General features: G+C 65.3%; 63 protein-coding genes and 1 pseudogene (2 of these 64 running past the window's edge). 39 read left to right on the top strand and 25 right to left on the bottom strand.

Annotated features, from left to right (window positions below; translation table 11 throughout):
• From proP to BRX37_RS27055, 15 genes are all read right to left on the bottom strand, one after another.
• Window positions 1-998, bottom strand: the 5' portion of a protein-coding gene (gene proP, locus BRX37_RS08825; protein ID WP_125986394.1) for a glycine betaine/L-proline transporter ProP. 520 nt of this gene lie to the left of the window's left edge; 998 of the gene's 1518 nt are visible here — the first part of the coding sequence; the start codon lies at window positions 996-998; its stop codon lies beyond the left edge, outside the window.
• Between the two features lie 378 nt (window positions 999-1376).
• Window positions 1377-2432 (bottom strand): flagellar motor protein MotB, encoded by a 1056-nt coding sequence (locus tag BRX37_RS08820; protein WP_097384316.1) that lies wholly within the window; start codon window positions 2430-2432, stop codon window positions 1377-1379.
• Between the two features lie 3 nt (window positions 2433-2435).
• Entirely contained in the window at window positions 2436-3299 is an 864-nt protein-coding gene (gene motA / locus BRX37_RS08815; RefSeq protein WP_010338868.1) for a flagellar motor stator protein MotA, read from the bottom strand.
• A gap of 123 nt (window positions 3300-3422) precedes the next feature.
• Window positions 3423-4268 carry a flagellin gene (locus BRX37_RS08810; protein WP_004208215.1) on the bottom strand — a complete coding sequence of 282 codons (846 nt, stop codon included), beginning with the start codon at window positions 4266-4268 and terminating at the stop codon, window positions 3423-3425.
• 17 nt (window positions 4269-4285) lie between these two features.
• Window positions 4286-5626, bottom strand: coding sequence for a flagellar hook-associated protein FlgK (gene flgK, locus BRX37_RS08805; RefSeq protein ID WP_004208214.1), 1341 nt, complete (start codon window positions 5624-5626; stop codon window positions 4286-4288).
• Window positions 5623-5967 carry a rod-binding protein gene (locus tag BRX37_RS08800; RefSeq protein ID WP_010338865.1) on the bottom strand — a complete coding sequence of 115 codons (345 nt, stop codon included), beginning with the start codon at window positions 5965-5967 and terminating at the stop codon, window positions 5623-5625. The genes flgK and BRX37_RS08800 overlap by 4 nt, the downstream gene beginning before the upstream one ends.
• Entirely contained in the window at window positions 5967-7082 is a 1116-nt protein-coding gene (locus BRX37_RS08795) for a flagellar basal body P-ring protein FlgI (RefSeq protein WP_125986392.1), read from the bottom strand. Before BRX37_RS08795 ends, BRX37_RS08800 begins: the two co-directional genes overlap by 1 nt.
• Window positions 7082-7762, bottom strand: a complete 681-nt coding sequence (locus tag BRX37_RS08790) for a flagellar basal body L-ring protein FlgH (protein WP_026109016.1) — start codon at window positions 7760-7762, stop codon at window positions 7082-7084. The genes BRX37_RS08795 and BRX37_RS08790 overlap by 1 nt, the downstream gene beginning before the upstream one ends.
• 8 nt (window positions 7763-7770) lie before the next feature.
• The gene (gene flgG, locus BRX37_RS08785; protein ID WP_010338863.1) at window positions 7771-8559 is read right to left on the bottom strand and encodes a flagellar basal-body rod protein FlgG; all 789 of its coding nucleotides are present in this window, start codon (window positions 8557-8559) and stop codon (window positions 7771-7773) included.
• 68 nt (window positions 8560-8627) lie between these two features.
• Window positions 8628-9371, bottom strand: coding sequence for a flagellar basal body rod protein FlgF (locus BRX37_RS08780; protein ID WP_004208209.1), 744 nt, complete (start codon window positions 9369-9371; stop codon window positions 8628-8630).
• A 24-nt stretch (window positions 9372-9395) separates the two neighbouring features.
• Window positions 9396-10241 carry a flagellar hook-basal body complex protein gene (locus BRX37_RS08775; RefSeq protein WP_017500436.1) on the bottom strand — a complete coding sequence of 282 codons (846 nt, stop codon included), beginning with the start codon at window positions 10239-10241 and terminating at the stop codon, window positions 9396-9398.
• Window positions 10242-10275: 34 nt separating this feature from the next.
• Window positions 10276-10935: a flagellar hook assembly protein FlgD gene (locus tag BRX37_RS08770; protein WP_004208207.1), complete on the bottom strand. Its 660-nt coding sequence runs from the start codon at window positions 10933-10935 to the stop codon at window positions 10276-10278.
• Entirely contained in the window at window positions 10932-11342 is a 411-nt protein-coding gene (flgC, locus tag BRX37_RS08765; protein WP_004208206.1) for a flagellar basal body rod protein FlgC, read from the bottom strand. Before flgC ends, BRX37_RS08770 begins: the two co-directional genes overlap by 4 nt.
• Window positions 11343-11344: 2 nt before the next feature.
• On the bottom strand, window positions 11345-11713 hold the full coding sequence (gene flgB, locus BRX37_RS08760; RefSeq protein WP_004208205.1) for a flagellar basal body rod protein FlgB: 369 nt from the start codon (window positions 11711-11713) through the stop codon (window positions 11345-11347).
• Between the two features lie 6 nt (window positions 11714-11719).
• Window positions 11720-11992 carry a hypothetical protein gene (locus BRX37_RS27055; RefSeq protein WP_206434136.1) on the bottom strand — a complete coding sequence of 91 codons (273 nt, stop codon included), beginning with the start codon at window positions 11990-11992 and terminating at the stop codon, window positions 11720-11722.
• Here BRX37_RS27055 and BRX37_RS08755 point away from each other — a divergent pair.
• The 8 genes from BRX37_RS08755 to BRX37_RS08720 all read left to right on the top strand — a co-directional run bounded on the left by BRX37_RS08755 (window position 11972) and on the right by BRX37_RS08720 (window position 18266).
• A complete protein-coding gene (locus tag BRX37_RS08755; RefSeq protein WP_026109017.1) occupies window positions 11972-12640 on the top strand; it encodes a motility protein A in 669 nt (222 codons plus the stop codon). The two genes, BRX37_RS27055 and BRX37_RS08755, sit on opposite strands and share 21 nt — an antisense overlap.
• The gene (locus BRX37_RS08750; protein ID WP_069335727.1) at window positions 12637-13149 is read left to right on the top strand and encodes an OmpA/MotB family protein; all 513 of its coding nucleotides are present in this window, start codon (window positions 12637-12639) and stop codon (window positions 13147-13149) included. The genes BRX37_RS08755 and BRX37_RS08750 overlap by 4 nt, the downstream gene beginning before the upstream one ends.
• Window positions 13150-13212: 63 nt before the next feature.
• Window positions 13213-13761 (top strand): flagella basal body P-ring formation protein FlgA, encoded by a 549-nt coding sequence (locus tag BRX37_RS08745; RefSeq protein WP_125986390.1) that lies wholly within the window; start codon window positions 13213-13215, stop codon window positions 13759-13761.
• 45 nt (window positions 13762-13806) lie between these two features.
• The gene (flgM, locus tag BRX37_RS08740; RefSeq protein WP_125986388.1) at window positions 13807-14082 is read left to right on the top strand and encodes a flagellar biosynthesis anti-sigma factor FlgM; all 276 of its coding nucleotides are present in this window, start codon (window positions 13807-13809) and stop codon (window positions 14080-14082) included.
• Window positions 14083-14097: 15 nt separating this feature from the next.
• A complete protein-coding gene (locus BRX37_RS08735; RefSeq protein ID WP_004208200.1) occupies window positions 14098-14409 on the top strand; it encodes a hypothetical protein in 312 nt (103 codons plus the stop codon).
• Window positions 14410-14555: 146 nt separating this feature from the next.
• The gene (locus BRX37_RS08730) at window positions 14556-15389 is read left to right on the top strand and encodes a hypothetical protein (protein ID WP_026109018.1); all 834 of its coding nucleotides are present in this window, start codon (window positions 14556-14558) and stop codon (window positions 15387-15389) included.
• A 9-nt stretch (window positions 15390-15398) separates the two neighbouring features.
• A complete protein-coding gene (gene flhA, locus BRX37_RS08725; RefSeq protein WP_004208198.1) occupies window positions 15399-17516 on the top strand; it encodes a flagellar biosynthesis protein FlhA in 2118 nt (705 codons plus the stop codon).
• 12 nt (window positions 17517-17528) lie between these two features.
• Window positions 17529-18266 (top strand): FliA/WhiG family RNA polymerase sigma factor, encoded by a 738-nt coding sequence (locus BRX37_RS08720; RefSeq protein ID WP_010338853.1) that lies wholly within the window; start codon window positions 17529-17531, stop codon window positions 18264-18266.
• A gap of 16 nt (window positions 18267-18282) precedes the next feature.
• Here the strand turns inward: BRX37_RS08720 and mdoH are convergent, their stop codons facing one another.
• From mdoH to BRX37_RS08705, 3 genes are all read right to left on the bottom strand, one after another.
• Complete coding sequence (gene mdoH / locus BRX37_RS08715; RefSeq protein WP_026109019.1) at window positions 18283-20169, bottom strand: glucans biosynthesis glucosyltransferase MdoH; 1887 nt, start codon at window positions 20167-20169, stop codon at window positions 18283-18285.
• Window positions 20170-20229: 60 nt separating this feature from the next.
• On the bottom strand, window positions 20230-21717 hold the full coding sequence (locus BRX37_RS08710; RefSeq protein WP_125986386.1) for an OpgD/OpgG family glucan biosynthesis protein: 1488 nt from the start codon (window positions 21715-21717) through the stop codon (window positions 20230-20232).
• Between the two features lie 213 nt (window positions 21718-21930).
• The gene (locus BRX37_RS08705) at window positions 21931-22782 is read right to left on the bottom strand and encodes a flagellin N-terminal helical domain-containing protein (protein ID WP_125986383.1); all 852 of its coding nucleotides are present in this window, start codon (window positions 22780-22782) and stop codon (window positions 21931-21933) included.
• A gap of 312 nt (window positions 22783-23094) precedes the next feature.
• On the opposite strand from BRX37_RS08705, the gene BRX37_RS08700 reads away from it, so the two are divergent.
• From BRX37_RS08700 to BRX37_RS08605, 20 genes are all read left to right on the top strand, one after another.
• A complete protein-coding gene (locus BRX37_RS08700; protein WP_125986381.1) occupies window positions 23095-24372 on the top strand; it encodes a sigma 54-interacting transcriptional regulator in 1278 nt (425 codons plus the stop codon).
• Between the two features lie 13 nt (window positions 24373-24385).
• Window positions 24386-24745, top strand: coding sequence for a flagellar hook-basal body complex protein FliE (gene fliE / locus BRX37_RS08695; protein ID WP_010338848.1), 360 nt, complete (start codon window positions 24386-24388; stop codon window positions 24743-24745).
• 3 nt (window positions 24746-24748) lie between these two features.
• Window positions 24749-26494, top strand: coding sequence for a flagellar basal-body MS-ring/collar protein FliF (gene fliF / locus BRX37_RS08690; RefSeq protein WP_125986379.1), 1746 nt, complete (start codon window positions 24749-24751; stop codon window positions 26492-26494).
• On the top strand, window positions 26487-27503 hold the full coding sequence (fliG, locus tag BRX37_RS08685) for a flagellar motor switch protein FliG (protein ID WP_017500447.1): 1017 nt from the start codon (window positions 26487-26489) through the stop codon (window positions 27501-27503). Before fliF ends, fliG begins: the two co-directional genes overlap by 8 nt.
• Complete coding sequence (locus tag BRX37_RS08680; protein WP_037490446.1) at window positions 27496-28137, top strand: FliH/SctL family protein; 642 nt, start codon at window positions 27496-27498, stop codon at window positions 28135-28137. Before fliG ends, BRX37_RS08680 begins: the two co-directional genes overlap by 8 nt.
• On the top strand, window positions 28134-29462 hold the full coding sequence (locus BRX37_RS08675; RefSeq protein ID WP_010338846.1) for a FliI/YscN family ATPase: 1329 nt from the start codon (window positions 28134-28136) through the stop codon (window positions 29460-29462). The genes BRX37_RS08680 and BRX37_RS08675 overlap by 4 nt, the downstream gene beginning before the upstream one ends.
• Window positions 29459-29884 carry a hypothetical protein gene (locus tag BRX37_RS08670; RefSeq protein ID WP_010338845.1) on the top strand — a complete coding sequence of 142 codons (426 nt, stop codon included), beginning with the start codon at window positions 29459-29461 and terminating at the stop codon, window positions 29882-29884. The genes BRX37_RS08675 and BRX37_RS08670 overlap by 4 nt, the downstream gene beginning before the upstream one ends.
• 1 nt (window position 29885) lies before the next feature.
• On the top strand, window positions 29886-32015 hold the full coding sequence (locus BRX37_RS08665; protein ID WP_125986377.1) for a flagellar hook-length control protein FliK: 2130 nt from the start codon (window positions 29886-29888) through the stop codon (window positions 32013-32015).
• 34 nt (window positions 32016-32049) lie between these two features.
• Window positions 32050-32721 carry a flagellar basal body-associated FliL family protein gene (locus BRX37_RS08660; protein ID WP_010338843.1) on the top strand — a complete coding sequence of 224 codons (672 nt, stop codon included), beginning with the start codon at window positions 32050-32052 and terminating at the stop codon, window positions 32719-32721.
• A gap of 48 nt (window positions 32722-32769) precedes the next feature.
• Complete coding sequence (locus BRX37_RS08655) at window positions 32770-33654, top strand: flagellar motor switch protein FliM (RefSeq protein ID WP_048938704.1); 885 nt, start codon at window positions 32770-32772, stop codon at window positions 33652-33654.
• Window positions 33651-33989: a flagellar motor switch protein FliN gene (gene fliN / locus BRX37_RS08650; RefSeq protein ID WP_004208183.1), complete on the top strand. Its 339-nt coding sequence runs from the start codon at window positions 33651-33653 to the stop codon at window positions 33987-33989. The genes BRX37_RS08655 and fliN overlap by 4 nt, the downstream gene beginning before the upstream one ends.
• A gap of 83 nt (window positions 33990-34072) precedes the next feature.
• Entirely contained in the window at window positions 34073-34336 is a 264-nt protein-coding gene (locus BRX37_RS08645) for a FliO/MopB family protein (protein WP_004208182.1), read from the top strand.
• 40 nt (window positions 34337-34376) lie between these two features.
• Window positions 34377-35114, top strand: a complete 738-nt coding sequence (gene fliP, locus BRX37_RS08640; RefSeq protein WP_169863187.1) for a flagellar type III secretion system pore protein FliP — start codon at window positions 34377-34379, stop codon at window positions 35112-35114.
• 10 nt (window positions 35115-35124) lie between these two features.
• Window positions 35125-35397 carry a flagellar biosynthesis protein FliQ gene (gene fliQ, locus BRX37_RS08635; RefSeq protein ID WP_004208180.1) on the top strand — a complete coding sequence of 91 codons (273 nt, stop codon included), beginning with the start codon at window positions 35125-35127 and terminating at the stop codon, window positions 35395-35397.
• Entirely contained in the window at window positions 35394-36176 is a 783-nt protein-coding gene (fliR, locus tag BRX37_RS08630) for a flagellar biosynthetic protein FliR (RefSeq protein WP_125986375.1), read from the top strand. Before fliQ ends, fliR begins: the two co-directional genes overlap by 4 nt.
• Window positions 36177-36179: 3 nt before the next feature.
• Window positions 36180-37316, top strand: coding sequence for a flagellar type III secretion system protein FlhB (gene flhB / locus BRX37_RS08625; RefSeq protein WP_017503353.1), 1137 nt, complete (start codon window positions 36180-36182; stop codon window positions 37314-37316).
• Between the two features lie 110 nt (window positions 37317-37426).
• The gene (locus BRX37_RS08620; protein ID WP_026109657.1) at window positions 37427-37906 is read left to right on the top strand and encodes a hypothetical protein; all 480 of its coding nucleotides are present in this window, start codon (window positions 37427-37429) and stop codon (window positions 37904-37906) included.
• 101 nt (window positions 37907-38007) lie between these two features.
• Complete coding sequence (gene fliD, locus BRX37_RS08615; protein ID WP_125986373.1) at window positions 38008-39420, top strand: flagellar filament capping protein FliD; 1413 nt, start codon at window positions 38008-38010, stop codon at window positions 39418-39420.
• Between the two features lie 16 nt (window positions 39421-39436).
• The gene (locus BRX37_RS08610) at window positions 39437-39838 is read left to right on the top strand and encodes a flagellar export chaperone FliS (protein ID WP_004208175.1); all 402 of its coding nucleotides are present in this window, start codon (window positions 39437-39439) and stop codon (window positions 39836-39838) included.
• 175 nt (window positions 39839-40013) lie between these two features.
• Complete coding sequence (locus tag BRX37_RS08605; RefSeq protein WP_037517599.1) at window positions 40014-41210, top strand: aspartate aminotransferase family protein; 1197 nt, start codon at window positions 40014-40016, stop codon at window positions 41208-41210.
• Here BRX37_RS08605 and BRX37_RS27600 read toward each other — a convergent pair.
• Window positions 41198-41251: pseudogene (locus BRX37_RS27600) on the bottom strand (hypothetical protein); the annotation flags it as partial. The gene BRX37_RS08605 and the pseudogene BRX37_RS27600 overlap by 13 nt on opposite strands.
• A gap of 84 nt (window positions 41252-41335) precedes the next feature.
• Between BRX37_RS27600 and argF the strand changes: the two are divergent.
• The 5 genes from argF (at window position 41336) to queE (ending at window position 45222) form a co-directional block, all read left to right on the top strand.
• Window positions 41336-42262, top strand: coding sequence for an ornithine carbamoyltransferase (argF, locus tag BRX37_RS08600; RefSeq protein WP_125986371.1), 927 nt, complete (start codon window positions 41336-41338; stop codon window positions 42260-42262).
• Window positions 42263-42385: 123 nt separating this feature from the next.
• Window positions 42386-43291 (top strand): Hsp33 family molecular chaperone HslO, encoded by a 906-nt coding sequence (gene hslO, locus BRX37_RS08595; RefSeq protein ID WP_004208172.1) that lies wholly within the window; start codon window positions 42386-42388, stop codon window positions 43289-43291.
• 126 nt (window positions 43292-43417) lie between these two features.
• Window positions 43418-43825, top strand: coding sequence for a DUF3617 domain-containing protein (locus BRX37_RS08590; protein ID WP_037507688.1), 408 nt, complete (start codon window positions 43418-43420; stop codon window positions 43823-43825).
• A 47-nt stretch (window positions 43826-43872) separates the two neighbouring features.
• Entirely contained in the window at window positions 43873-44574 is a 702-nt protein-coding gene (gene queC, locus BRX37_RS08585; protein WP_125986369.1) for a 7-cyano-7-deazaguanine synthase QueC, read from the top strand.
• 3 nt (window positions 44575-44577) lie between these two features.
• Window positions 44578-45222, top strand: a complete 645-nt coding sequence (gene queE / locus BRX37_RS08580; RefSeq protein ID WP_037507690.1) for a 7-carboxy-7-deazaguanine synthase — start codon at window positions 44578-44580, stop codon at window positions 45220-45222.
• A 12-nt stretch (window positions 45223-45234) separates the two neighbouring features.
• Here queE and BRX37_RS08575 read toward each other — a convergent pair whose 3' ends face one another.
• The 3 genes from BRX37_RS08575 to lipB form a co-directional block, all read right to left on the bottom strand.
• Entirely contained in the window at window positions 45235-45930 is a 696-nt protein-coding gene (locus BRX37_RS08575) for a hypothetical protein (protein ID WP_037507691.1), read from the bottom strand.
• Window positions 45931-46033: 103 nt separating this feature from the next.
• A complete protein-coding gene (locus BRX37_RS08570) occupies window positions 46034-46321 on the bottom strand; it encodes a hypothetical protein (RefSeq protein WP_099231386.1) in 288 nt (95 codons plus the stop codon).
• 62 nt (window positions 46322-46383) lie between these two features.
• Complete coding sequence (lipB, locus tag BRX37_RS08565) at window positions 46384-47088, bottom strand: lipoyl(octanoyl) transferase LipB (protein WP_125986367.1); 705 nt, start codon at window positions 47086-47088, stop codon at window positions 46384-46386.
• 76 nt (window positions 47089-47164) lie between these two features.
• On the opposite strand from lipB, the gene BRX37_RS08560 reads away from it, so the two are divergent.
• Window positions 47165-47959: a DUF7847 domain-containing protein gene (locus BRX37_RS08560; protein ID WP_004208165.1), complete on the top strand. Its 795-nt coding sequence runs from the start codon at window positions 47165-47167 to the stop codon at window positions 47957-47959.
• Here the strand turns inward: BRX37_RS08560 and BRX37_RS08555 are convergent.
• The 3 genes from BRX37_RS08555 to BRX37_RS08545 are packed head-to-tail and all read right to left on the bottom strand — an operon-like array spanning window position 47941 to window position 49875.
• The gene (locus tag BRX37_RS08555; protein ID WP_125986365.1) at window positions 47941-48540 is read right to left on the bottom strand and encodes a GNAT family N-acetyltransferase; all 600 of its coding nucleotides are present in this window, start codon (window positions 48538-48540) and stop codon (window positions 47941-47943) included. The genes BRX37_RS08560 and BRX37_RS08555 overlap by 19 nt on opposite strands.
• Window positions 48541-48544: 4 nt before the next feature.
• Window positions 48545-49420: an oxygen-dependent coproporphyrinogen oxidase gene (hemF, locus tag BRX37_RS08550; RefSeq protein ID WP_125986363.1), complete on the bottom strand. Its 876-nt coding sequence runs from the start codon at window positions 49418-49420 to the stop codon at window positions 48545-48547.
• Window positions 49417-49875 carry a tRNA (cytidine(34)-2'-O)-methyltransferase gene (locus BRX37_RS08545; protein WP_017502590.1) on the bottom strand — a complete coding sequence of 153 codons (459 nt, stop codon included), beginning with the start codon at window positions 49873-49875 and terminating at the stop codon, window positions 49417-49419. Before BRX37_RS08545 ends, hemF begins: the two co-directional genes overlap by 4 nt.
• 193 nt (window positions 49876-50068) lie before the next feature.
• Between BRX37_RS08545 and petA the strand changes: the two genes are divergently transcribed.
• The 5 genes from petA to BRX37_RS08520 all read left to right on the top strand — a co-directional run.
• On the top strand, window positions 50069-50635 hold the full coding sequence (petA, locus tag BRX37_RS08540) for a ubiquinol-cytochrome c reductase iron-sulfur subunit (RefSeq protein ID WP_125986361.1): 567 nt from the start codon (window positions 50069-50071) through the stop codon (window positions 50633-50635).
• An 11-nt stretch (window positions 50636-50646) separates the two neighbouring features.
• Window positions 50647-51939, top strand: coding sequence for a cytochrome b (locus BRX37_RS08535; protein ID WP_125986359.1), 1293 nt, complete (start codon window positions 50647-50649; stop codon window positions 51937-51939).
• A gap of 14 nt (window positions 51940-51953) precedes the next feature.
• The gene (locus tag BRX37_RS08530) at window positions 51954-52823 is read left to right on the top strand and encodes a cytochrome c1 (RefSeq protein ID WP_097384299.1); all 870 of its coding nucleotides are present in this window, start codon (window positions 51954-51956) and stop codon (window positions 52821-52823) included.
• Between the two features lie 79 nt (window positions 52824-52902).
• Window positions 52903-53439 (top strand): adenine phosphoribosyltransferase, encoded by a 537-nt coding sequence (locus tag BRX37_RS08525; protein WP_017502592.1) that lies wholly within the window; start codon window positions 52903-52905, stop codon window positions 53437-53439.
• Window positions 53440-53510: 71 nt separating this feature from the next.
• Window positions 53511-53659, top strand: the start of a protein-coding gene (locus tag BRX37_RS08520; protein ID WP_125986357.1) for an endonuclease/exonuclease/phosphatase family protein. 925 nt of this gene lie beyond the right edge of the window; only the first 149 of its 1074 coding nucleotides appear in the window; it begins with the start codon at window positions 53511-53513; the stop codon falls past the right edge of the window.

Below are 53659 nucleotides of genomic sequence, written 5' to 3'. Positions count from 1 at the left end.
GGCCGCCGGCCCAGCCGGTCGCTGAACAGCCCGCCCACGACATTGAGCGGCATCATCACCAGCATCACGATGATGATCAGCAGCAGCCCCTTGGTCTCGGCATAACCCATGGTGACGCTGAGATAATTGGGCATGTAGGTCAGCAGCATATAGTCGGTGACGTTGAACACCAGCACCAGCCCGACGCATTTGAGCAATTGCCGCCAATGGACGCGGAACAGGGTTCCCAGCCCCGGCCGCTCGCTTTCGCGCGCATCGATCTGTTCGCTATAGGCCTGGAATGCCGGCGTCTCCTCCAGCTTCAGCCGCATATAGAGGCCGAGCAGACCCAGCGGCCCGGCAACCAGGAAGGGAATGCGCCAGCCCCAGTCGAGCATCTGCGTCTCGCTCAGCGACATCTGCAGGGCGGTGACGGTGCCGGCGCCGGCGATATAGCCGCCCAGCGTCCCGAACTCCAGCCAGCTGCCCATCAGACCGCGCTTCCGGTCGGTCGAATATTCCGCGATGAAGGTCGCCGCGCCGCCATATTCGCCGCCGGTCGAAAAGCCCTGCACCAGCCGCGCGGCCAGCAGCATCAGCGGCGCACCGATGCCGATCTGCGCATAGGAGGGGATGAGACCGATGGAAAAGGTGCCGACCGCCATCAGGATCATGGTCATCGCCAATATCTTGTGCCGGCCATAGCGATCGCCCAGCGGCCCGAACACCAGTCCGCCCAGCGGCCGGACCAGGAAGGCGACAGTGAAGGTGGCGAAGGTCGCGATCAACTGCACTGCCGGATCGCTGGACGGGAAAAAGACATGGCCGAGCGTAACGGCGATATAGCCGTAGACGCCGAAATCGAACCATTCCATCGCATTGCCCAGCGCGGCCGCACCGACGGCGCGGTTCAGCAGGGACCGGTCGACGACGGTGACATCATCGACTTCCAGGTCGCGGCGGCGCTTGAACCAGCCGAAATGGGTGTGGCGCGCGGCATGCGCGGCAGATGTGGACACATTAATCTCCCGGCCCGTCCAGGCGGGCACGCGGGGCGCGCCTCACAGCCATCGGACAGGCAATGTCGGCCAATAATCAGGGCCTTGGAACGTTGCGACGCCGCATGGGGCATCAAGCGAGGAGCGGCCCATATAGGCAATCGCCCACAAAAAGGTGCAACAAAGGGGCAGGCCGTGCCCGCATGGGGGTGAGCCGACCCCGGCCTGTCCTATTGGCGCATCATGGCTTATGCTGCGTCGCGATGGGATTTCGGCCGGACATGACGAAGCAGGGGTTGGAAACAAGATTTCCAACCCCTGCATCAAAATTGCCGAATGTGCGGGAAATATGGGAAGTTAAGGCGGCGATTTCCTATTTTTCCGCCCCGTCTGTCCGCCTCAATGCTTGCCCGGCTTGGACGATGTGCCCGCCGCCGTCGGGTTGATCAGCGCCGCGCCGCTGGGCAGGCCGGTGCCGCCCATGTCCAGCTTCTGCGCCTGTTCCCGCGCGACCCGCTGCGGATCGTCCCGCTCCTTGATCGCCGCCTGGGTTTCGGGATCCTGCGCGTCATCCTCGTCGGCCGAGGCATTGCCGCCACGGGTCCAGCCCAGGATGACCGACATGCGCCGGTTGCGCGGATCATAGGCGTCACTCTTCACGAACGGTTCGCGATCGGCGACCCCCTCGATCCGGGCGAAGCGGGCATTGGGAATACCGGTTTCGGCGAGCGCCTTGCGGGTCGATTCCGCACGGGCCGACGACAGCATCCAGTTGTTCATGCTTCGGCCCGACGCATAGGGCAGGCCATCGGTATGGCCGCGCACGATCAGCGGGTTGGGCATGGTCGCCAGTGCGTCGGCCACCTCGGCGATCAGCGCCTTGGCTTCGGGCAGCAACTGGTCGGTGCCCGACCGGAACATCGCGAAATCCGCCTCGTCGATCAGGTCGATGCGCAGCCCCTCGCGGGTTTCGGTGAAGCGGACATTCTTGCGCAGCCGGGCCAGGCCCTTCTTGGACATGCGGTCCTCAAGCTGCTTCTTGATATTCTCGAACTTCTGCCGGTCGGCCGCGCGCAGCGCCTTGCCGCCCTGGTCCTTGGTGCCGGTGGCGTCGCGCGGGATGGTGATGGCCAGATTGCCCTGACCACCGGTGGTCGGGTAATTTTCCTTCGCCATCAGGCTGTCGCCGCCGAACATGCCGGTGGACCCCGCCGAATTCATCTTCAGCTCGACCAGTGTCGGCGTGAAATAGTCGGCCAGCGCCTTGCGCTGCTTTTCGGTGGTCGCACCCAGCAGCCACATCAGCAGGAAGAAGGCCATCATCGCCGTCACGAAGTCGGCATAAGCCACCTTCCAGGCGCCGCCATGATGGCCGCCATGGCCATCGACGATGATCTTCTTGACGATGATCGGCCGGGGTTCGGGCTCGTTCGCGCCGCGCTTCTTCTCCGCCATGGCTTATTTGTTCCGCATGCCGTCGAACACCTCGGCAAAGCCGGGCTGGTTCGCATGGATCAGGCTGGAACGCGCCGCTTCGATCACCAGCGGCTGCGGATGGCCGTGCAGCGAGGCGATGATGATCTGCTTGACGACATGATAGATGGCGCCGTCCTGCTCGATCACCGCGCGGCAGCGATTGGCGAAGGGATTGACCATGCCATAGGCGAGCAACACGCCCAGGAAGGTGCCGACCAGCGCCGAGCCGATCATCGCACCCAGCACCGAAGGCGGCTGGTCGATCGAGCCCATGGTCTTCACCACGCCGAGCACCGCGGCGACGATGCCGAGGGCCGGGAGAGCGTCGGCCAGACCCTGGAGATTGTCGGCGGGTTTGAGCGCTTCATGATGATGGGTCTTGAGGCTGTTATCCATCACTTCCTCGACCGCATGCGGATCGAGCGTGCCGGACGACACCACGACCAGGCGCAGCGTGTCGCTGATCAGGTGGATCAGCGTCTTGTCCTTCATCAGCTTGGGATATTCGCCGAAGATGGGCGAAGTGCCCGGATCCTCGATATGCGGCTCCAGCGCCACCGGGCCTTCGACGCGCAGCGTCTTCATCAGCTTGCTGACCAGGAAGATGCAGTCCAGAAAGTCCTGCTTCTTGTACTGCGGCCCCTTGAACACCTTGCCCAGGCCGCCGCCGAGCGCCTTCAGGTCGGAACCCGAATTGCCGATGATCAGCGCGCCGACGGCGGCGCCGCCGATGATGATCATTTCGTGGGGCAGGGCGTGCAGCACCGGTCCGATGTCGCCCCCGGTGAAGATGAACCCACCGAAGACCATGCCCAAAAGCACGACAAGGCCGATGATTGCAAACATGTTGATCCCCGAAAATGCGCCTGGAGGCGGTGGCTCCGTCGGCGCCCCGTGGCGCCAGTCCCTTTCTGGTTAATACGGACTGGTTACCGTCCCCTTTAGGACGGCGACGCTTTTTCGCCGCCTTTAACTGATCAGGTCGAACAGGGTCTGCTGGTTGATCCGCGCAAAGGCGGACTGGGCCGCCTCCAACTGCAGCAGCTGTGCCTTCACGTTCGAAATGACCGTGGTCAGATCGGCCGATTCCAGCGTGTCGCGCCGTTCCGACAGGTTGATGTCGACATCGGTCAGCCGCGTGCCGATCACATCCAGCCGGTCGGCGCGCACGCCCTGCTTGGCGCGCTCCACCACGACCCGATTCTGGCCGATCTGGATCGCATCCAGCGAACTGGCGAGGTCGGTGTCATTGCCGCCCTCGACCGCGTCGATCGCCTTGCCCAAGATATCGTCCAGCGACATCGATGTGCCGTTGACGTCGATATTCTCGGAAATTTCCTGCTTGGTGCCGACCACTGCCAGGTTGAGGCCGCGGCTCACCGGCACCAGCACGCTCTGGCCGTCGTCGAACACCGACACGCCCTGATAATCCTTCTGGTTCAGCAATTCGCCGACCGTGGTGCGGATCGTCTTCAATTCCTCGGCGATGGCGGCGGCGCTAGTATCGTTCAGCGCGCCGTTGCGCGCCGACGTCACCAGTTCCTGCGCCCGCGTCATCAGATTGTTGATTTCTTCCAGATTGGCTTCGGCATTGCCGGCGCGGGTCGTGCCATAGCTGACATTGGTCTGCCAGGCTGACTGCTGCGCCTGGGCGCGGCCGATGTCGGACACCTGGACCCAGGCAAGCGCGTCGTCCGACGGCTTGTTCAGGGTGATGCCGGTCGAAATCGAGGTCTGTCCGTCGACGATGCTCTGCGACAATTGCTGTTGCCGACGGATTTCGGCGAGCATGATCTTGTTGGTGATGCCTACCATGTCTCAGCGTCCTTCCGTCACATGATCTGCAGGATCGAATCGACCGTGTCCTTGGCGACCTGCAGGATCTTGGCGCAGCCCGAATAGGCCTGCTGGATCCGCAGCAGGTCTGCCGCCTCCATGTCGAGATCGACCCCGCTCACCGCTTCGCGCGCGGCGACCGCCTGGTCGCTGCGGCTCTGGGCCGTGGTCTTTTCCGCCGTGCTGGCGGTCAGCAGATTGGCGTTGCTGGTGATCAGGGTCGTCCAACCCTGTTCGACGCTGCCGCTGCCGCGCAGGGTCGATGATACCGTCAGCAGATTGCCGTTCAGCGTGCCGTCGGCCGATTTGGTCGCGAGAGCGTCCGGCTCCACGTCCAGCGCGACCAGCGTCGCGGCGCTGCCGCCATAGGACAGCAGCGGCACGCCGCTGGCGCCGGTATCGGTATAGCCCTGCGCATGCCACTCATTGACGTCGGTGGCGAACTGCTCGGCCAGCGTGTCGAGGCTGGCACGGCGTTCGGCGGTGGTGTCGGCCGATGCGAACAGCCCGCCCAGCGTGCCGTTGGACGGGGCGGCAAGTGCCGTGCCGTCGGACAGGGCCAGTGACAGGCGGCCATCGGTGGCGGACGCCGTCACCGCGACCGACGCGGCAGTGTCGCCCGATACCAGGGTGGTGCCATTATAGCTGACCTCGGCGCTGTCATGCGCGCCGAAGCTGATCGTCACATTCAGGTTGGAAGACAGCGTCTGCAGCGCGGAATCGCGGCTGTCGAGCAACTGGGCATAGGCCGACGTGCCCGGCTGCGCGCGCAGCAGGCTGTTGTTGATCGCGGCCAGCGACGACAATTGCTGGTTGATCGTCTGGGCCGATGCCTGCGCCTCGGTATTGATGCCGGTCGATATGGTTTCCAGGTCGGCGGCGGTCTGACGGAAGGATTCAGCGACGCGGCCGATGCTGTCCAGCGTGGTGACGCGCAGCGACGTGTCGCTGGGGCTCGCCGCCAGCTTGTCCAGATTCTGGTACATCGTCGTCATCAGCTGGCCGACGCCGGTGGCAGTGTCATTGAGCGCGGTTTCGATGTCGGTCTGCCAGCGCACGCGCGCGTTCGCGCTGCCCAGCGCCATGGCGGTGATGCGCACCGACGCATCCAGATAGGGGTCGGTGCCGCGATTGATGCTGGCGACCTGGGTGCCGCCGAAATTCGCCTTGGCGACATAGGTCGCCATAGTCGCGGTCGACGATCCTGATTCCACCGTCGTCACCGACCGGCGGGCATAGCCGTCGGTGCTGGCATTGGCGATATTCTCGGAAATGGCGGCCATCGCCGTGCGATAGGCCTTGGTGCCCGACGCACCGATGATGAACAGGTCGCTCATGCGCCCTCAGCCGTGGTTGCCGTGCCGGTCGCGGCCGTGCTGCCGGTCGCCGCCGGGCTGTCGTCCTTCACGCGGGCACCGAACTGGTGCATCAGCAGTTCGGCGATGCCCATCGCGCCCTTGGTCGACATGGCGTCGGCGGTGCGCGCATCGGCCATGTCCTGGAATTGCTGGGTCGCGCTCGAATCTGTGATGCCCTCGGCCAGGCTGGCCGATCGCATCGCGCCGATCATCTGGCGCAGGAATACCGCTTCGAACTGCTGCGCCGCCTTCTGCAGCGCAGCCTTGGTCTCGAAGGGGTTGGATGTGCCGCTTGCCGCGGTTGCGTTCGATACCTGCATCACAACACCACCAGTTCCGCTTTCATCGCGCCCGCCTGTTTCAGCGCCTCAAGGATCGCGACCATGTCCGCCGGGGAGGCCCCGATGGCGTTGACCGCCTTGACTATATCGGCCAGCGACGCCCCACCTTTAAAATTGACCATCGGTTTTTTCTGTTCGTCGATGCTGATGTTCGACGATTGCTCGACGGCGGTCTGGCCCTGGCTGAAGGGCGCGGGCTGAACCACGCGCGGGCTTTCATTGACGCTGACGGTCAATTTGCCATGGGCGACGGCGGCCGGATGGATCTTCACCGCGCCGTTGATGACGACGGTGCCGGTGCGCGCGTTGACGATCACGCGGGCAGGGGCATCGGCGGGCGTGATCTCGATATTCTCGATCATGCCCATCATCAGGATGCGTTCCTCGGCACCCGGCGTCGCGTCGATCGCGACCGATACGGCATCCATCGCGCGGGCGCGGCGATCACCGAAGGTCTTGTTGATGCCGTCGGCCACGCGCAGCGCGGTGGTCAAATCGGCTTCGGACAGGTTGAAGGTCAGGGTCGGCGCGGTGTCGAAGCCGGTGGCAACCGCACGCTCGACCGTCGCCCCTTCGGGGATGCGGCCGGCCGACGGGATGTTCACCGACACCTGGCTGCCATCGGCACCGGACACGCCCAGGCCACCAACGGCCAGATTGCCCTGCGCCATCGCATAGATTTCGTTATCGGCGCCACGCAGCGGCGTCATGATCAGCGTCCCGCCACGCAGCGACTTGGCCTTGCCCATCGCCGACACGGTGACGTCCAGCCGCTGGCCGGGCTTGGAAAAGGCGGGCAGGTCGGCCGTAACCAGCACGGCGGCGGCATTCTTGAGCGCCGGGTTGACGCCGGCGGGCAGGGTCAGGCCAAAGCGCGAGACCACGCCCTTCATGCCCTGCACCGTATATTCGATGCTGTCGTCGCCGGTGCCAGCCAGGCCCACGACGATGCCATAGCCGGTCAGCTGGTTGGGACGGACGCCCTGGAAGGTGCCCAGATCCTTGACGCGTTCGGCATGGGCCGGCGCGGCGATCAGCGCCAGCAGCAGCAGGAGGAAGCGGAACAGGCGTGTCATGGCGATCCGGGTCTCCATCAGAAGGGGCTGATCATCGAGAAGAAGCGCTGCAGCCAGCCCTGGCGGCTGGCGCGGGCGATCTCGCCCTTGCCGGTATAGATGATCTTGGCGTCGGCCACGCGGGTCGACAGGATGCGGTTGTCCGGGCCGATATCGGCCTGGCGGACCAGGCCGCTGATCTGGATGAACTCGTCGCCGCGATTGAGTGTCAGTGCCTTCTCGCCCTTCACCAGCATGGTGCCGTTGGGATAGGCGGCCGCGACCGTCACGGTGATCTCGCCGTTCAGCGCGTTCGACTGGGTCGCCGCGCCCTTGCCGGTGAACGTGTTGTTGCCGCCCATCGCGATGTCGCTGGACGAGAAGAGCTTGGACAGCGGACCGGTGGTCGGCGGGTTGAGGCCGATCGAGCCGCTGCGGTTGGTGTCCGCGCTGTTGCTCTTGGTCGCCTGGGTCCGTTCGACCAGTACGATGGTGATGATGTCGCCGACATTGCCGGCGCGCGCGCCGCTGGTCAGCGGCGTGTAGCCGGTCGAGACCTGGAAGATCGATCCATTGGCCTGCGGCGCCTGCGGCTGGGCGATGACGGTCGGCGCATAATATTCGCGCTCGACCTCGCGCTTCTTCTTTGCAGCGAAGGCGGGCGACGCGGCCATGGAGAGCATGGCGAGGGCGACGAGCGAAGTGGAGAGCGCGCGCATCAGCCGGCTCACATATTCTGGTTGGCGTACTGGAGCATTTCGTCCGTCGCCTTGATCATCTTGGAATTGACCTCATAGGCGCGCTGGGTCTCGATCATGTCGACCAGTTCCTCGACGATGTTGACGTTCGAGGTTTCCAGATTGCCCGAGCGGATGAGGCCGCGGCCTTCCAGGCCTGCGGTGCCGACCTGCGGCGTGCCGCTGGCGGCGGTTTCGACCAGCAGGTTGCCGCCGATCGACTGAAGCCCTGCCGGGTTCATGAAGCTCGCCAGTTCGATCTGGCCCAGCTGGGTCGGTTCGCTTTCCCCCTGCAGCGTCGCCGACACGGTGCCGTCATTGCCGACGGTGACCGACGTCGCGCCCTGCGGCACGGTGATCTGCGGGATCAGCGGCAGGCCGTCGCTGGTGACGACGGTGCCTTCGGCGGTGACGCTGAAATTGCCGGCACGGGTATAGGCGGTCGAACCGTCGGCCTGCTGCACCTGGAAATAGCCCGATCCCTCGATCGCCATGTCCAGCGCATTGCCGGTTTCCTGCAACGTGCCCTGCGTGTTGATCTTGCTGGTGCCCTGCAACGAGACGCCCGAACCCAGATTGAGGCCGGTGGCGAACTTGTTCTGGCTGTCGCTGTTGGCGCCGGCGGCGACGATCTGCTGATAGGCCAGCGTCTCGAAGTCGGCCCGGTCCTTCTTGAAGCCGGTCGTGTTGACGTTCGCCAGGTTGTTGGCGATCACGCGCATCTTCGTGTTCTGCGCGTCAAGGCCGGTGCGGGCGACATGAAGGGCGGCGTTGGTCATCGTTCAATCTCCGTGCGGCTCCCCGAAGGGATGCTCATGCGTCGTTCACAGCAAGATGCGTGCCAGAATTAACCATCCAGTTTCATGAGCGATGCGCCGCCGTCATCCATCTGCTTGGCGGTGTCGATCATCTTGATCTGGGTTTCCCAGGCGCGGCTGGCCTCGATCATCTGGACCAGCGCGGCGGTGGCATTGACGTTCGATCCTTCCAGCGATCCCGATGTGACGGTCGCGATCGGATCTTCGGGCAGGGCGCCGCCATTCACTTCGCGGAACAGCCCGTCGGTGCCCTTGGCGATGCTGGAGCCGGCGGCATTGACCAGCTTCAGCTTGTCGACCTGCTGCGGATTGGCCGGATCGCCGCCCTGGGGCACGCCCCAGATGCTGCCATCCTGGGCGATCGACACGCTGTCCATCTGGGGCAGGGTGATCGGTCCGCCCTGGCCCAGCACGGCCAGGCCGTCGCCGGTGGTCAGCAGGCCGCTGTCATTGACCTTCAGGTCGCCACGGCGCGTATAGGCTTCCTGTCCGTCCGGGGCCTGAACGGCGAGCAGTGCGTCGCCGTTCATTGCCACGTCCAGCGGATTGCCGGTTTCGGTGACCGCCCCTTGCGCCATGTCGGCGGCGATCACCTGTTCGGAGGCCTGGGCTCGGGTATCGAAGGTATCGCCCTTGATCCAGCGCGTCTCGGCATTGGCGATTTCGGCGCGAAAGCCGACCGTGTTGGCGTTCGCGAGATTGTTCGCGATCGACGCCTGGCGGGCCATCGCACCGCGCATCGCGGTCAGTGCCGTGTTGACGAGCCGGTCCATGGGCTACCCCTTCTACCCTAAGCCTTAGCTACGGATGTTGACGATGGTGGTGGTCAGCGTGTTGGCCGCCTCGATCGCCTTCGAGTTCGCCTGGAAGTTGCGCTGGGCAGCGATCAGCTGGACCAGTTCGTCGGTGATGTCGACGTTGGAACGTTCCAGCGAGCCCGAGTTGACGGCGCCGAACATGCCCTGGTTGGGCGTGCCGATGATCGCGTTGCCGCTTTCCACGGTCGAGGTCCAGTGCGCGTCGCCCTGCTGGCGCAGGCCTTCCAGGCTGTTGAACGATGCCATGGCGACCTGGCCCAGATAGACGGTCGAACCGTCGGCATAGATGGCCGACACCAGGCCGTCCTTGCCCACGCCCACGCTGGTCAGCTGCGCGCCATCGGCTTCGCCCTTGTAGGTGGTCGGGATCTGCAGGTCGGTCAGGTCGTTGGGCGTGGTCGCGCTGGTCGCCGGGGTGGTGATCTCGCCGGTGTCGGGATCGACCGCGAACACCTGGATGCGCGACCCGGTAGTGTCGACGGCATAGCGGTCATTGTCGACCGAGAAGGCGCCGTTGCGGGTATAGCTGATGGTGCCGTCTTCGCCCTTCACGGTGAAGAAGCCTTCGCCCGAGATCGCCATATCCAGCGTCTTGTCGGTGGTTTCGATCGTGCCCTGGGTGAACTGCTGGGTGATGCCCTGCACGCGCACGCCCTGGCCGGCGACCTGGTGGGTGGTCTGCATCGGCGCAGCGGCGAAGATGTCGCCGAACTGGGCCTTGCTCTTCTTGAAGGCGGTCGAGTTCACGTTGGCGACGTTGTTCGAGACGGCGGACAGGTCGGCCTGTGCGCCCTTGAGGCCGGAAAGCGAAACATAGAAGGACATGGCGTAGCTCCTTGGGTGAAAAGGATGGGTGAAATTACATCAGGCTGATCGCGTCGGTCGGCGCATAGCTGCCGAGCGCGGTGATCAGTTTGGAGGAGGAACCGTCAGCGGGTGACTGGACGGCGGCGATGGTGGCCCAGGTCGCGACCTGGCTGGTGGTGCCGCCATTGACCTTGACCTGCAGGGCGGAGGAGGAAACGGTTTCGCCCGCATCATCCTTGCCGTCCCAGTAGAAGGCGACCTCGCCGGCGCTCTGCGCGCCCAGGTCGATCGACTTGACGACATTGCCGTCGCCATCGACCAGGTCGACGCTGACGGCATCGCTCGCGCCGCTCAGCGTAATCTGGCCGGCATAATAGCCGCTGGAATCGGGCACCGCGACATTGCTCTGGACCAGCATCGACTTGCCGATCCAGCTGGCTGCATCGCCAAGCCGCGTGCCACTCAGTTCTGAAGCCAGCGATTTCAGCGACTGGTTCATTTCGGCGATGCCGGTCGACTGGGTGATGGTCGCCATCTGCGACACCATCTCGGTATTGTCGACCGGTTCGAACGGATCCTGATACTGCATCTGCGCGGTCAGCAGCGTCAGGAAGCTCGACTGATCCATGGTCGCGCTGCCCGTGCCGACATTGGCATTCGGGTTGTAGACCGAAAGGCCTGCGCTATCGGTGACGGTAGACGTCGTCGTCATTTGCCGATCCTTATGGTTTCGAGCATCAGGGATTTGGCGGTGTTGAGCACCTGCACATTATTCTGGTACATGCGGGCGGTCTCGATCATGTCGACCATCTCCGCATTGCTATCGACTGCCGATTCCCAGACATCGCCATTGGCATCGGCCAGCGGATGATTGGGGTCGTGGCGCTTGGTCGGTTCCGCATTGGTGGTCACGACATTGGCGACCTTGACCGTCGATACGCCGGGGCTGTCGGTAACCGACTGGAAAACCGGCTTGATTGCGCGATAGGCTTCGGCGGCACTGCCGGTGACATTGCCGGCATTGGCCATGTTCGATGCGGTGGCGTTCAGACGCACCAGCTGCGCGCTCATGGCGCGGCCGGCGATGTCGAACACATTCATGGGGCCTGAACCGCTCATGCTCATTCTCCCTTCAGCGCGCGGTTGATGGTGTTGATGCGGCCCTCCAGGAAGGAGAGGGTGGTGCGATATTTCACCGCATTTTCCGCAAACAGGGTCTGTTCGGTGCTCAGTTCGACGGTGTTGCCGTCAAGGCTGGGCTGCAACGGCACGCGATAGCCCATGGCATCGTCCACTGCCTGGCCGACATCGGCCGGGCCGCGGTCGCTCTGGGCGGTCGCTTCCTTGAGCGCGGCATCGAAATCGATGTCGCGCGCCTTGTAGTTGGGGGTCGAAGCGTTCGCGATGTTCGACGCGAGCAGGGACAGGCGCTGCGAGCGAAGCGCCAGCGCCTTTCCGTGGATCCCGAACAAACCGTCTTCCAGCGACATTTCCCGTCAGTCCCTTTTTGCCCTTTCGGGCCTAAAGCTTTCGATCGTCCCGTCGTTCTCCTGCCTGATGGCGTTCGATGCGAGCGATTCAGCCGGATATCCGCAAGGACCGTGCCAATTTGCGTGGGTGACGCAGGATGGTGCGGCAAACTGCGGGAAATTCGGGCTTTCGCGGCATCGGGCGGCAAGGGCGGCAAAAATTTGCCGGGTGGCGGCAATCTTTTGCCGCCCGGTCAGCATGGCGGAACGGAAGGTGGCATGATCGGGATTTTGGCGCATCTGTTCGATCCGCTCACGCTCGCCGCGATGCTGGGTGGCGTCGCGGTCGTGGCTCTGGCGCAAAATGGCGTTCAGGCGGTCGGCCGGGCCTGCGTGGCGTTGCGGCCTTTGCTGCGCGCCGATCCGCTGCGCGACCGGGATGCGGCGCGCACGGCCCTGCTTCAGATTGACCAAGTGGCCCAGTTGCGCGGCCTGATGTGCATCGACCGGGTGAAGAGTGGCAGCGGCTTCATGGTCGATGCCGCGCGTCGCCTTGCCAATTGCGATCGCGTCGAACAATTCGAAACCTGGGCGTCGCAGGCGCTGGCCGATCGGGCTCAGCGCCACGCCAGCGTGCGCAATGTCTGGCTGTCGGTCGCCGATGCGGCGCCGGCGCTGGGCATGGCGGGCACGATCATCGGGCTGGTCGGCATGTTCGCGGCGATGGATGATCCGTCCGCGCTTGGTCCTTCCATGGCGCTTGCGCTGCTCACAACCCTTTATGGCGTGGTCATCGCCAATCTGCTCGCCGCGCCGATCGCCGCGCGGCTGGCGACCCTGTCCGAACAGGAGCTCACCTGGCAGCAGGAGGCGGTGGCGCGCATGCTGGCGATTGCGCGGCGCGAAAATGCGCCGCTGCGCCGCGCATCGATCCGCGAAGTCGCATGACCGCGCCCGCAATCCCATCGGCCGCAACGGCGGCCCGGCGCAATCGCTGGGCCGTCAGCTTTGCCGATCTGCTGATGCTGCTGCTCGGCTTCTTCGTGCTGCTCCAGGCGACCGGCAGCCAGCGCCGCGATGCGATGCTGGCTGAGGTCAGTCGCCAATTTGGTGGCCGTCCCGCCCGCACGGCGATCGAGCTGCGCGCGGCAGAACTGTTTGCGCCGGGCGAGGCGATGCTGACGCCGCAGGGGCAGATACGCCTGCGCGCAGCGGTGCGGCCCTATATGCAGGATGACCGCATGATCGAGCTGCGCAGCCAGGGGCAGGACCGGGCACGACAGCGTTTCGACGATTGGGATCTGGCGGCAGCGCGGCTTGGCGCCGTGGCGCGCGCGCTCAAGGCGCAGGGCATAGGGGGCGATCGCCTGCTCATCCGCGGCCTGGATCAGGCGGACAGCGCCGACGGGCAGGGGCAGGTGATCCGCATCGCGCCGGGCGAGACCGTGAAGCCCTGAGCCTAAACTGGCACGTTTGTTGCTTTTAACCATGGCGAAAGTCCGCATTTTCGGAGAAGCGCCGTGACCAGACCCGTTCAGTTCCTCGCCATCGCCCTGGCCTGCGCCGCTGCGCAGCCCGCGCTGGCGCAGCAGAAGTTCGAGAATCTGGATCGCATCGACAGCCTGGTCGCGATGACCGTCGGCGCGAATATGGGCGAACCCGGTGGCCCGCTGGCGCCGGTCGATCGTCGCCTCCGCCTCGCAGCCTGCCCGACCACGCCCAGCGTCGAAGGGCCGATCTTCGGCGCCGCCATGGTCAAGTGCGATGCGCTGGGCTGGCGCATTCGCGTGCCGCTGGTCGCGGGGGCCGCCGCTGCTGCCTCCGGCCCGGTCGGCCGTTATGCCCCGGCCGCGCGGCCGGTCGCCAAGGAATCGGTCGTCAAACGCGGCGATCCGGTCCAGCTCATGGCCGGCAATGCCAGTTTCAGCGTCTCGCGCATGATGATCGCCGATGAAGATGGCGCAATTGGCGAGACGATTCGCGTGCGCGAAGACAAGAAGTCATCGCCTGTACTTGCCCAGATCGTGGACCTGGGCGTAGTGCGCATTCCGGGATTTAATAATTTTTGAACTTGTCCGTTATAGCGTTCAAGGGACGAGTGAAGGAATGAACCAATGATCAACTCAGTCGGCCAGAGCATCAGTTCGGCAATCGAGGCAAACCGCTTGCGCGAAGGGGGCAGGACCCGCGTCGCATCGGCAACCGGATCGACCGGCACCACCGCGTCGGCATCGACGTCGGCCAGCCCCGCGGCGCGCATGGCGGCCGAAGGCGCGCCTGTCGACATGGACCGCATCGCTGCCATCAAGGCCGCGATCGCTTCGGGCAATTATCCCGTCAACCCGTCGGTGATCGCCGACCGGATGATGGCGCTCGATCTTCCCGCCTAAACAGGACATTCCTTCATGCCCCTCGGCCTTGCTGCATTGGATGGTCTCTTCGCCGCATTTGACGACCTGCGCGCTGCGCTGGACGGCAATGATGCGGCCGCGATCGAAGCTGCCAGCACCAGGGTCAGCACGGCGGCCGCTGCCGCCCGTGCGATTGGCGCCTGGCGCTCCGAACCCGATGTGGTCGAACGGCTCAACCGGCTCCTGCCGCTGATCGAAGCGGCGCGCGTCCGCACCAATGTGCTGGCGGACTATACCAGTCAGCGACTCGCGATCCTGACCTCCAACGGCGCTCGCAATGCGCCGCTCACCTACGGTCGGCGCTGACAAAAATAAATTTTGCTTTCGGGCTAAAGCGGCGCCAATCGGCGCCGTTTTTCGTTTTACGCAGAATCTTGTTTAACCGCGTTAACCAAATCTTGGCACAAGCATTGCTCTAATAGCCCACGGTACCAAATGGGGATTGTGGGTCAGTGTCGGCACTTGCAGACATTTCAGCAACGGGAGCTTCGGCCGGTAATCGCGTCACCAACGCGATTGCGATGGCGAGCCGTCGTACCGGCGTGGACTTCTCCTACCTGCTTGGTCAGGCCAAGATCGAATCCAGCCTGAACCCCAGCGCCCGTGCCGCCACCTCTTCCGCCACCGGTCTCTATCAGTTCGTCGACCAGAGCTGGCTCGCCGTCGTCGACAAGCATGGCGCCGAATATGGGCTGGGCTGGGCGGCTGACGCGATCAGCAAGGGCAGCAATGGCCGCTATTATGTGTCGGACCCTGATCTGCGCCAGCAGATCCTGGACCTGCGCAAGCATCCCGAGACCGCCTCGGTCATGGCGGCGGAACATGCCGCCGACAACAAGGCCTATCTGGAAAGCCGCCTGGGCCGTGAGGCCGAGCCGGTCGATCTCTACCTCGCCCATTTCCTGGGCGTGGGTGGTGCGTCCAAATTCCTGTCGATGAATGATCGCGCGCCTGGCGCAACGGCCGCCTCGATCTTCCCGGCGGCGGCCCGCGCCAATCGCTCGATCTTCTATGACAAGCAGGGCAATGCCCGCAGCTTCGCCGATATTCGCGATCGCTTCGCCAGCAAGCTGCAAAAGGGTGTCGATTCGATCGGCACCGGCAATGTCCAATATGCCGACGCATCTGGCGCAACTGGGCTACCCAGCGGCGCGAAGACCGTCGCTCCCGCCGATTATGTGCGGATCGAAACCCAGCGCCTTGCGACCCAGGCCGACGTCACCGTCCGCCCGGAACCGCAGACCGCGCGTCTCGCCTATCTCATGCTCGCCACCCTCGGAAGGTAACGGCCTCTCATGACTCCCACCCAAGTCAAAGCGAAGATCTGGATGAGCGCCGCCAAGGGGGCGGTGTTGCCGTTCGCCACGCTGATGGTCGTGCTGTTCATGATGGTGCCGGTGCCGGCGGTGATGCTGGACATCGGCTTCATCACCAACATCATGATCAGCCTTGCCGTGCTGATGGTGGCGCTGAACGCCGCCAAGCCGCTCGACTTTTCCAGCTTCCCGACGGTGCTGCTGTTCGCGACCCTGCTGCGCCTGGCGCTCAACGTCGCCTCGACCCGCGTCGTGCTGGTGTCCGGCCATGAGGGATCGGACGCGGCCGGCCAGGTGATCGAGGCGTTCGGCCACTTCCTGATCGGCGGCGACTATGTCGTCGGCATCTTCGTCTTCGCGATCCTGATGATCATCAACCTGGTGGTCATCACCAAGGGCGCCGGCCGCGTGTCGGAAGTGTCGGCCCGCTTCACCCTGGACGCCCTGCCGGGCAAGCAGATGGCGATCGACGCCGATCTCAACGCTGGTCTGATGACGCCTGAGGAAGCCAAGCTGCGCCGCGCTGAAGTCGCGACCGAAGCGGATTTCTACGGTTCGATGGACGGTGCGTCCAAGTTCGTGAAGGGCGACGCGATCGCCGGCATCCTGATCCTGGCGATCAACATCATCGGCGGCATCATCCTGGGCGTGGTCAGCCATGGCCTGGCGATGGGCGATGCGGCCCAGACCTATATCCTGCTCGCCATCGGTGACGCGCTGGTCGCGCAGATCCCGGCGCTGCTGCTGTCGATCGCCGCCGCCTCGATCGTGACCCGCGTCAAATCCGAACAGGATCTTTCGGCCCAGGTCGCTGGCCAGTTCGGCACTGGCAAGGCCTGGGTGCCAGTCGCCGCGATCCTCGGCTTCCTCGGCATCCTGCCGGGCATGCCGCATCTCATCATCCTGACGGCCGCTGCCATCGCCGGCGGTATCGCCTGGCAGCTGCGCAAGGCCGGCCAGCGCAAGGCGGCCGAACCTGAACCGGTCGCCCCGCCGCCCAACCCGGCCATCATCGAATGGAACGACGTGTCCGATGGCGCGATCCTGGGTCTGGAGATCGGTTATGGCCTCATTGGCCTGGTCGACGAGCGCAAGGGCGCGCCGCTGATGGCCCGCATCACCGGCATTCGTCGCCAGCTGTCGAAGGAACTGGGCTTTGTCGTGCCGATGGTCCGCGTGAAGGACAATCTGGCGCTCGAACCCAATCAGTATCGCATCACCATCGCCGGCGTCGTCGTGGGCGAGGATGATATCTGGCCCGATGATCTGCTGGCGCTGGACAGCGGCATGCTGGAAGGCACGGTCGCCGGTCGCCCGGCCAAGGATCCGACCTTCGGCCTCGACGCCGTCTGGATTTCGCCGGCCAAGCGCAGCGAGGCGGTGGTCGCCGGCTATACCGTGGTCGATCCGCCGACGGTCGTCGCCACCCATCTCAACCAGCTGATCGCGATGAACGCGGCCGAGATGTTCGGCCTGGACGAGGCTCGCAAGCTGCTCGACAATCTCAAGGATGTCGCGCCGCAGTTGGTCGATGGCCTGACCCCCGGCACGCTCAGCCTGACACAGATTTCCGCGCTCTGTCGCGCGCTGCTGTCGGAAGGGATCGCGCTCAAGGACTTCCGCCGCATCTGCGAGGCGATGGTCGACGCGGCCCGCCCCGACATGAACCACGAACAGCTTGTCGAAGCGGTGCGCCAGCGCATCGGCGCGCTCATCATTCAGGGCCTCGTCCCGGTGAAGATGCCGCTGCCGGTCATCACCCTCGACGGCGATCTGGAAGCGATGCTGGCGCAGGCGATGCGTGTCGCCGGCGACGCCAAGCATCCGATCGAGCCGAGCTTGGGCAACCGCATCGTCGAATCTGTCGTGCATGCCGCCCGGCCGATGCTGGGCCAGGCGCGCAATTTCGCCATCGTCACCTCGCCGGTCGCGCGCCGCGCGCTCGCCCGGCTGTTCAAACCCCATCTGCCCGAGACCCCGGTGCTGTCCTTCCTGGAAATCCCGGACGGCAAGGGTGTCGAGGTTGTCGCCGTCGTCGGTGGCGAGCAGCGTCCCACGCCCCGGCACGATCCGCTGCCGCGTGAACGCGTCGCCTGAGGAGACTGACCAATGTATATGAATAAGGTCGCTGCAGGCTCGGATGTCCTTACCTATGGACGGGCAGGGCTTGCCAATTCCCCCGAACAGCTGGCGCGCCGCTACATGCCGCTGGTGCGCAAGATCGCCTGGCATGTCCATGGCCGCGTCTCCAGCGCGATCGAGGTGGAGGATCTGCTACAGATCGGCATGGTCGCGCTGGTGGAATCTGCCAACAGCTTCGAGGATCGAGGCCTGGGCTTTGCCTCCTATGCGCAGCTGCGCGTGCGCGGCGCGATGATCGATCATCTGCGGCGCCATTCGACCCTGTGCCGCTCCGCCATGGCGACCCGCAAGAAGCTGGCCGCCACCCGTGCGAAGCTCGAACAGAAGTTAGGACGGGCGCCGCTCGAAGCGGAAATGGCCGCTGAACTGGGCATGGATGCCGCCGACTATCGCGAGGCGGCCGATGGCGCCGAGATGGTCCAGCACACCAGCATGGACGAGGTCTATTCCGACCAGTCCATGTGGTTCGCCGATGTCGAGGATCGCGCCGACGACATCATGGAGCGGGAATCGCTCAAGGGCGCGCTCGCCAAATGCATCGGCGAACTGCCCGAGCGCGAGGCGCTGGTGCTGCAACTCTATTTCGTCGAGGAACTCAATCTGGAGGAAATCGGCCAGACGCTGGACATCGGCGCGGCGCGCGTCTGCCAGATCAAGAAGTCGGCGCTCGACAAGCTGCGCGGCAAGCTCAGCGACTGGAACTGACCGGCCCGCGCACCCGTCAACCGTCGTTGGCGGGGCGCGATACCGATGCCTTGCGACCCGGAACCGGCCAGCGGAAACGCAGCGGCCGGTAATTCTGTGTCCGCCACCAGGGTTCGGGCACCTGGAACAGACCGCTATTTTCCGCCCGCTGGCCCAGATCCTTGCGCGCGGTCAGCGCGGCCAGAATGGGCGCGGCGAACAGGCCGGCCAGCACCGGGCTCATCCAGCCGATCGCATTGGCGCGCACCGCCAGCACGGCCAGGCCGACGCCCAGCAAGATATGCCATTTAAACAGCCAGATTGCGCCCAGGATCGCCATGCCGTCGCGGTCGCGGGTCTGGCCGTTCCAGCTCGCCTTGCGGCCCATCAGTATGCTGAACAGGTTGATCGTCTGGGTCAGCATCGCGACCGGCGCCATCAGGATCGACAGGATTATGTCGGCGATCACGCCGCGCGTCATCCGCACCGCGCCGCCAAAGCCGATCCGCCGTGACGGGTCGGCCATGGCCCAGCCGATCGCCAATATCTTGGGGCCGAACAGCAGCACCGCCGTTACCGTCAGCAGCGTGCTGGACGGCAGCACGGCGGCCGGCGGCCAGACGCCGGTGGCGACGCCGCCCAGAACAACCAGCATCATCGCCAGCCATAGCGGCGAGGTGCAATAGGCCGAGGCGCCGACGAACAGCTGGAACCGGCTGACCGGGTGCAACCCCTTGATCTTCGCCAGCAGCGGGACATGCTGGATGTTGCCCTGGCACCAGCGACGATCGCGGGTGAACAGGTCGGGCATGGCCGGCGGAAATTCCTCGAAACTGTCGTCGGCGGTGACCATGTGGACGTCCCAGCCGCGCCGGCGCAGCAGCGCCGCTTCCAGCATGTCATGGCTCAATATATGGCCGCCAAAGGGCGCACGGCCCGGCAGTTCGGGCAGGCCGCAGCTTTCGGCGAAGGCGCGCACCCGGACGATCGCATTATGGCCCCAGAACATGCCTTCGGACCCGGCCCACCAGATCATGCCGGCGGCCGAGATCGGCCCGAACAGGCGGCTGGCAAATTGCTGCCAGCGGGCGAACAGCGTGGCGGCGCCCATCACCGTCGGGACGGTCTGGATAAGGCCCAGATGCGGGTGACGTTCCATGTCGACCGACAGGCGCGCCATGGTCTGGCCGCTCATCACGCTGTCGGCATCCAGCACGATCATATGGTCATATGCGCCGCCGAAACGGGTCACCCACTCCTCGATATTGCCCGGCTTGCGACCGATATTGCGGGCGCGGCGGCGATAATGGACCGGGCGCGAGAAGGCCTTGCGCATTTCCAGATAGGCCTTGCGCTCGGTCTCGCCATTTTCCGGGTTGGAATCCGACAGGATGAAGAATTCGAAGCGTTCGCCACCCATTACCTGCGACAGCGATCGTTCCATGATCGACAGGCGGCCGAGCACGCCCAGGAAATCCTCGTTGCAGACCGGCAGCAGGATCGCGGTACGCGCCTTGAGCGGCGTGCGGTCGCGCGGGATATAGGGGCGAACGCCCTTGCCCTTGCCGACCGTCAGCAACAGGAAGCCGATCGCGGCAGTGGCAAAGCCAAAGGCGATCCAGGCAAAGAGCGGGATGAACAGGGCAAGATAGACGCCTTCCCAGAAGGAAATACCGTCCAGGCCGATCGACCGGCGCATCTCGTGCGCGGCAAGCGCGGCGGGCAGCAGTGCCAGCAGCACGACCAGCAGCCGGCGGGCCCACAGGTCGATGTTCAGGGGGCGATGGATCCGACCCGGCGCGGTCGCGAAATCCTGCACCGGCATGGCAAGCGGCGCCTCTGCCGGCACGCTTTCGAACGCCCGGACAAGCGCTTGCGACCCCGTGGCCCCATCGGCCACGTTCGTGCCTCCTGTCGATGTCATGTCAGACCCATTCCTGGTTAACCCGAGCGCTAGAACCTTTCGCTACCCGCGTGGTTCCCTTCATGCGCCTATCGGATAATGCACATATTCACTGAACGCGCGATTGCCAGAGCGAAGTTGGACCCGGATATCCGCCGCTCTGTCGCCCGATTTGCGGACGTCGATCGCCACGCGATACAATCCCGCCTGGCCCAGCACCGGATATCCGCCCTTCTTGACGATGGTGCCATTGCCGATATCGGTCCACAGGTCAGGCTTCGCGTCGGCGGGCAGGCCGGCAAAGTCGATCACCAGTCGTTCGATCCCGGCTTCGTCGCCACGGCCGCGCCAGACCGCCTGCACGATCGCCAGATTGCTGCCGGCGGGTGCCCGGTCCGCCGTCCAGTCCAGGCGATAGGCGGCGTCGATCCGGCTGCCGGGACGCGCGGCCTTGGCTGGCGTCCAATAAGCGCAGACATTGTCGGTATATTCGCTGTCGGTCGGGAAGGTGTAGAGCCGCACCTGCCCCGCACCCAGCGGCGCAGACGGCGTCGCCCATAGCGAGGGGCGGCGGTCATAATAGACGCCGTCATCCTGATAATGGTCGAAATTACGGTCGCGCTGCAACAGGCCAAAGCCCTTGGGGCTGGTCTCGGCAAAGCCATCGACGCGCGGGACGGACGGGTTCACCAGCGGCCGGGCCTGCGCGCTGCCATCGGCACTGGCGATGGACAGCAGGTCGGAATCATGGATTTCCGGGCGCCAGTCGGTGCCCTTGGTCCGATGCGCCTCGTCATACCAGAACATGCTGGTCATCGCCATCAGGCCCAGTTCGGGGATCGGCCGGCGCGGGAAGATGGCGGCGGTCACGTCCTGCGTCACCCCCTTGGGGCCAAGCCGGTTGACGAAGCGGAAGGCGCCGGTGATCGATGCGCCGTCCAGCAGGGCATAGACGGTCACGCTGCTGTCGCCGGTCCGCTCCAGCCAGAAATGGGTGAAGCGGGGAAATTCCTCCTTGCCCGGAATGCTGGTGTTGATCGCGATCGCGCGGGCGGACAGGCCGAACTGCTTGGTCGGGCCGGGCGCGCGGAAATAGCTGGCACCCAGGAAGGACAGCCAGTCGCCGTCGCGCTTGGCATTCATGATGCGGAAGCCGGCATAGCCCGCGTCCGGGCCAAGGTCCGCGACGGCATTGCCGTCGGGCGTCTCGAACATGGCGGGGTCATAACGCAACGGCGTCGCCACGCCCTTGTCCACCAACTCGATCTGCACCGGCTGCTGGGCCGTGCCGCTCAGCGGGAACAGGCGGACGCCGGTGTCGCCGGGCAGGTCGCCCCAGATCGTCTTCTCGTCGCGGAACCGGGCCTGGTGCATCTGGTCATAGCCGACCTTGGCGGCGACCGGATTGGGCGGGGTTTCGGCAAAGGGCGCACGCGCCAGCTTCTGCGCCATGGCGATGATGCCGTCCCAGGAGAAACGGTCGTTTCTGGCTTGGGAAAGGGCAGGGCGGGGGAGCAGCAGCGCTGCGCCCGAAGCAGCGATCAAGGCGCGCCGGTCGATCATGGTCATGCGTCCATCATGGGTGCTGATCGCGGCATTGCAAGATGTGCCTGTAATCAAACGCGATGAAGCCCCCGTCCGGGGGGACGGAGGCTTCGAATTTGGCCGTTTGATCGAAGGTGTTACCCCCGGCACGGTGGGGACTGTTGATGTGCCGGGGGTGACATGGCGGGTTGCCGGTGACCAATACCTCAACCCGTCATTTTCGGTGTCCGATCCGGATTACTGGATCAGCTTCATGACGTTCTGCTGGCTCTGGTTGGCCTGGGCCAGCATCGCGGTCGATGCCTGGCTCAGGATCTGGGCCTTGGCGAGCGCGGTGGTTTCGGTCGAGAAATCGGCGTCTTCGATGCGGCTCTTGGCGTCGGTCAGGTTGGTGACGTTCGCGGTCAGGTTGTTAACGGTCGATTCGAGCTGGTTCTGGGTTGCGCCGAGGTTGGCGCGGGCAGTCGAAATCGACTGGATCGCTTCGTCGAAGCTACCTGCGGTCTCGCTATCGCCCAAGGCGGTGGCGAATGCGGTAGCGTCGGCGCCCGCAGCATCGAAGCCCAAAATGGTCGCAAGGCCGGTCGAGAGGTTGTCGAACTGAATGTCGATCGTATCGCTAGCGTTTGCACCAGCTTGGATCGTTACCTTGCCGTTACCGTCACCTGCAGTCCCGTCGAACAGTTTCTGGCCGTTGAATTCGGTGTTGGTCAGCGTGCTGGTGATCTGTGCAGACAGGGCGGTGATTTCCGTCTGGATGTTCGCTTTTGCGTTGTCATCGTTCGTGCCGTTCGAAGCTTGGACAGTCAGTTCACGCATACGCTGGAGCATGTTGGATACTTCGTCCAGCGCGCCTTCTGCCGTCTGGGCCATCGAAATGCCGTCATTGGCGTTGCGGATGCCCTGGGTCATGCCCTTGATCTGCGAGGTCATGGTCGAAGCGATGGCCAGGCCAGCGGCGTCGTCCTTGGCCGAGTTGATGCGCTTGCCGGTCGACAGGCGCTCCATGGCGGTGGACAGGGCCTTGCTGGCGGTGGTCGAAGCATTGGTGGCCCGCAGCGCCGACGAGTTGGTTGCGATAACAGTCATGATATTCCCTTTCCGTTCATCAGGTCGCTGTCGTCTGACGCTTGCGGCCTCGAAAGGGGATAACGGCGGGCCGCGAAAAGCTTTTAGGGGCCGATGCGATTTTTCTGGAAAAAGACGGAAAAACAGCCCTCTACGCGTGCGCGTATATATAGAGTGCGATTTTTCTGCCGGCGGAGCGGAAAAAAATTGCCGGTCACCGGCAAGTTAATGGCCGCGTTAACCATCTAATAACCACGCTGGCGTAAATTTAAGTCATCGAAGGGGGTAGGGGCGTGCGGGGGCACAAACCTGCCAAGACACTGGGGACAGTTCATGTCATCGCTTGACGTGAGCCGTGGGGTCTGCGCGCTCGTTCCGGGCTTGCAGCACTGGCTCGAAAATGCCTTGTACACGGTGCGGATCGTGGATGCGCAGAGCCCGCGGGAGCGGGATAGCCGTCGCGTTCTTCTCGCGACCGAGATCGGCCATGCCACCCATCGCGATATCCTCATCAACCTGGTCGACGGCAAGCCGTCGCTGGTGCCGGCGGCCAATGGTCTGCCCGCCCGCGTCGCCTTTGGCCTCGAAGACATGGGCTTTGCCTTTGCGCTGATTGCCGAACTGGCTCGCCCGGCTTCGGTCCCGGCCGTTGGCGATGCCGCCAGTGCCCGCCTGATGACGCTGGCCGGCCGCGTGGCCCGCAGCGATGCCACCGTCCTGATCCAGGGCGATACCGGCACCGGCAAGGAAGGCATGGCGCGCTTCCTTCATACCCAGTCCGGCCGGGTCACCCATGACTTCATCGCCGTTAACTGCGCCGCGCTGCCGGAAACCATGATGGAAGCCATGCTGTTCGGCCACAAGAAGGGCAGCTTCACCGGCGCATCCAATGCCTCGGACGGCCTGTTCCTGGCCGCGGACGGCGGCACCCTGTTCCTCGACGAAATCGCGGAGCTGCCCCTCGCGCTCCAGGCCAAGCTGCTGCGTGCCCTCCAGGAAGGCGAAGTGCTGCCGGTCGGCGCCACCCATCCGGTGCCGGTCAATGTCCGCATCGTCGCCGCCTGCAACCGCAACCTGGCAGATGAAGTCGCCGCGGGCCGCTTCCGCGAAGACCTTTACTGGCGCCTCAATGTCATGGCGCTGGAACTGCGCCCGCTGGCCGAACGCCCCGGCGACATCGCCGCGATCGCCGCCGCCATGCTGCTGCGCCACCAGGATGCCGGCAAGGACGGCTTTGTCTGGCCGACCGCCGCCGCGCTCGACAAGCTGGCCGCCCATCGCTGGCAGGGCAATGCCCGCGAGCTGGGCAATGTGCTGCAGCGCGCGCTGGTGCTGCGTGACGGCGAGCGTATCGAAGCCGACGACCTGCATGTCGCTGGCGCGCCGCAGCCGCTGCGTATCGTTTCGGCCGCGCCGGTTGCCGCAGTCGTTGCCGCGCCGGCCGAACCGATCCGCCTGCGCGACGTCGCCCATCATTCCAAGCTGGAAGCGATCCGCACCGCCCTGCGCGAGACCGACGGCCATCGCGCCGCCGCCGCCCGCAAGCTGGGCATTTCCGAACGCACGCTGCGCTATCGGCTCGCCGAGATGCGCGAACTGGCTGCGGCTTAAGGAGGGTTAGGGCATGACCGGTATCTCTCCCACCGACAGCGTGATGGCGATGCGCAATGCCATCCTGCAGAAGAACGCCGCGCTGCGCGACGTCGCCTCGACCGGCAATGTCGGTTCGGCTGGCGGCGCGGGCGCAACGCAGGGCACCGCGCCGGGCGGCTTCACCGACGCGCTCAACAACGCGCTCCAGCAGGTCAACGGCCTGCAGACCCAGGCCGGCGATGCCGCCTCGGCGTTCGAACGGGGCGAAACCACCGATATCGCTGCGGTCATGCTGGCCAAGCAGCAGGCATCGGTCAGCTTCGAGGCGACCCTCCAGGTCCGCAACAAACTCCTGTCCGCCTACAAGGACATCATGAGCATGCCGGTCTAACCCATGAGCGAGAACGCACTCACCATCGATGGCGGCTCGGCCGCTGCCCCGGCCCTCCCGGCCGTCACCGGTGCCGGCTTCGGCAATGCCAAGGGCGTGGACGCGCTCAAGGCGCGCTTCGCCGGCTTCATCAAGCAGCCGGCCGTGGCCAAGAGCCTGCCGCTTCTCGGCCTGCTCGGCACCGTTGCGGTGGCTGGCGCGGCCTGGCTGGCCCTGCGCGAACCGCCGCAGCGCGACCTGTTCCGCGGCCTGCCCGATGGCGACAAGTCTGCCGTCGCCCAGGTGCTCGACCAGAATGGCATCAAGTACGACTTCGACAATGCCGGCGGCATGACCGTTGGCGAAGGCGATTATTTCAAGGCGAAGATGATGCTCGCCGCCCAGGGCCTGCCCAAGAGCGCGCCCGACGGCAACAGCATGATCGACAGCCTGCCGATGGGCGCCAGCCGCGCGGTCGAGAATGAGAAGCTGCGCGGCGCCCGCGAAACCGACCTCGCCCGCACGATCGAGGCGATCGACAGCGTCGAGAGCGCCAAGGTCCATCTCGCGGTCGAAGCGCCCAGCGTCTTCCTGCGCGAACGCACCAAGCCCTCCGCCTCGGTGATGCTCCGCCTGTCTCAGGGCCGCACGCTCACCGACGCGCAGGTCAGCGCCATCGTCCATCTCGTCGCCTCGTCGATCCCGGAACTGAACCCGGAAGATATTTCGGTCGTCGACCAGAATGGCCGCCTGCTCAGCAACAATGACGGCAATGCCGCCGACGATCGCCAGCTCGCCATCCAGACCCGGATCGAGGACCGCTATCGCCAGTCGGTCGTCGCGTTGCTGACGCCGATCCTGGGCGACGGCAAGTTCTCGGCCGAAGTCCATGCCGAACTGAATTTCGCCGAACGCCAGGCGACTCGCGAAAGCTTCCCCCAGGACGAGGCGCGCCTGCGCGCCGAGCAGGGCAGCTGGTCGTCGGACGAGCGGGGCCAGAAGGCTGGCGAGGCATCGGGCATCCCCGGCGCGCTCAGCAACCAGGCACCGGTCAACCCGACCGTGACCCAGACCAACCCGAACGGCCAGGCAGTGACGCAGGGACAGACGGCCGAACAGCAGCCGGCCACGCCGGGCCTGCCGCCGATGAAGACCGAGGAAACCTTCAACCGCAGCTTCGAGCTGGGCCGTGAAGTGTCGGTCACCAAGGATGCGGTCGGCACCGTCAAGCGCCTGTCGGTCGCCGTCGCGCTCGACACCGGTGCCGATGGCAAGCCGCGCTCCGCCCAGGAAATCGCCGCGCTGGAAGCGCTGGTGAAGGGCGCCGTCGGCTTCGACCAGGCCCGTGGCGACGTCGTCGCCCTGTCGGCCCGCAGCTTCGCCAAGGCCGAAGAGGTCAAGGCTCCCTGGTATGAGGCCGACTGGATGTCGCCGCTGATCCGCAATGTCTCGGCCCTGCTGGTCGCGCTGCTGGTGATCTTCGGCATCGGCCGCCCGCTGCTCAAGCGCCGTGCCGCCGCCCAGGAAGCGAAGGTCGTGGAGACCGCCGAAGCCGGGCAGCGCCTGGGTCGCGAAATCTCGGGCGAACTGACCAAGCAGGCGACCGAAAATCCCGATCCCAGCCGTCCGGTGACGCTCGACATGATCTCGTCCACCTATGACTATGCCCAGCGCGCCGACCTGATCCGCAACTTCGTGAAGCAGGATCCCGATCGCGCCGCCCTGGTGGTCCGCGACCTTCTGAAGGAAGGGAAGAAGGAAAATGCCTGAGATCGTCCCCGGCCGTCCCGAGGCGCTCAAGGGCAGCGCCGCCGCCGCCGTCCTGCTGATGCTGTTCGACGAGGATGAGGCCGCCCAGATCCTGTCGCGCCTGGAGCCCGAAGAAGTCCGTCAGCTCGGCTACGCCATGTATGACGTGCAGGATGTCGATCCCGAGGAAGTGAACGAGGCGCTCGATCATTTCGTCACCAAGGCCAAGAAGCGCACTACCATCGGCTATGGCGCGACCCGCCATATCCGCGGCGCGATGACCAAGGCGCTGGGCGAGGAACGGGCCGAAACCATCCTGGCGCGCATCACCCCGCCGACCCGTTCCACCCAGCTGGAAATGCTGAAGTGGATGGACGCGAAGGAAATCGCCATCCTGATCGAGATGGAGCATCCGCAGATCATGGCGATCGTGCTGGCCCATCTGGAAGCGCCGGTTGCCGCCGACGTGCTGCAACTGCTGCCGACCGAATATCAGGAAGAGATCGTCTATCGCATCGCCACGCTCGGCCCGGTGTCGAACGAGGCGCTGGATGATCTGGAGCAGTTGCTGCTGCGCGGTCCGGTGAACAAGCAGGGTGCGGCGTCGCAGCGCGGCGGCACGGTCGAAGCGGCCGCGATCATGAACAATGTCCGCAAGGACAATGAGCAGCGGATCATGAAGGCCGTCGCCAAGCGCGACAAGATGATCGCCCAGACCATCGAAGAGGAAATGTTCGTCTTCGATAACCTGATCGACATGGATGACAAGAATCTGGGCACGCTGATGCGCACCGTCGACAGCCAGGTGCTGGTCGTGGCGCTCAAGGGCGCGAACGACATGCTCAAGGCCAAGATTTTCAGCTGCATGTCGGCCCGCGCCGCGCAGGCGATCGCCGACGAGATCGAGGAACGCGGCCCGATCCGCCTGGCCGAAGTCATCGACGCGCAGAAGCTGATCATCGCCACTGCCCGCCGCATGGCGGATGCCGGCACCATCATGCTGGGTGGCAAGGGGAACGACTTTGTCTAAGATCTGGGCCGCCGAAGCCAGCCATGACGTATCGAGCGTGCCGATGATCGGCGTTGGCCAGGTGGCCAGCAACGGCTTCCGCAGCCTCTATTCGGCGCTGCCCGGCGACGTCGTCGCGGCGCCTGCCCGCGCGCCGATCCATGCCGAACCGGAGACCGATCCGATTGACGAAGCCCATATGGCGGGCTTTTCGCAGGGTTTCGAGGAAGGCTATCGCGCCGCCGGTGAGGATCAGGCGAACGAAATCGAGGCACGCAACCGCCTGACCGCCGCGCTCGAAATGCTGGCGCCGGCACCCAGTGGTAGCCTGTCGACCATGTTGTCGGCCACGGTCGTCCGCCTTGTCGAACAGATTGTCGGCGAAGTGCAGATCGATCTCGACCGGCTGACCCAGCGCTGCGAAGCGGTCGCCGCCTTCATCGATGACAGCAGCGACAAGAGCGCGCTGCATCTGCATCCCGATGACGTCGCGCTGCTCGAAGGCGAGCAGATCGGCGTGCCCCTGGTGTCGGACAAGAACATGCAGCGCGGCTGCGTGCGCCTCGAAACCGCCGATGGCTGGGTCGAGGATGGTCCGGACGTTCGTCTGGCGCGCCTGCGCGCGCTGATGGACGACATGGAGGGTAAGGCATGATCCGCGCCGAGCTGGCGCAGGCCGAAACCCTGTTCGAGCATCTTCAGGTCCAGAACCGCCAGCCGCGCCATGTCGGCCGTCTGGTCAGCCATGATGCCGGCATGCTGGAAGTCACCGGCTTCCGCCGTCCGATCGGTTCGGGGGCCCGCGTCCTGGCCAGCGACGGGTCGGTCTGCCGCGCCGAAGTCGTCGGCTTTCGTGGCGAACGCACCCTGCTGGTGCCGCTCGATGCCGATGCGCCGCTGGAAAACGGCATTCGTGTCGAACCCGACAGCCAGGCCAATATGGTGCAGGTGGGTGAGGGGCTGATTGGCCGCGTCATCGACGCCATGGGCCAGCCGCTCGACCGCAAGGGCCCGATCATCGCCGGCGGCGTCTGGCCGCTCAACGGGGTGAAGGGCAATGTCCTCGATCGCGGCCGCGTGACCGAGCCGTTCGACCTCGGCGTGCGCGCCGTCAACGCGCTGCTGACCGCCGGGCGCGGCCAGCGCATCGCCATTATTGCCGGCTCGGGCGTCGGCAAGTCGGTGCTGATGGGCCAGATGATCGCCGGCGCGGAAGCCGATATCGTCGTCACCGGCCTGATCGGCGAACGTGGCCGCGAGGTCAGCGACTTCCTCGAAACCAAGCTCAAGCATGCGATGCACAAGAGCATCGTGGTGGCCGTGCCGGCCGACCATCCGCCGGTGCTGCGCCTGCGCGCGGCCGCCCGCGCCACCGCCATCGCCGAATATTTCCGCGCTCGCGGCAAGAAGGTGCTGTTGCTGATCGACAGCCTGACCCGCTGCGCCCATGCCCAGCGCGAGATCGGCCTGGCGCTCGGCGAACCGCCGGCGATGAAGGGCTATCCGCCCTCGGCGCTGGCGCTGATCCCGCGTCTGGTCGAGCGGGCCGGCGTCGACGCCCGCACCGGCGGCTCGATCACCGCGCTCTACACCGTTCTCGCTGATGGCGACGACACCGACGATCCAATCGTCGATGCCGCCCGCGCGATTGTCGACGGCCATTTCGTGCTGTCGCGCAGCCTGTCGGAACAGGCGATCTTCCCGGCGATCGATATCGGCAAGTCCCTGTCGCGCGTAATGGCCGACGTCGTGCCGGACGAGCATCGCCAAGCCGCCGCCGCCTATCGCCGTCTCTGGGCTGCCTATGAGGAAAATCGCGACCTCATCCTGATGGGCGCCTATCGTCCCGGCAATGATCCGGTGATCGACGAGGCGGTGCAGCGTCGCCAGGAAATCCTGAACTTCATCCGCCAGGACCAGAAGAGCCGGATCGACCTTGATACCAGCGCCAACGCGCTTATCGCGGAGTTCGGCGCGTGAAGGGGCTGGTGTCCCGCCGCCACCGCGTGCTGCGCGTGCGCCATGTCCAGCATGCCATGGCCATGGCCGAGACCGCGCGCGCCCGTGACGAGGCGGAGGGGATCGCCACCAATCTGGAACGTCTGCGCCGGGTGCGGGGCGAGCTGTTCGGCGTTCAGGGCGGCGCCACCGGTGCCTCCTTTGCATCGATGCAGGAACTGGCCAGCCGTCTGGAGCAGGCCGGTCGCCAGCTCGACGGCGCGCTCTACGACGCTCGCCGCAAGGTGGAGGCGAAGGAAGGGCTCAGCATCGCGGCCAACCGCGAGAAGGAAATTGCCGCGCGCCTGAAGGATCGGGCCCGCGTCGCGCTGGAAGAATGGCGCGAGAACAAGCTTGCCGCGCTGCCGCGCTATCGCCGCATGCAGCGCACGGGGGACAATTGACATGACCATGCTCGCCAGCCTCAAATCGCTGCTCTTCTCCTCGACGCCGCTGGCCGGTGCGACGACGGCCGCTGCTTCGGCCGTAGTCGAGGGTGCGGCCGACTTCGCCGCGCTGCTGAGCGATGTCGATGGCGCGCCGCAGCCGGCTGCGCCTACGATGGCCATGGGCGCGGCCGCCTTGCCGGTGGAAGGGACGATCGAGGGCGATGCGCCGGTCGTGACGCACGAAGCAATCGAGGCGCCGGCTCTGCCGGACACCGCCGAATTTCTGACCCAGCGGGCGATGCCGGTCCAGCCGACCGCTGAGGCCGCGCCGGTTGCCGAGCCGGTCCTGCCCGTCGCTGCGCCAGTCCAGGATCAGGCGGCCGTCGCGCCCGTATCGGCCGAGCCCGCCCCGATCGTCTTGCCCGAAGGCGAGGCTGACGCCGAAGCCCTCCCGCTGCCCTTGCCGATCCCGGCGGTCGCGCCTGCGCCTGCGGATATCCGCACTCCGGCGCCGGTTCCGACCGCCGATGTGGCCCTGCCGCTGCCGGTCGACGCCGAAGGCCCGATCGCGCTCGCCCTTGCTGATGCTCCGATCAAGGCCACGCCGACGCCCGCGCCGCAGCCTCTGCCGGCTGCGATGGCCGCGCCCGAGGCCGACGACATCGCCGATGCTGACAGCGAAGCTGACATGGTGACGGCCGATGCGCCCGTCGACAATGACGCGCCGATCGTCGCCGATCCGATTGCCCATTCCTTGCCTGCTGCACTCCCCCCCTTGCCGCAGGCGCCGATCGATGCCCCCGCATCTTCGGCTCCATCCGCGCCGACCCGGGAGATGCCTTTGAGTGTGTCTCCTTCGCTGTCACCTTCATTGTCCCAAACCCAGGCCCCTTCGAAACCGGCCGTGGGACAGGAAGCGGTGATGGCCCCGGTGGTCGGCGCGGATGGGCAGGATGACCAGATCGTTGCAACGCCTGTGGCGGCGCCTGCAACGACGCCTGAAATGACGCCCGAACTGGTCGCTGCGATGATCCCGGCCCAGCCTGCGCCAGCCGCCAACGCGGCCCCGAATGTCGTGCAGGCCCCGGTCCAGGCCGCCCCGCAGCCCGCGATGGCACCGCGCCCGGTCGAGCAGGTCATGCCCGCCGTCGCTGCGGCGCCGGAGGTCAACCCTGACATGCCGGCCGAAATGGTCGTGGCGGCCGTCAAACCGACCGAGAAGACCGCGCCTGCGGCTGTAACCAGCAGCCCGGAAGAGGCCGATGTCGAGATCGCATCCGCCGGCACCGACGTCCCGGCCGCGCGCGTGGCCGCCAAGCCGGCCAAGGCGGAGGCCCTGTCGCTGCTGCAACTGGTGCGCGACCATATGAACCGCCGGGCGATGCCGGTGCGCGACAGCGCCGAAGCGGCAACGCCGGTCAGCGACCGCACGCCGGACAAGGCGACCACGGCCGTCGATCCGCTGGTCGCTGCCACCCCGGCCGCGCCCCATCATGGCTCGGAAGTCTCCGTGCCCCAGGCCGCCACGCCCCAGACCCCTTCGGTCACCCCGGCGGCGATGCCGACCGTCGACCTGTCGGCCAGCCTTGGCCAGCAGGTGGTCGATATGGGCGTGTCGGGGCAGTGGATTGACGGGCTGGCCCGCGACATTGCCGGCCTGTCGGCCAATGGCGCGCAGGGCCGGTTCCAGATCAATGCCGACCAGCTCGGCCCGATCCAGGTCGATATCCGCCAGGATGGCGATGGCGCGGCGGTCAGCCTGACCGTTGCCAGCGAGGCGGCGGAAATGGCGTTGCGCCAGGATAGCGACCGGCTGAAGCTGGACGCGGGCCTTGCCGCCGTGCGCATCCATGAAGTGAAGATCGAGCGTGCGCCGCATGTCGCCGAAGCGGCCAAGGCCGATAGCAATGGCCAGACCGGCAGCCAGTCGAACGGCCAGCAGGGCAATGCATCCCAGCAGCAGGGCGCCTGGCAGGGTGCCGGCCAGATGGCGGGGCAGTCGATGGGCCAATCCTCGTCGCAGGGCCGCTGGCAGGGGCGCGAAAATAATGGCCTTGGCCATAAAGCCGGGAGCGATCCGGCCGTTCTTAACCATGGTGACACCGGCGATAGCGCCGGTGACGTCCGCCGCGCGCGCTACGCCTGACGGCCGGGACGGGATATTCCAGGGGACGTGAACGATGAGCGATGAACCCAAGGCGAAGAAGAAGAAGGGTGGGGGGATGAAGCTCATCCTGCTGGTCGCCGTCGCCATGGTGGTGGGCGGTGCCGGCGCTGCGGGCGGGCTGTACGCCGCCGGCTTCTTCAGCCCCAAGGCCGAAGGCCCCAAGGAAGATCCCAACAAGCCCGTGCTCGTCCTGGCGGGCGAGGATGCGCAGGCCGTCGCCACCGCCCATGGCTGGGCCGGTGAAGGCGGCGGTGGTGGTGGCGAAGGCGGTGGCCATGCGAGCGCTGGTGGCGAGGGGCATGCCCCGTCGGCCGCCCATGCGCCCGGCAAGGGCATCGACCTGCCCGCGCCGGCCAATCCGACCGCCTATCAGGCCACCTATTTCCAGCTCCAGGCGCCCTTCACGTCGAACATGACGGACACCGACGCCTTCGCCCAGATCACCGTCGCGGTGTCGACCTATTATGACTATCGCGTGATCGCCGCGATCAAGATGCACGAGATGGCGATTCGCAGTCAGGTGCTGATGATGCTCGCCGAACAGCCCGAGGAGCAGCTGGTCACGCCCGACGGCAAGCGCATGCTGCAAGGAAAAATCCGGGGCATCATCAACGATGTACTCAAGCAGAAGACCGGCTATGGCGGTGTCGATAACGTTTATTTTACCAATTTCGTTATTCAATAGCGCTGCCTGAACGCTGGGAAGTCCCCTGGCCGAGGGCAGGGGACAGACATGAATCACGTTCAATCCTTCGCCTTCGGGCGGGGGGACGCGCAAGCTCCGGTAATGTTGTCGGGCCTCGACCGGCTGGGTGAAAAGCTCGGCCGGCGTATCCGTGCGCTGATCGAACCCATTTCCGGCATCCGCCCGCATGTCGCGGCCGAGGATGCACGGGTCGTGGAGTTTGGCGCCTGGTCGGCCGGCGCGCCCAATTTCTGCAGCCTGTCCATCTATCGCCTGCTGCCCCTGAAGGGGCAGATGCTGCTGTGCATGGACGCCACCATGATCTCGACCCTGGTCGACTGTTTCTATGGCGGCCTTGGCAACCGGGCGCTGCCCGCGCGCGGCGAATTTACTCCGACCGAGGACCGGCTGATCGCCCGCCTGTCCGAAACCATCATGGCCCGCATGGTCGAATGCTGGTCCGAAGTCCTGCCCCTGGAACCCGGCCTGCTGCTGCGTGAAACCGGCATCGGCTTTGCCGCCGCTGCCCAGCCCGCCGACCAGATGGTGGTGCAGCGCTTCCGTGTCGGGCTGGACCGGGATCGCGAATGGTCGATCGACATGGTCTTCCCGCTGGCGGCGCTGCGCGGCGTCGAGGCGCTGATGGGCAGCAAGGTCGCAAGCGATGACGAGCATGTCGATCCGGTATGGCAGGCGCGCGTGGCGCGCCGCATGCGCGACATCCGCCTGCCGGCCCGGACCGTGCTGGCCCGCCCCAATCTCTCGCTGGCGGAGCTGATGCAGCTCAAGACCGGCGACATCATACCCGTGACGATCGGCCGCAGCCTGCCGCTGATCGTCGGCGACAGGATCGTCGCGCACGGCACGATCGGCGAACAGGATGGCCGTGCCGCCTTCCAGATTGAAAAGATTGCACAGGGACCGGAACAATGAGTGATATGAGCGACGCCCCGATGATGGATCCCCGTGGGGAAGACAGCGCCAGCCGCATGGCGGCGAACCGCCAGTTCAAGCTGCTGGCCGATATTCCGGTGCGCATGTCGGTGGAGGTCGGATCGACCTCGCTGCGCCTGGCCGAAGTCATGGACCTGGCCGAAGGCAGCATCGTGGAACTGGATCGCCAGGCCGACGAACTGCTCGACATCATGGTCAATGGCGCGCTGATCGCCAAGGGCGAGGTCGTGACGGTGAACGGCCGCTATGGCATCCGCATCGTCGATATCGCCGCCACCGAAACCCGCATGGCCGGGGTCGAACGGCGCGGCTGATCGCAGGGCCGTGCTTTTGCGCTTGCCTTGCGGCCCATTCTTGCGGATCGGATGACGCATTAACCTAAACGCGGGGCGCGTGCATGTTCTGGTATTTCGTCAAATTGCTGATCCTGCTGCCGCTTGTGGGCGGCATGGCCTTTGGTGCCTTGTGGCTGTGGCGCAAATATCAGCCCGGCATGATGGTCGGCCAGAATGATCGGTCGTTGAAGCTGCTGGAAGCGCTGCCGATGGGCACGTTCGGCAAGCTGGCCGTGGTCGAGTTCGAGGGCAAGAAGATCCTGCTGTCGGTCACCCGCGGCCGGATCGAGAAGATCGCGGAAGGCGACCCCTATCGTGCGCGCTAGTCACTGGCTGGTCGGCGGCATCCTGCTGACCGCCGGGCTGATGCTGGTCGATCCTGCGCTGGCGCAGGCGGTGCCGGCCGCGCCGGCGCCGGTCGACAATGGCGGCGCGCTGACCCGCGCGATGGGACAGATTTCGGGCGACGGCCGCTCGCTGTCGCTGTCGCTGCAGATCCTCGTCCTCATGAGCCTGCTGTCGGTCCTGCCGTCGCTGATCCTCATGATGACCAGCTTCACCCGGATCATCATCGTCCTGTCGCTGCTGCGCCAGGCGCTGGGCCTGCAACAGACGCCGCCCAACCAGGTGCTGGTGGGGCTTGCCCTGTTCCTGTCGCTGTTCGTGATGCGACCGGTGATCGACCAGATCAACGGCCAGGCCTATGATCCCTATGGCAAGGGCCAGATTTCGATCGAGGAAGCGGTTGGCCGTTCGGGCAAGGTGCTGCACGGCTTCATGGCCAAGCAGACGCGCGAGAGCGACCTCAAGCTGTTCGCCAACATGGCCGAGGCTCCGGCCTTCCGCACGCCCGACGACATTCCCTTCACGATCCTGCTGCCGGCCTTCGTCACCAGCGAGTTGAAGACCGCGTTCCAGATCGGCTTCATGATCTTCCTGCCCTTCCTCATCATCGACCTGGTCGTCGCATCGACTCTGATGGCACTGGGCATGATGATGCTGTCGCCCACGATCATCTCCATGCCCTTCAAGCTGTTGCTGTTCGTGCTGGTCGATGGCTGGGCGCTGACGATGGGGTCGCTCGCCGGCTCCTTCGCGACATAGGAGGGCGGCAATGGAGAATGCGGATTTCTTCATGGGCTTGGCACAGCATGCGCTGTGGATCACGGCGCTGGCGACGGCGCCGATCCTGATTCCGGCGCTGGTCGCGGGCGTGCTGATCGGCATGGTCCAGGCCGCGACGTCGATCAACGAACAGACGCTCAGCTTCATTCCCAAGATTCTGGTCGTGGGTGCGATGCTGACCCTGTTCGGCGGATCGATCATGGTGCTGATCGCTGACTTCACGCGCGAGATATTCGAGCGGATACCGGACCTGCTGCAATGATCGCACCCGGCTTCGCAGGCGTCGAGACGCAATTGTGGATCTGGCTGATCGCCATGATCCGCCCTGGTGCGGCCTTTCTGGCCGCGCCCGTCTTCGGTGCGCCCGCGATGCCGCTTCAGTTGCGCCTGATCCTCTCGCTCGCGCTTGGCATGGCCGCCCTCAACAGCGTCACCATCCAGTTGCCGCATGACGGCGTCGCCAGTTTCGAAGGCGTAATGCTGGTCGCCGGCGAAGTGCTGACGGGCCTTGCCATGGGTTTTGCCGTGCAGATCGGCTATTCCGCCGCTTTCGTCGCGGGTGAGGCGATTGCCAACACCATGGGGCTGGGCTTTGCCGCGATGGTCGATCCGGGGTCGGGGCAGGGGACGCAGGCGGTCGGCCAGTTCCTGTCGATCCTCTCGACCTTCCTGCTGCTGGCGATGGACGGCCATCTGCTGCTCGTCAGCTTCGTGGTGCAGAGCTACAAGGCGCTGCCGCCGGGCGCGGCGATGCTCAGCAATGATGCGGTCTGGCACATGATCCAGTTTGGCGGCTCGCTGCTGGGCGCCGGGGTCACGATCGCGCTGCCGGTCGGCTTCGCGCTGGTGCTGGTGCAGATCGTCATGGGCATGCTGCCGCGCACCGCGCCTGCGCTCAACCTGTTCGCCGTGGGCATGCCGATGGCGGTGATGGCGGGGCTGGTGCTGCTGGCGATGGCGGTGCCGGTGATGGGCGAGGGGATCACCATCGCGCTCAAGTCGGGGCTGGAACAGGCCCGCGCCATCTCGGAAGGACGCTGAGCCATGGCGGGCGGATCCGAGGGCGGCGAAAAGACCGAAAAACCGACACAGAAGAAATTGCAGGATGCCGCCAAGGAAGGCGACATCCTCCAGTCCCGCGAACTGGGAACGGCCCTGGTGGTGATGGCCGGCATCGGCTGGCTGGCTGTTGCGGGGCCGGGCCTGATCGACGCGTTGTCGGGCATGCTGACCCGCGCGCTGCGCTTCGGGCGCGAGGACATCGTGAACTTCTCGCCGGTAACGCGCGGCACCGGCTTGCTGGCGGATATCGCGCTGCCGGTGGGCGGCGTATTGCTCGCGACCTTCTTTGCTGCGATCGCGGCGCCGGCGCTGCTCGGATCGCTGGGCTTTCGTCCCGGTGCATTCGCGCCCAAGGCGTCGAAGATGAACCCCGCTTCTGGCCTCAAGCGCATGTTCGGCGCGCAGGGGCTGATCGAACTGGTCAAGTCGATCGCCAAGGTGGGGCTGCTGGGCGCGGTCGGCTTCTGGATGATCTGGGACCGGCTGACCGCGATCATCGGGCTGGGCAAGGCGGGGGTCGGCAATGCGATCAGCGATCTTGGCAACATGTTCATCCTGGTCTGCCTGGTGATGGCGGGTGGGTTGTTCGTGATCGCCGGCATCGACGTGCCGATGCAGATTTTCCAGCGCGGCAAGCGGCTGGGCATGAGCAAGCAGGACATCAAGGACGAGCATAAGGAAAGCGAAGGCTCGCCCGAACTCAAGGGGCAGATCCGCCGGCGCCAGTTCGAGGTGCTGAACGGATCGACCCGCCAGGCGGTGGCAGAGGCCAGCGTCATCATCACCAATCCGACCCATTTCGCGGTGGCGCTGCGCTATCGGCCCGGCGTGGACGCCGCGCCGGTCGTGGTCGCGCGCGGCTGTGACGCGATCGCGGCCTCGATCCGCGAACTGGCCGAGGATCATGGCGTGTCGGTGCTGCAATATCCCGAGCTGGCGCGCGCCATCTACTTCACCTCGCGCGCTGGCGAGATCGTCAATGAAGGCCTCTACATGGCGGTGGCGACGGTGCTGGCCTTCGTCTTCCGGGTCGAGAACAAGATGGCGACGGAAATGGACCGTCCGTTCATTACCGTGCCCGAAGATCTGCGTTTCGATCCGGATGGAAAGAAATTGTAGAGAATTTGCTGATACTTGGCAGTTGATCGAAGAAATAGGGCGATGGTGAATTAAAGTTTAGCCACGCTTGTCCGTATTCTGTTTACGGGGACGCATTAGGATGGTGCGTCATGAACGAGTATTTTTCGCGTAGCGAGATTTCGCCAGTGGATCGGAGCGTCGTTCGCGCGCCGGTGCCGGCTGCGGCCGTTCAGCCGGTTTCAGCGACGGAATCTTCGACCGAGCAGGGCAACATGTCTGCCAGCGATGCGCGCAGGCAGGAGAGTTTTGCAGTCGATATCGTTGCGGTCGACGAGGATGCCGCCGGCGCCGCCGAATATGCGCGCATCCATGCCCGGATCGCCGATATCCTGGCCGATATGCGCGCCGGCCAAGGGGATGTGTCGGTCGATGGCGCATCGGCCGCCGTCCAGGCGATGATGCCGCAGCCCTTCATCTACATTCCGCTGCCGCCCGCCACGCGCGAGGCGGTGGAGCAGGCCGCCGATCTGGCCAAGCGGATCGCCCAGCAGGCCAGCTATGCCTATGCGGCTCAGGCGCATGTCGCGCGCGGAACCGTCGACCAGATCCTGTCCGCATCGGCGATCTGATCGCGGCCATGCCCGCTTTTTTGCGGGCTTTGCCATCAGCTTGAAAATCATTCCTAAACATCTTCGCGCTACGGCCGTTCTCTCATTTGAAAGGACGGCCCATGGCAACGACGACGACATCGGTAGGGAGCAGCATCCTGTCGGCGCTGGGTGCCAATTCGGGCATCGACACGAGCGCGCTCGTCACCAGCCTGGTCAGCGCGACCCGTGACCCGCGCCAGTCCGCGATCACCACCCAGCAAACGACCAACAATGCCCGCATCTCGGCACTGGCGTCGGCCATCAGCTCGCTCGACACCTTCGCCGATGCGCTCACCAGCGTTCTGTCGGGTGCCGAATATACCGGAACGCCCAATTCGACCAACACCAACATCGCGTCGGTCAGCTTGCTGAGCGGCGGCACGCCGGCTGGTCTGCCGGCGCAGCTGGTGGTGAAGTCGCTGGCGACCGCCCGCATCTTCGCCTCTACCGCGACCAGCGGTGCCACAAGCAGCACGGCGGTCGGCACCGGCTCGCTCACCATCACGACGGCGGGCGGCAAGACCGCGACGATCACCGTTGATTCGAGCAATAACAGTTTCTCCGGCCTGGCTTCGGCGATCAACGCCGCCGACATCGGCGTGACCGCGAGCGTCGTCACCGATGCGCAGGGCACGCGGCTGGTGTTCAAGGGCGAAACCGGCGCGGCCAATGATTTCACCATCACCAGCTCGGCCGACAGCTCGACCAGCGTTCTCGCTGGCCTCAACAGCAGCGCGATGACCTCGACGTCGGACCCGGCCAATGCGAAGATCACGCTCGACGGCACCGACTATGAATATGCCAGCAACACCATCGACGATGCGATCCCCTATCTGCGGATCGAACTGACCGCGGCGGACGTCAACAGCACGGTCAACCTGACCATGACCCAGCCGACTGCGACGATGAAGGATCTGCTGCAGGAATTTGTCGACGCCTATAATACGCTGATGAAGGCGCTGAACACGTCGACCTCGACCGGCACGGATTCATCGACCGCGGGCGTCCTCAACGGTGTGTCGGCGGTGCGCGACATGAAGTCGCAGCTGTCGAAGATCACCTCGACCCAGCTGGCCTCGACCGGCAGCTACAAGACGCTGGCCGATATCGGCATCGCGACCAACCGCGACGGCACGCTGACGCTCAACACCGACACGCTGGACAAGGCGCTGGCCGCCGATCCGGCGGGCATCACCAAGATGCTCAACCCCGCCAAGTCGACCGCCGACAATCTGGGCCTGTCGGGCCTGATGGACAGCGTGCGCGACAATATCGAGCTGGAGAACGGCCCGATCAAGGCGGCGCAGGACCGTTATGAGAAGCTGGCCGACAGCCTGACCGAACAGCTCGAAAAGCTGGACGAGGACATGGCCGACTATGAGACGCGCCTGACTTCCATCTATTCGGCAATGCAGACCAAGTTGTCTGCGCTCAACGCAACCCAAAGCTATCTCCAGCAGCAGATCGATGCCTGGAACAAGAGCGACAGTTAATCGGGGACTTTGAAACATGTTCTATAATCACAGCTTTGCGGGTACGGCAGCGGCACGGCGCTATGCGGCGGTGCATTCGGGCAGCCGGATCGAGGGCGCCACGCCCCACGCGCTGGTCAAGATCCTGTTCGACGAACTGCTGATCGCGCTCGATGCCACGGCGCTGGCCGAACGCAATGGCGACCGGCTGAAGGTGTCCGACAAGCAGGCGCGCGCCATGTCGATCCTGTTCGCGCTGGAAGCGAGCCTCGACTTCGACAAGGGCGGCGACATCGCCACCGGCCTGGCGCGCATCTATCGCGAGGCCCGCCGGCTGCTGCTGGTCAGCGCCAAGGAGCATGATGCCGCGCCCGTCGAGCAGGCCCGCGCCATGGTCGGCGAGATTGCCGATGCCTGGAGCCAGATCGGCCAGCCCTGATCGCTCACGGGGCGATCAGTCCATAGGCTGTCGACTGGCCCGGTTGCGGGGTTGCACCCCCTTCCGGTGGCCTGTATAGGCGGCACTCGCACAAGGGCGGCCCGGCGGGGGCCGCCTTTTTGCGTTATATCCAATGCGCACGGACGCGCAGCATCAACCCAGAAAGGGAAGGCACATGTCGATTACGCCGCTCATGCCCGTTTACCCCCGGTGCGATGTGCGTCCGGTCCGAGGCGAGGGCTGCTACCTGATCGGGGAGCGCGGCGAGCGCTATCTCGACTTTGCCAGCGGCATCGCCGTCAATCTGCTGGGCCATGGCCATCCGAAGCTGGTGAAGACCATTGCCGATCAGGCTGCGACGCTGATGCATATCTCTAACCTCTACGGTTCGCCGCTGGGGGAGGAATTTGCGCAGAAACTGGTCGATAACAGTTTCGCGGACACCGTCTTCTTCACCAATTCGGGTGCCGAAGCGGTCGAGTGCGCGATCAAGACCGCGCGCCGCTATCATTATGCCAATGGACAAGCGCACCGGCACAAGATCATCAGCTTCGACAACGCCTTCCACGGCCGCACGCTGGGCACCATTTCGGCGACCAGCCAGCCCAAGATGCGCGACGGGTTCGAGCCGCTGCTGCCCGGTTTCCAGGTCGTGCCCTTCAACGATCTCGACGCGGCACTGGCGGCGATCGACGACAACACCGCCGGCTTCCTGCTGGAACCGGTGCAGGGTGAAGGCGGCGTGACCCCAGCGACGGCGGAGTTCCTGACCGGCCTGCGCAAGGCGTGCGACGAGCAGGGCCTGCTGCTGATCCTGGACGAAGTGCAGTGCGGCTATGCCCGCACCGGCACCTTCTTCGCCCATGAGCAATATGGCGTGACGCCGGACATCATGGCGGTGGCCAAGGGCATCGGCGCGGGCTTCCCGCTCGGCGCCTGTCTCGCCACCGAGGAAGCGGCCAAGGGCATGGTGTTCGGCACCCATGGTTCCACCTATGGCGGCAACCCGCTCGCCATGGCGGTGGGCATCGCGGTGCTGGAAGAGGTGCTGGCGGACGGCTTCCTGGAGCAGGTGACGGCGATGGGCGCGCGTCTGCGCTCCGCGCTGGAGCAGATGATCCCGAACCATGACGACATGTTCGAGGATGTGCGCGGCATGGGGCTGATGCTGGGCGTCAAGATGAAGGACGCCTATGATGCGCGCGCCTTCGTCGGCCATCTGCGCGACCATCATGGTTTCCTGTCGGTATCGGCGGGCCAGAATGTGCTGCGCATCCTGCCGCCGCTCGTCATCGACGAAAGCCATATCGCCGAGTGCATCGAGAAGATTTCCGCCGGTGCGCGGAGCTTCGCGGACGCCAAGGCGGCCTGACCATTTAGTTTCCGTTCGCCCTGAGCGAAGTCGAAGGGTATCGCCGAGCAAAGCGAGGTGCCTTCACTTCGTTCAGGCGGGGGCTTCGACTTCGCTCAGCCTGAACGGGTTAGAGGTTGTTTCCAATGACCAAGCATTTCCTGAATCTCACCGATGCGGGCGGCGACGCGATCGCCGCGATGATCGCTGATGCGATCGATCGCAAGGCGGCACGGGCAGGCAAGCCCAAGGGCTGGGTCGACGCCGATGCGCCGCTCGCCGGCCACACGCTGGCGATGATCTTCGAGAAAAACAGCACGCGCACCCGCGTCAGCTTCGACATGGCGATCCGCCAGCTCGGCGGCAATTCGCTGATCCTCGATGGCGCGACCAGCCAGCTCGGCCGTGGCGAGACCGTGGCCGACACCGCGCGCGTGCTCAGTCGCATGGCCGATGCGATCATGATCCGCACCGACGATCATGCCAAGATCGAGGAAATGGCCGAATATGCCAGCGTCCCGGTCATCAATGGCCTGACCGACCTGTCGCATCCCTGCCAGATCGTCGCCGACCTGCTGACCGTGGTCGAGCATGGCCTGGCGCTGCCGGGCAGTCAGTGGGCCTGGCTGGGCGACGGCAACAACGTCCTCCACTCGATCGTCGAGGCCGCCGGGCTGATGAAGTTCGACGTGCGCATGGGCATCCCTGAGGGCTATGATCCCGATCCGTCCTTTGCCGCCGCGGCGCAGGCTGCCGGTTCGACCATCACCCTTACCCGCGATGCGGCGCAGGCCGTGGCCGGCGCCGACGTCGTCGTCACCGACACCTGGATCTCCATGGGCCAGGCCCATGCCGAGGCGAAGCTGGCGGCGATGATGCCCTATCAGGTGACGCCGAAACTGATGGCGGGCGCCAAGGCGGACGCCAAATTCCTCCACTGCCTGCCCGCCCATCGCGGCGAGGAAGTGGTCGAGGCGGTGATCGACGGTCCGCAGTCGCTGATCTGGGACGAGGCGGAGAACCGCATCCATGCCCAGAAGTCGGTTCTGCTCTGGGCGCTTGGAAAGCTGTAAGCTCACCCTATATTCGGGCGAAATTTTCCGTTCGCCCTGAAAGATGACGGGGCCTGTCCTGCGCTGGGAAGCGGAGGACGGGCCCTCGCGGCTTTCGGGGCGGGTGGATCGGAAGGAAATATCGTGACCAGTAGCAATGTCGATCAGGCCCTTGGCTTCACCATCCCCTCGCGCCATGTGCGTGGCCGTTTCGTTCGGCTGGGGCCGGTGCTGGACCAGGTGCTGTCTGCCCATGCCTATCCCCCGGCGATCGAGCGGGTGCTGGCGTCCTCGCTGGTGCTGGGCGCGCTGCTCGGTAGCCTGCTCAAGGATGCCGGCGGCCAGTTGACCCTGCAGGCGCAGACCGAAAATGGCGTCGTCAGCCTGCTGGTGGCCGATTACAAGGGCGGCGAACTGCGCGGCTATGCCAAGTTCGATGCCGAACGGCTGGCGGAAATCGGCAGCGATCCGACCCTGTTCGGCCTGTTCGGCAAGGGCTATCTGGCGATCACCTTCGACCAGGCGGCGACCGGCGAGCGCTATCAGGGCATCGTGCCGCTGGACGGATCGTCGCTGGCCGAGGCGGCGGAGCATTATTTCTTCCAGTCCGAACAGATACCCAGCATCGTCCAGATCGCGACCCGGCATGAGCCGGGCGAAGGCTGCGTCGCGGCGGGCCTGCTGCTGCAGCATCTGCCCGAGGGCGAAGTGGGACGCGAGCGTCTGCATGTGCGCCACGACCATCCCGAATGGGAACATGTGCAGGCGCTGGCCGGTACGCTACGCGACGAGGAACTGACCGATCTCGACCTGCCGCTGACCGACATCGCCTGGCGCCTGTTCCATGAAGAAGAGGAAGTGCGCGTCACCGAGACGACGGCGCTCGCCAAGGGCTGTCGCTGTGACCTTGCCCATATTCGCGATGTGATCGGCCGCTTCCCGGCGGACGAACGGGTGGCGATGGCGGACGAGAAAGGCATTATCGGCGTCGATTGCGCCTTCTGCTCGCGTCTGTTCCCGCTCGCGCTGGACAGTTTCGTTACCCATTGAAAGCCGGCGCGGGGCAATTGCGGCACGGCCGTTCGCCCCGCGCTATCAAATTGCCGCAATTGCGCGGCACAACAGGATGAAGCATGGCGCCGCTCCCCGGCGCCGATGACAAGGTCTGGACGCAAGATGGCAAGGCTGGGGCTGCAGGCGCTGGGCGCCGCGGCGGCAATGATGATGGCAAGCTGGGCCGGGGCGGCGAACGCGCCGCAACTGGCTGCGCTCGCCAAGCTGGAAACGGGCGAATGGGAATTGCGTCTGCGCGATGATCCCACCGCGCCGCCCCGCCGCCTGTGCGTGACGATGCCGCATCAGTTGCTGGAGCCGGCCAATGCTGGCCCCGGCTGCAAGCCGTTCGTGGTCAGCGACGCGCCTGCTGCCGCCACCGTGACCTTCGATTGCGGTGCGGCTGGCAATGCGCGCACCGACCTGCGCGTCGAAACGCCGCGCCTCATCCAGATACGATCGCAGGGGATCAGCGACGGCGCGCCCTTTTCCAACATGGTCGAAGGGCGCCATGTCGGGGCATGCCGCTGACCGGCGGCCCCCTTGCACTGCAACATAACGAGGTCTAGCGCAGCATCATGGTCGCACAGAATGGAAAATTCGCCGTCGTCCTGCTTTCGGGCGGGCTGGATTCAATGGTCGCGGGCGGGCTCGCGCGTGAAGCGGGCTATCGCGTCCTGGCGCTGACGATCGATTATAATCAGCGCCATCGCGTCGAACTGCGCGCCGCGGCCAAGATCGCGACGGCGCTCAATGCCATGTCGCACATCGTGCTGCCGCTCGACCTCACGGCCTTTGGCGGGTCGGCGCTGACCGCCGACATCGAAGTGCCCAAGGGCGGCGTGGGCGACGAAATCCCTGTCACCTATGTGCCTGCGCGCAACACCATCTTCCTGTCGCTGACGCTGGGCCTGGCCGAAGTCGCTTCGGCCAGCGACATCTATATCGGTGTCAATGCGCTCGACTATTCGGGCTATCCCGACTGCCGTCCCGAATTTATCGACGCGTTCCAGAAGATGGCGACGCTGGCGACCAAGGCGGGGGTCGAGGGCCATCCGATCCGCATCAACACGCCGCTGCAGTTCATGACCAAGGCGGACATCGTGCGGGAGGCGCATCGGCTGGGCCTGGATGCGGGGCTCAGCTGGTCCTGCTATGATCCGACGCCTGACAACAAGCATTGCGGCCTGTGCGACAGTTGCCGCCTGCGCTCGAAGGGCTTCGAGGAAGCAGGGCTGCCCGATCCCACCGTCTATGCGACGCGTCCCGGAAAGGCCTGACACATGACCTATGCGGTCAAGGAAATGTTCCTGACCCTGCAGGGCGAAGGCGTGCAGGCGGGGCGGCGCGCGGTATTTCTGCGCTTTGCCGGCTGCAACCTGTGGAGCGGGCGCGAGCAGGACCGGCGCGATGCCGTATGCCGCTTCTGCGATACCGATTTCGTCGGCACCGACGGTGATGGCGGCGGCAAGTTCGCGACCGCCGACGCGCTCGCCGATGCGGCATTCGCTTTCTGGGGCGAGGGGGAAGGCCCCTATATCGTCCTGACCGGTGGCGAGCCGATGTTGCAGGTCGACGATGCGCTGATCGACGCGCTCCATGCCCGTGGCTTCACCATCGCGATCGAAAGCAACGGCACCTTGCCGGCGCATCCGGGCATCGACTGGGTCTGCATCAGCCCCAAGGCGGGCAGCGACGTGGTCCAAGTGAAGGGCAATGAGCTGAAGCTGGTCTGGCCGCAGCCCGATGGCGGCCACAGCCTGGCCGATGTCGAGGCGATGGAGGGCTGGGGCTTCGACCATCTGCTGGTCCAGCCGCTCGACGATGCCCATGCCGTGGACAATGCCCGCGCGGCCATCGATCTGGTGATGGCCCGGCCGCGCTGGCGGTTGACGGTGCAGGCCCATAAATATCTGGGCCTGCGTTAAGTCTCCGTCAGATCAGGGCTGGACGCCCGCCTTCTGGTTCCACTGCTGGTGGCATTCGGGCAGCAATACGCCCTTCTTCCAGCATTTGGCGTCGAGCGAGGGCAAAGCGAGCTGATAGTTCCAGCCCGGATCGCCATAATATTGCTCGCCGGCATGGACGAGCGACTTCTTGATCGAGGCCAGGCCCTGGCGCGCGACGACGTTGAGCTGGCCGCGATCAGCGAAGATCGCCTGGCGACCGACCGCCGCCGCCGCCTGGCAGAAGCCGCGCTGCGCCTGGACCGTCGAATAGCCCGAATAGATGCGGGTATTATACATGTCGGACGCCGACTGGCCGGGCTTGCCCTTGCCCTTGGTGCGCTGGAAATAGCTGAGCAGCGTCGCCTGCGCTGCGTCAAGTTCGGCGTCATGATGGGCGATCATGGCGTTGTAGTTGCTGACCGACAGCAGGGTCGGTTCGAACTGGCACTGCAGCGCGGCGACGTTGATCGCGGCGCGCAGGTTCCAGGTGAGGCCGGCCTTGATCTCGTCGGCCGTGGCGCCGGGCAGGCCCAGCGCGGTGGCGGCGGCTTCGTCGGTCAGGGCCGGGGCCGACATGTCGGGCGGCGACCAGAAGAATTGCGCGGCAGCCGGCTGCGCGACGGCGAGCGACGCGGCAGCGATCGTCAGGGCGGCAAAGGCCTGGCGCGAGCGAAAACGGAACGTCATTGAATAAACCCTCTCAGCCGGGGTCTTGACGGCGCGAACGCCCAATTCCCCCATAACGGCATCGACTATAGCGCGGCTGTATCGGAAGTGAACGGCAAAAGCCTCACTGATCCGACACGACTTCCTCATCATTGGCGGGGGCGGCTGCATTGTCCGCCTTGGCCGGGGCAGCGGTCTTTGGTTCGGTGCGGTTTTCCGGCAGGGCCAGGCTGGTGCCCTCGCTCTGGACGCCGTCCAGATCGGTCATGGCGTCGGTGGCGGTGCCATCGACCACTTCCATATCCTTCATCTGCACCGTGTTGCCGCTCTTTTCGCCGCCACCGCCGCAGCCTGCCAGCGGCATGCAGCCGATCAACAGGGCGGCAGTCATCATCCTTGCGTCAAGGCGCATCCGGGTCTCCATAACATGGCTCAACATGCCCGGCGGCCCCCCACCTGGCGAAGTGGCGGACCCTAGCGGGCGGTCCCGCATTGCTCAAGTCCCGTGCCGTCGCCCGATCCGCAGCGCCGCAGCCGGCCGAGAAAGGCAGGGAAATGCGCCTTGAGCGCGGCATCAAGGGCTTCCATCGAGGCATTGCCGCCCAGTGCGGCGATGCTGGTCACGGGAAACTCGCTGATCCCGCACGGCACGATGCCGCCAAAATGGGACAGGTCGGGATCGACGTTGATCGAAAAGCCGTGCAGCGTCACCCAGCGACGGACGCGAATGCCCAGCGCACCGATCTTTGCCTCGCGCCCCTGCGTGTCGTCGGTCCAGATGCCGATGCGCCCTTCGGCGCGGCGGGCGGCAATGCCCAGATCGGCGAGCGCGTCGATCATCCAGCCTTCGAGATGATGGACGAAATTGCGCACATCCTTGCCGCGTTCGCGCAGGTCGATGTTGAGATAGCCGATGCGCTGGCCCGGCCCATGATAGGTGTAGCGGCCGCCGCGTCCGGCATCATGGACGGGAAAGCGCGGGTCGATCAGTTCGGCCGGATCGGCGCTGGTGCCCGCGGTATAGAGCGGCGGATGCTCCAGCAGCCAGACGCGCTCGCGCGCCTCGCCCTCATAAATGGCGGCGGCGCGCGCCTCCATATCGGCAAGGGCGGTGGGATAGTCGAAGGGGGCGGCATCGCTGCGCCACTCGACGTCAGGAAAGGGCAGGGGATCGGTCATGGCGCTTCCTTGACTTGAGCGGGGCGAGCGATCAAGTCTCGGGCCGCATTTCGCAGGACAGGGGTAGGCATTAGATATGGCGGCAGTCTCGATCGGCAAGGCGTGGGAGGAGGCGGTTGCCTTCGTCGCCCGCGAAGCGTCGCTGCTCTTTCCCGTCGCGCTGCTGTTCCTGGCCCTGCCGGGGTTGATCCTGCAGGAAATGACGCCGCCGCAACTGGCCGAATGGATGGCCAATCCCCAGCGCACCGGCCTGCCCGACATACCGCCGGGCTTTGCGCTGGCGATGCTGCTGGGCGTTGTCATCATCTGGTTCGGATCGCTGACGCTGTTCGCCCTCGCGCTGCGGCCGGGCATCAGCGTTGGGGAGGCGTTGCGCCTCGGCTTCGCGCGACTGCCTGTGCTGCTGGGCACAGCCTTGCTCGCCATGTTCCTGATCGGCGGGCTGATGCTGGCCGCGATTTTGGTCGCCGTCCTGGCCAGCCTGGTCTCGGAGTCCGTGGGTACCAGCATCGGCGCCATCCTCGGCGCCTTTGTCGGTGGGGCCACCATCTTCGCCAGCGTCCGGCTGATGCTGCTCAATCCGGCGGTGATCGACGGCAATCAGGGGGTGGTGCCCTCGCTGCGCCATGCCTGGGCGCTGACGCGGGGCTGTTTCTGGCGGCTGCTGGGCTTCATCATCCTGATCACCCTGCTGTCGGGCATTGCCAGCATGGCGGCGCAGACGATCTTTGGTGCGCTCGCTGGCCTTGCCGCCGGGCCGGAGGCCGCCCGGCTGGTGGGCGGCGTCGCGTCGGCGGCGGTATCGACCGTGATCCAGGTCTATATGCTGGTGATGCTGGCCCGCATCTATCGTCAGGCGTCGGCCGGCTGACCGAACATCGGGATCTGCGGCGCTGCTTCGGGCGGCAGCAGGCCCAGCAGGCGCGGATCGGCGAAGGTCTCGATCTCCCGGCCATAGGGGGTGAAGCCCGACTTGATGTAGAAGCCGAGCGCCGCCGGGCTGTCGAGCGTGCAGGTATGGACCCAGAAGCGCTCCACCCCCTTGCGCCAGGCGAGTGACTTGGCCTGCGCCATCAGCCATTTGCCAAGGCCCTTGCCGTTGAGCGAGGGCACCAGCCCGAAAAAGGCCAGCTCGCATTGTGACGGGCTGCGGAAATCCAGCTCCAGCAGGCCGACCTCCACCCCGCGCGGATCGGTGACGGCATAAACCTCGACCAAGGGATCATGCAGAATGGCCGCGAGCTGATCGTCCGGCATCACCAGCCGCGAGAACCACAGCCATGGCTCGCCCACGCGGCGGAACAGGGCGCGATAGGCGGCAAGGTCCGGCGTCTTCCACGGCACCAGCCGCAGCGGCGCGGGCGGGATCGGCGCGGGCCTGGGCCGCTCGCGCATTTCCAGATGGGTGACGATGGTCGCGATCTCGCGCGGATCGACCGGGGTCAGCGCCATCGGGTCAGCTCCAGCTCGCCATCGGCGGCAGGCTCATCAGGATCGCGTCGATATTGCCGCCGGTCTTGAGCCCGAACAGGGTGCCGCGGTCATGAACCAGGTTGAATTCGGCATAGCGGCCGCGCCATTCCAGCATCGTGCGATACTCTTCCTCGCCCCACGCCTCGTTCATCCGCCGCCGCACGATCGGCGGGAAGGCCGCCAGGAAAGCATCGCCGACATCACGGGTGAAGGTGAAATTGGCGTCGAACGCGGCATCGTCCGCGCATTCGAGATGATCGTAGAAGATGCCGCCGACGCCGCGATGCACGCCGCGATGGGGGATGAAGAAATAGTCGTCGGCCCAAGCCTTGAAGCGCGGATAATAGGCCGGATCATGGGCGTCGCAGGCGGCCTGCAACACCGCATGGAAATCCGCCGTATCCTCGTCGCGCGGCAGGGGCGGATTGAGGTCTGCGCCGCCGCCGAACCAGGTCTTGGTGGTGTTGAGGAAGCGGGTGTTCATGTGGACGGCCGGCACATGCGGGTTCGCCATATGCGCGACCAGGCTGATGCCGGTGGCGAAAAAGGCCGGATTGTCGGCCGCGCCATGGATGGTCTGGGCAAAGCCGGGGGCAAGATCGCCGGTCACGGTGGAGATGTTGACGCCCACCTTCTCGAAGACCTTGCCCTTCATCACGCCGCGCACGCCGCCGCCGCCTTCGCCGGGAGCAACGCCTTCGGTCTCGCGATCCCAGGGCGTGTAGCTGAAGCTGGCGTCGCTGCCGGCTTCGCGCTCAATCGCCTCGAACTCCGCGCAGATCCGGTCGCGCAGCGATTCGAACCAGATACGGGCCGCCTGCTGCTGCGGGTTCAGGGGAAAGCGGATGTCAGGCGTCATGCGGGGAAGCTCCCGGTCTGGCGAAGGGCCTCGGCAACGGCGATGCCGGTGGAAACGGCGATGTTGAGCGAACGGAAGCCCGGTGCCATCGGAATGCGCACGCGAATATCGGCCAGATCGCGGACATGATCGGGCACGCCCGCGCTTTCCGATCCCATCAGCAAGACATCGTCACTGCGAAATGTCACATCGGGCAGTCGTTCCGACGCGTGGCTGCTCATCAGCAGCAGGCGGCGGCCGGCGGCCCGTCTTTCCGCGTCGAACGCCTCGAAATTGGCGTGGCGCACGACTTGCGCCGCTGCGCCATAATCCATTGCCGCGCGCTTCAGCCGGGCATCGGAAAAGGCGAATCCGGTCGGCATGATGATGTCGACGGGCACGGCAAAACAGGCGGCGAGGCGCAGGATGGCGCCGACATTGCCGGCGATTTCGGGCTGGTAGAGAGCGATACGCATGGCTGTCGCATAATGCAGCGCGGCGATTTGTCATAGTCTGGATGACTTTGCGGTTGGCAAAGCCCTGACAGTCCGGTTATCAGACCTTTGACCCACGCCGGGGGGAGGCGGGGTATACCCTAACTCCCTTGATAATCAGGATCACTCAAGGCATTCCGGCGTGAATAGGGAAGTCTTGCAAGGGTAGAGGTGCATGGCGAACTCAGAACAAGTTGACGGGCAGGGTCTATCCGGCGAAGACGGAGTGCGTCGCCGTGATTTCATCAATATCGCTGCGGTGAGCTTCGCAGGGGTGGGCGCCGTCGGCGTCATTCTCCCGCTCATCGATCAGATGAACCCCAGCGCCGACGTATTGGCGCTCGCATCGACCGAGGTCGATCTTTCCGCGATCCAGCCGGGCCAGGCGATCAAGACCACCTTCCGGTCGCAGCCGCTGTTCGTTCGCCAGCTCACCGAAAAGGAAATTGCCGAGGCCGACAAGGTCGACCCGTCCACGCTGCGCGATCCGCAGACGCTGGAGGAGCGGACGGTCGACGGCAAGAAGCAGTGGCTGATCACCATGGGCGTCTGCACCCATCTGGGCTGTGTGCCGCTGGGCGCGGGCGAGGGCGAAAATCGCGGCGAATTCGGCGGTTATTTCTGCCCCTGCCACGGTTCGTCCTATGACACGGCCGCCCGCATCCGTAAGGGGCCTGCCCCCAAGAATCTGGAAGTGCCGAAGTATAGCTTCACTTCCGACACTGCCATTCTTGTGGGTTGAGGGGGACCGTCATGAGCTTTCCATGGGCTGAACATTATACCCCCAAGCATCCGCTGATGCAGTGGGTCGACGAGAAGCTGCCGCTGCCGCGCCTCGTCTACAATGCCGTCGGTGCCGGCTATCCGGTGCCGCGCAATCTCAATTATTTCTGGAATTTCGGTGTCCTCGCTGGCCTGGCGCTGCTGATCCAGATCGTCACCGGCGTGGTCATGGCGATGCATTATGGCGCCAACACGCTGGTCGCCTTCGGCACCGTCGAACAGACGATGCGCGACGTGAATGCGGGCTGGCTGATGCGCTATGCCCATGCCAACGGCGCCAGCTTCTTCTTCATCGTCGTCTATTTGCACATCTTCCGCGGCCTCTATTTCGGTAGCTACAAGGCGCCGCGCGAGATGGTCTGGCTGCTCGGCCTCGTCATCTTCCTGCTGATGATGGCGACCGCCTTCATGGGCTATGTCCTGCCCTGGGGGCAGATGAGCTATTGGGGGGCCAAGGTCATTACCGGCCTGTTCGGCGCGATCCCGGTGGTGGGCGAGCCGATCCAGGCCTGGCTGCTGGGCGGCTTCGCCCCCGGCAATGCCTCGCTGAACCGCTTCTTCTCGCTCCACTTCCTGCTGCCCTTCGTGATCGCGGCGGTGGTGATTCTGCATATCTGGGCGCTGCATATTCCCGGTTCCTCCAACCCGACCGGTGTCGAGGTGAAGGGCCCCCAGGATACCGTGCCTTTCCATCCCTATTACACCGCGAAGGACGGTTTCGGGGCGGGCGTCTTCCTGATCCTGTTCGCGATCCTGCTCTTCTTCGCGCCCAATTATCTGGGCCATCCGGACAATTATATCGAGGCGAACCCGCTTTCGACCCCGGCGCATATCGTGCCTGAATGGTATTTCTGGCCTTTCTACGCGATCCTGCGCGCCTTCACCGTCGACTTCTTCTTCGTGCCGGCCAAGCTGCTGGGCGTGCTGGCGATGTTCGCATCGATCCTGCTGCTCTTCTTCCTGCCCTGGCTCGACACCTCGCCGGTGCGCTCGGGCAGCTATCGTCCGACCTTCAAGACGTTCTTCTGGATCCTGGTGCTCGACGTGCTGATCCTGGGTTATTGCGGCGGTGCGCCGGCGGAAGAACCCTATGTGATGATCAGCCAGGTCGCCGCGGCCTATTATTTCGCGCATTTCCTGATCATCCTGCCGATGATCGCGCGCTTCGAAAAGCCGCTGCCGTTGCCCAATTCGATCACCGAGGCGGTGCTGGCCAAATATGCCAAGGCTGACGGCGAACCCGCCGCAGTCCCGGCCGAATAAGGGGGAAGACAAGCATGGTACGCATCGGCGCATTCCTTGTCGGCCTCTTCTTCGCCGGCTGGCTGCTCATCTCCTTCCTCGTGGGTGCCTATTCCTATGTGGTGGAGCCTCCGGCCAAGACGGTGGAACATGAATTCCACCTGGCCCCCAAGCATGTCTCCTTCTCGTTCGACGGGCCGCTGGGCCGCTATGACAATCAGCAGCTCCAGCGTGGCTTCCAGGTGTTCAAGGAGGTCTGTTCGGCCTGCCACAGCCTTAAGTTCGTCGCCTTCCGTGACCTCGCCGGCATTGGCTATAACGAGGCGGAGATCAAGGCGATCGCCAAGAACTGGGCGATCAAGACCCCCAGCGTCGATCCGGCGACGGGTGAGGCCTCGACCCGCGACGGCATCCCGGCCGATTATTTCCCGTCCCCCTTCGCGAACAACGTCGCGGCGGCGGCGGCGAACAATAATGCGATCCCGCCGGATCTGTCGCTGATGACCAAGGCGCGCCATCATGGCTCGGCCTATGTCTATTCGCTGCTGTCTGGCTTCACGGATCAGGCTGGCTACAAGAACGCAAAGGGCAAGGAATTGCTCAAGGAGTTCCCGGATGCCAAGACGCCGGAAGGGCTGCACTTCAACCCCTATTTCGCCAACCTGAACCTTGCCATGGCGCCGCCGCTGTCGGCCGATGGCCAGGTGACCTATGGCGACGGCACCAAGCCGACCATCGATCAGATGTCGCAGGACGTGGCCGCCTTCCTCACCTGGACGGCCGAGCCGAAGCTGGAAAATCGCCGGCGCGCGGGCGTGGCGACGATCCTCTTCCTGCTGATCGCCACGGGCCTTGCCTATATGGCCTATCAGAATATCTGGGCGGACAAGAAGAAGGCGGCCTGACCGCGCGTCGCCTGATGGCATGAAAGAATGGGGCGCGTTCCTTGTCGGGAGCGCGCCCTTTCCCTATGGGGCTTCAACCATGAGCATCGACAGTCTGACCGCGCTGGTCCGCACCATCCCCGACTTCCCCAAGCCGGGCATCCAGTTCCGCGACATCACGACCCTGCTGGCCGATGGGCCGGGTCTGGCCGAACTGATCGACCAGATGGCGAAGGTGGCAGGACCGCTCGACCCCGACCTGATCGTCGGCGTGGAGGCGCGCGGCTTCATCCTGGGCGCGGCGCTGGCGCTGAAGCTGGGCAAGGGTTTCGTGCCCGTCCGCAAGAAGGGCAAGCTGCCGGGCAAGACAGTCGGCATCGACTATGTGCTGGAATATGGCACCGACCGGCTGGAACTGCATGAAGGACAGGTGCCGCAGGACGCGCGCGTGCTGCTGGTCGACGATCTGATCGCCACCGGCGGGACGGCGCAGGCGGCGGCCCGGTTGCTGCGCGAGCAGGGCGCGCAGGTGCTGATGGCGCTGTTCGCGATCGACCTGCCGGATCTGGGCGGGCTTGCCGCGCTGGAGCAGGACGGTGTCCCCTCGCGCGCGATCCTGTTGTTCGAGGGCGACTGATCCGGTCCAGGCGCCGGTTGTCGCGGGCGCCCTTTCGCGCCATGATACGCCGATCCGATGACGAGGAGCATATGGCCGCTACTTCCCGCTTCCTCCGCCGGTTCGGTGCCTGTGTGGCGCCGCTGCTGCTATCGGCCTGTGCGACGCCGGCACCCTATCGCGAATTGTCCTGTAGCGCGGCAGTCGCGCCTGCGCTCGCCGCCCCGGATGCGCAGCGGAT

Source organism: Sphingomonas sp. S-NIH.Pt3_0716 (genome assembly GCF_003950715.1).
GTDB lineage: Bacteria > Pseudomonadota > Alphaproteobacteria > Sphingomonadales > Sphingomonadaceae > Sphingobium > Sphingobium yanoikuyae_A.
The sequence above is the reverse complement of the archived record's forward strand: the minus strand, read 5'-3'. Positions and strand labels throughout refer to the sequence as shown.

What these genes read in the sequence shown, in the direction of transcription:
- BRX37_RS08820 (WP_097384316.1), bottom strand. Translation starts at nt 2,432, where the DNA reads ATGGCGGAGAAGAAGCGCGGCGCGAACGAGCCCGAACCCCGGCCGATC.
- motA (WP_010338868.1), bottom strand. Translation starts at nt 3,299, where the DNA reads ATGTTTGCAATCATCGGCCTTGTCGTGCTTTTGGGCATGGTCTTCGGT.
- BRX37_RS08810 (WP_004208215.1), bottom strand. Translation starts at nt 4,268, where the DNA reads ATGGTAGGCATCACCAACAAGATCATGCTCGCCGAAATCCGTCGGCAA.
- flgK (WP_004208214.1), bottom strand. Translation starts at nt 5,626, where the DNA reads ATGAGCGACCTGTTCATCATCGGTGCGTCGGGCACCAAGGCCTATCGC.
- BRX37_RS08800 (WP_010338865.1), bottom strand. Translation starts at nt 5,967, where the DNA reads ATGCAGGTATCGAACGCAACCGCGGCAAGCGGCACATCCAACCCCTTC.
- BRX37_RS08795 (WP_125986392.1), bottom strand. Translation starts at nt 7,082, where the DNA reads ATGGAGACCCGGATCGCCATGACACGCCTGTTCCGCTTCCTCCTGCTG.
- BRX37_RS08790 (WP_026109016.1), bottom strand. Translation starts at nt 7,762, where the DNA reads ATGCGCGCGCTCTCCACTTCGCTCGTCGCCCTCGCCATGCTCTCCATG.
- flgG (WP_010338863.1), bottom strand. Translation starts at nt 8,559, where the DNA reads ATGACCAACGCCGCCCTTCATGTCGCCCGCACCGGCCTTGACGCGCAG.
- BRX37_RS08780 (WP_004208209.1), bottom strand. Translation starts at nt 9,371, where the DNA reads ATGGACCGGCTCGTCAACACGGCACTGACCGCGATGCGCGGTGCGATG.
- BRX37_RS08775 (WP_017500436.1), bottom strand. Translation starts at nt 10,241, where the DNA reads ATGTCCTTCTATGTTTCGCTTTCCGGCCTCAAGGGCGCACAGGCCGAC.
- BRX37_RS08770 (WP_004208207.1), bottom strand. Translation starts at nt 10,935, where the DNA reads ATGACGACGACGTCTACCGTCACCGATAGCGCAGGCCTTTCGGTCTAC.
- flgC (WP_004208206.1), bottom strand. Translation starts at nt 11,342, where the DNA reads ATGAGCGGTTCAGGCCCCATGAATGTGTTCGACATCGCCGGCCGCGCC.
- flgB (WP_004208205.1), bottom strand. Translation starts at nt 11,713, where the DNA reads ATGTCGCTGGAAGACGGTTTGTTCGGGATCCACGGAAAGGCGCTGGCG.
- BRX37_RS08755 (WP_026109017.1), top strand. Translation starts at nt 11,972, where the DNA reads ATGATCGGGATTTTGGCGCATCTGTTCGATCCGCTCACGCTCGCCGCG.
- BRX37_RS27055 (WP_206434136.1), bottom strand. Translation starts at nt 11,992, where the DNA reads ATGCGCCAAAATCCCGATCATGCCACCTTCCGTTCCGCCATGCTGACC.
- BRX37_RS08750 (WP_069335727.1), top strand. Translation starts at nt 12,637, where the DNA reads ATGACCGCGCCCGCAATCCCATCGGCCGCAACGGCGGCCCGGCGCAAT.
- flgM (WP_125986388.1), top strand. Translation starts at nt 13,807, where the DNA reads ATGATCAACTCAGTCGGCCAGAGCATCAGTTCGGCAATCGAGGCAAAC.
- BRX37_RS08735 (WP_004208200.1), top strand. Translation starts at nt 14,098, where the DNA reads ATGCCCCTCGGCCTTGCTGCATTGGATGGTCTCTTCGCCGCATTTGAC.
- flhA (WP_004208198.1), top strand. Translation starts at nt 15,399, where the DNA reads ATGACTCCCACCCAAGTCAAAGCGAAGATCTGGATGAGCGCCGCCAAG.
- BRX37_RS08720 (WP_010338853.1), top strand. Translation starts at nt 17,529, where the DNA reads ATGTATATGAATAAGGTCGCTGCAGGCTCGGATGTCCTTACCTATGGA.
- mdoH (WP_026109019.1), bottom strand. Translation starts at nt 20,169, where the DNA reads ATGACATCGACAGGAGGCACGAACGTGGCCGATGGGGCCACGGGGTCG.
- BRX37_RS08710 (WP_125986386.1), bottom strand. Translation starts at nt 21,717, where the DNA reads ATGACCATGATCGACCGGCGCGCCTTGATCGCTGCTTCGGGCGCAGCG.
- BRX37_RS08705 (WP_125986383.1), bottom strand. Translation starts at nt 22,782, where the DNA reads ATGACTGTTATCGCAACCAACTCGTCGGCGCTGCGGGCCACCAATGCT.
- BRX37_RS08700 (WP_125986381.1), top strand. Translation starts at nt 23,095, where the DNA reads ATGTCATCGCTTGACGTGAGCCGTGGGGTCTGCGCGCTCGTTCCGGGC.
- fliE (WP_010338848.1), top strand. Translation starts at nt 24,386, where the DNA reads ATGACCGGTATCTCTCCCACCGACAGCGTGATGGCGATGCGCAATGCC.
- fliF (WP_125986379.1), top strand. Translation starts at nt 24,749, where the DNA reads ATGAGCGAGAACGCACTCACCATCGATGGCGGCTCGGCCGCTGCCCCG.
- fliG (WP_017500447.1), top strand. Translation starts at nt 26,487, where the DNA reads ATGCCTGAGATCGTCCCCGGCCGTCCCGAGGCGCTCAAGGGCAGCGCC.
- BRX37_RS08675 (WP_010338846.1), top strand. Translation starts at nt 28,134, where the DNA reads ATGATCCGCGCCGAGCTGGCGCAGGCCGAAACCCTGTTCGAGCATCTT.
- BRX37_RS08665 (WP_125986377.1), top strand. Translation starts at nt 29,886, where the DNA reads ATGACCATGCTCGCCAGCCTCAAATCGCTGCTCTTCTCCTCGACGCCG.
- BRX37_RS08660 (WP_010338843.1), top strand. Translation starts at nt 32,050, where the DNA reads ATGAGCGATGAACCCAAGGCGAAGAAGAAGAAGGGTGGGGGGATGAAG.
- BRX37_RS08655 (WP_048938704.1), top strand. Translation starts at nt 32,770, where the DNA reads ATGAATCACGTTCAATCCTTCGCCTTCGGGCGGGGGGACGCGCAAGCT.
- fliN (WP_004208183.1), top strand. Translation starts at nt 33,651, where the DNA reads ATGAGTGATATGAGCGACGCCCCGATGATGGATCCCCGTGGGGAAGAC.
- BRX37_RS08645 (WP_004208182.1), top strand. Translation starts at nt 34,073, where the DNA reads ATGTTCTGGTATTTCGTCAAATTGCTGATCCTGCTGCCGCTTGTGGGC.
- fliP (WP_169863187.1), top strand. Translation starts at nt 34,377, where the DNA reads ATGCTGGTCGATCCTGCGCTGGCGCAGGCGGTGCCGGCCGCGCCGGCG.
- fliQ (WP_004208180.1), top strand. Translation starts at nt 35,125, where the DNA reads ATGGAGAATGCGGATTTCTTCATGGGCTTGGCACAGCATGCGCTGTGG.
- fliR (WP_125986375.1), top strand. Translation starts at nt 35,394, where the DNA reads ATGATCGCACCCGGCTTCGCAGGCGTCGAGACGCAATTGTGGATCTGG.
- flhB (WP_017503353.1), top strand. Translation starts at nt 36,180, where the DNA reads ATGGCGGGCGGATCCGAGGGCGGCGAAAAGACCGAAAAACCGACACAG.
- BRX37_RS08620 (WP_026109657.1), top strand. Translation starts at nt 37,427, where the DNA reads ATGAACGAGTATTTTTCGCGTAGCGAGATTTCGCCAGTGGATCGGAGC.
- fliD (WP_125986373.1), top strand. Translation starts at nt 38,008, where the DNA reads ATGGCAACGACGACGACATCGGTAGGGAGCAGCATCCTGTCGGCGCTG.
- BRX37_RS08610 (WP_004208175.1), top strand. Translation starts at nt 39,437, where the DNA reads ATGTTCTATAATCACAGCTTTGCGGGTACGGCAGCGGCACGGCGCTAT.
- BRX37_RS08605 (WP_037517599.1), top strand. Translation starts at nt 40,014, where the DNA reads ATGTCGATTACGCCGCTCATGCCCGTTTACCCCCGGTGCGATGTGCGT.
- argF (WP_125986371.1), top strand. Translation starts at nt 41,336, where the DNA reads ATGACCAAGCATTTCCTGAATCTCACCGATGCGGGCGGCGACGCGATC.
- BRX37_RS08590 (WP_037507688.1), top strand. Translation starts at nt 43,418, where the DNA reads ATGGCAAGGCTGGGGCTGCAGGCGCTGGGCGCCGCGGCGGCAATGATG.
- queC (WP_125986369.1), top strand. Translation starts at nt 43,873, where the DNA reads ATGGTCGCACAGAATGGAAAATTCGCCGTCGTCCTGCTTTCGGGCGGG.
- queE (WP_037507690.1), top strand. Translation starts at nt 44,578, where the DNA reads ATGACCTATGCGGTCAAGGAAATGTTCCTGACCCTGCAGGGCGAAGGC.
- BRX37_RS08575 (WP_037507691.1), bottom strand. Translation starts at nt 45,930, where the DNA reads ATGACGTTCCGTTTTCGCTCGCGCCAGGCCTTTGCCGCCCTGACGATC.
- BRX37_RS08570 (WP_099231386.1), bottom strand. Translation starts at nt 46,321, where the DNA reads ATGCGCCTTGACGCAAGGATGATGACTGCCGCCCTGTTGATCGGCTGC.
- lipB (WP_125986367.1), bottom strand. Translation starts at nt 47,088, where the DNA reads ATGACCGATCCCCTGCCCTTTCCTGACGTCGAGTGGCGCAGCGATGCC.
- BRX37_RS08560 (WP_004208165.1), top strand. Translation starts at nt 47,165, where the DNA reads ATGGCGGCAGTCTCGATCGGCAAGGCGTGGGAGGAGGCGGTTGCCTTC.
- BRX37_RS08555 (WP_125986365.1), bottom strand. Translation starts at nt 48,540, where the DNA reads ATGGCGCTGACCCCGGTCGATCCGCGCGAGATCGCGACCATCGTCACC.
- hemF (WP_125986363.1), bottom strand. Translation starts at nt 49,420, where the DNA reads ATGACGCCTGACATCCGCTTTCCCCTGAACCCGCAGCAGCAGGCGGCC.
- BRX37_RS08545 (WP_017502590.1), bottom strand. Translation starts at nt 49,875, where the DNA reads ATGCGTATCGCTCTCTACCAGCCCGAAATCGCCGGCAATGTCGGCGCC.
- petA (WP_125986361.1), top strand. Translation starts at nt 50,069, where the DNA reads ATGGCGAACTCAGAACAAGTTGACGGGCAGGGTCTATCCGGCGAAGAC.
- BRX37_RS08535 (WP_125986359.1), top strand. Translation starts at nt 50,647, where the DNA reads ATGAGCTTTCCATGGGCTGAACATTATACCCCCAAGCATCCGCTGATG.
- BRX37_RS08530 (WP_097384299.1), top strand. Translation starts at nt 51,954, where the DNA reads ATGGTACGCATCGGCGCATTCCTTGTCGGCCTCTTCTTCGCCGGCTGG.
- BRX37_RS08525 (WP_017502592.1), top strand. Translation starts at nt 52,903, where the DNA reads ATGAGCATCGACAGTCTGACCGCGCTGGTCCGCACCATCCCCGACTTC.